The sequence below is a fragment of the Streptomyces sp. NPDC007896 genome (assembly GCF_042959425.1).
GTDB lineage: Bacteria > Actinomycetota > Actinomycetes > Streptomycetales > Streptomycetaceae > Streptomyces.
The window spans coordinates 507466-564784 of record NZ_JBIBKX010000002.1 but is presented as its reverse complement, the minus strand read 5'-3'; the positions used below and the strand labels follow the sequence as shown (position 1 = coordinate 564784).

At 70.6% G+C, this 57319-nt stretch carries 48 protein-coding genes and 2 pseudogenes (2 of these 50 running past the window's edge); 24 read left to right on the top strand and 26 right to left on the bottom strand.

Translation table 11 applies throughout. The annotated features are described in order from the left end of the window. The 4 genes from ACFZDJ_RS10195 to ACFZDJ_RS10180 all read right to left on the bottom strand — a co-directional run. On the bottom strand, nt 1–2616 hold the beginning of the coding sequence (locus tag ACFZDJ_RS10195; RefSeq protein WP_391057614.1) for an amino acid adenylation domain-containing protein. Its footprint begins 5484 nt before the window's first position; only the first 2616 of its 8100 coding nucleotides appear in the window; it begins with the start codon at nt 2614–2616; its stop codon lies beyond the left edge, outside the window. Next, complete coding sequence (locus tag ACFZDJ_RS10190; RefSeq protein ID WP_384917541.1) at nt 2613–2852, bottom strand: MbtH family protein; 240 nt, start codon at nt 2850–2852, stop codon at nt 2613–2615. The genes ACFZDJ_RS10195 and ACFZDJ_RS10190 overlap by 4 nt, the downstream gene beginning before the upstream one ends. 476 nt (nt 2853–3328) lie before the next feature. Then, nucleotides 3329–3628, bottom strand: coding sequence for a hypothetical protein (locus ACFZDJ_RS10185; RefSeq protein ID WP_384917538.1), 300 nt, complete (start codon nt 3626–3628; stop codon nt 3329–3331). A 7-nt stretch (nt 3629–3635) separates the two neighbouring features. Beyond that, nucleotides 3636–3806 (bottom strand): hypothetical protein, encoded by a 171-nt coding sequence (locus ACFZDJ_RS10180; RefSeq protein WP_384917535.1) that lies wholly within the window; start codon nt 3804–3806, stop codon nt 3636–3638. 638 nt (nt 3807–4444) lie between these two features. On the opposite strand from ACFZDJ_RS10180, the gene ACFZDJ_RS10175 reads away from it, so the two are divergent. Together ACFZDJ_RS10175 and ACFZDJ_RS10170 are read left to right on the top strand one after the other, a co-directional pair. After that, nucleotides 4445–5416: a LuxR C-terminal-related transcriptional regulator gene (locus tag ACFZDJ_RS10175; RefSeq protein ID WP_390934219.1), complete on the top strand. Its 972-nt coding sequence runs from the start codon at nt 4445–4447 to the stop codon at nt 5414–5416. A gap of 1133 nt (nt 5417–6549) precedes the next feature. After that, nucleotides 6550–7020, top strand: a complete 471-nt coding sequence (locus ACFZDJ_RS10170) for a GNAT family N-acetyltransferase (RefSeq protein ID WP_391057611.1) — start codon at nt 6550–6552, stop codon at nt 7018–7020. Between the two features lie 285 nt (nt 7021–7305). On the opposite strand, the gene ACFZDJ_RS10165 is transcribed toward ACFZDJ_RS10170, so the two are convergent. Both ACFZDJ_RS10165 and ACFZDJ_RS10160 read right to left on the bottom strand, forming a co-directional pair. Beyond that, on the bottom strand, nt 7306–7380 hold the full coding sequence (locus tag ACFZDJ_RS10165) for a 50S ribosomal protein bL37 (RefSeq protein ID WP_100661309.1): 75 nt from the start codon (nt 7378–7380) through the stop codon (nt 7306–7308). A gap of 472 nt (nt 7381–7852) precedes the next feature. Next, nucleotides 7853–8638, bottom strand: coding sequence for a calcium-binding protein (locus ACFZDJ_RS10160; RefSeq protein ID WP_391057609.1), 786 nt, complete (start codon nt 8636–8638; stop codon nt 7853–7855). 261 nt (nt 8639–8899) lie between these two features. Here ACFZDJ_RS10160 and ACFZDJ_RS10155 point away from each other — a divergent pair, with 261 nt between their 5' ends. The 3 genes from ACFZDJ_RS10155 (at nt 8900) to ACFZDJ_RS10145 (ending at nt 12758) form a co-directional block, all read left to right on the top strand. Beyond that, the gene (locus ACFZDJ_RS10155; protein ID WP_391057606.1) at nt 8900–10327 is read left to right on the top strand and encodes a hypothetical protein; all 1428 of its coding nucleotides are present in this window, start codon (nt 8900–8902) and stop codon (nt 10325–10327) included. A gap of 138 nt (nt 10328–10465) precedes the next feature. Continuing rightward, nucleotides 10466–11143 (top strand): TetR family transcriptional regulator, encoded by a 678-nt coding sequence (locus tag ACFZDJ_RS10150; RefSeq protein ID WP_391057603.1) that lies wholly within the window; start codon nt 10466–10468, stop codon nt 11141–11143. Nucleotides 11144–11237: 94 nt separating this feature from the next. Continuing rightward, nucleotides 11238–12758, top strand: a complete 1521-nt coding sequence (locus tag ACFZDJ_RS10145; RefSeq protein ID WP_390934215.1) for a DHA2 family efflux MFS transporter permease subunit — start codon at nt 11238–11240, stop codon at nt 12756–12758. Nucleotides 12759–12823: 65 nt separating this feature from the next. Here the strand turns inward: ACFZDJ_RS10145 and ACFZDJ_RS10140 are convergent, their stop codons facing one another. The 6 genes from ACFZDJ_RS10140 to ACFZDJ_RS10115 are packed head-to-tail and all read right to left on the bottom strand — an operon-like array spanning nt 12824 to nt 20650. After that, complete coding sequence (locus ACFZDJ_RS10140) at nt 12824–13939, bottom strand: zinc-binding dehydrogenase (RefSeq protein WP_391057600.1); 1116 nt, start codon at nt 13937–13939, stop codon at nt 12824–12826. Beyond that, complete coding sequence (locus tag ACFZDJ_RS10135; protein WP_391057597.1) at nt 13936–14742, bottom strand: phytanoyl-CoA dioxygenase family protein; 807 nt, start codon at nt 14740–14742, stop codon at nt 13936–13938. Before ACFZDJ_RS10135 ends, ACFZDJ_RS10140 begins: the two co-directional genes overlap by 4 nt. Before the next feature lie 51 nt (nt 14743–14793). Further along, entirely contained in the window at nt 14794–15552 is a 759-nt protein-coding gene (locus tag ACFZDJ_RS10130; RefSeq protein ID WP_391057594.1) for a glucose 1-dehydrogenase, read from the bottom strand. Next, nucleotides 15536–16507, bottom strand: a complete 972-nt coding sequence (locus ACFZDJ_RS10125) for a TauD/TfdA dioxygenase family protein (RefSeq protein WP_384917510.1) — start codon at nt 16505–16507, stop codon at nt 15536–15538. Before ACFZDJ_RS10125 ends, ACFZDJ_RS10130 begins: the two co-directional genes overlap by 17 nt. Next, nucleotides 16504–16698 carry an MbtH family protein gene (locus tag ACFZDJ_RS10120; protein WP_384917507.1) on the bottom strand — a complete coding sequence of 65 codons (195 nt, stop codon included), beginning with the start codon at nt 16696–16698 and terminating at the stop codon, nt 16504–16506. The genes ACFZDJ_RS10125 and ACFZDJ_RS10120 overlap by 4 nt, the downstream gene beginning before the upstream one ends. Before the next feature lie 4 nt (nt 16699–16702). Then, the gene (locus ACFZDJ_RS10115) at nt 16703–20650 is read right to left on the bottom strand and encodes an amino acid adenylation domain-containing protein (protein ID WP_391057592.1); all 3948 of its coding nucleotides are present in this window, start codon (nt 20648–20650) and stop codon (nt 16703–16705) included. Nucleotides 20651–20918: 268 nt separating this feature from the next. On the opposite strand from ACFZDJ_RS10115, the gene ACFZDJ_RS10110 reads away from it, so the two are divergent. Continuing rightward, nucleotides 20919–21710: a BTAD domain-containing putative transcriptional regulator gene (locus ACFZDJ_RS10110; protein ID WP_390934210.1), complete on the top strand. Its 792-nt coding sequence runs from the start codon at nt 20919–20921 to the stop codon at nt 21708–21710. Nucleotides 21711–21750: 40 nt separating this feature from the next. Here ACFZDJ_RS10110 and ACFZDJ_RS10105 read toward each other — a convergent pair whose 3' ends face one another. Next, nucleotides 21751–23535 carry a phosphatidylglycerol lysyltransferase domain-containing protein gene (locus ACFZDJ_RS10105; protein ID WP_391057589.1) on the bottom strand — a complete coding sequence of 595 codons (1785 nt, stop codon included), beginning with the start codon at nt 23533–23535 and terminating at the stop codon, nt 21751–21753. A 395-nt stretch (nt 23536–23930) separates the two neighbouring features. Here ACFZDJ_RS10105 and ACFZDJ_RS10100 point away from each other — a divergent pair, with 395 nt between their 5' ends. From ACFZDJ_RS10100 to ACFZDJ_RS10065, 8 genes are all read left to right on the top strand, one after another. Then, complete coding sequence (locus tag ACFZDJ_RS10100; protein WP_168509889.1) at nt 23931–24308, top strand: hypothetical protein; 378 nt, start codon at nt 23931–23933, stop codon at nt 24306–24308. A 329-nt stretch (nt 24309–24637) separates the two neighbouring features. Continuing rightward, nucleotides 24638–25390, top strand: a complete 753-nt coding sequence (locus tag ACFZDJ_RS10095; protein ID WP_390934208.1) for a DUF5819 family protein — start codon at nt 24638–24640, stop codon at nt 25388–25390. Then, nucleotides 25387–26436 (top strand): hypothetical protein, encoded by a 1050-nt coding sequence (locus tag ACFZDJ_RS10090; protein WP_384917493.1) that lies wholly within the window; start codon nt 25387–25389, stop codon nt 26434–26436. The genes ACFZDJ_RS10095 and ACFZDJ_RS10090 overlap by 4 nt, the downstream gene beginning before the upstream one ends. After that, a complete protein-coding gene (locus ACFZDJ_RS10085) occupies nt 26429–27634 on the top strand; it encodes a peptidoglycan DD-metalloendopeptidase family protein (RefSeq protein WP_390934205.1) in 1206 nt (401 codons plus the stop codon). Before ACFZDJ_RS10090 ends, ACFZDJ_RS10085 begins: the two co-directional genes overlap by 8 nt. A gap of 123 nt (nt 27635–27757) precedes the next feature. After that, nucleotides 27758–29740 carry a protease pro-enzyme activation domain-containing protein gene (locus ACFZDJ_RS10080; RefSeq protein WP_391057586.1) on the top strand — a complete coding sequence of 661 codons (1983 nt, stop codon included), beginning with the start codon at nt 27758–27760 and terminating at the stop codon, nt 29738–29740. Continuing rightward, the gene (locus tag ACFZDJ_RS10075) at nt 29737–31167 is read left to right on the top strand and encodes an NAD(P)-binding protein (protein WP_391057584.1); all 1431 of its coding nucleotides are present in this window, start codon (nt 29737–29739) and stop codon (nt 31165–31167) included. Before ACFZDJ_RS10080 ends, ACFZDJ_RS10075 begins: the two co-directional genes overlap by 4 nt. 116 nt (nt 31168–31283) lie before the next feature. Beyond that, a complete protein-coding gene (locus ACFZDJ_RS10070) occupies nt 31284–31715 on the top strand; it encodes a (2Fe-2S) ferredoxin domain-containing protein (RefSeq protein WP_390934202.1) in 432 nt (143 codons plus the stop codon). 111 nt (nt 31716–31826) lie between these two features. Then, entirely contained in the window at nt 31827–33794 is a 1968-nt protein-coding gene (locus ACFZDJ_RS10065; protein ID WP_390934351.1) for an NAD-binding protein, read from the top strand. 451 nt (nt 33795–34245) lie between these two features. Here the strand turns inward: ACFZDJ_RS10065 and ACFZDJ_RS10060 are convergent, their stop codons facing one another. After that, nucleotides 34246–36102 carry a prolyl oligopeptidase family serine peptidase gene (locus tag ACFZDJ_RS10060; protein WP_391057582.1) on the bottom strand — a complete coding sequence of 619 codons (1857 nt, stop codon included), beginning with the start codon at nt 36100–36102 and terminating at the stop codon, nt 34246–34248. 153 nt (nt 36103–36255) lie between these two features. Here ACFZDJ_RS10060 and ACFZDJ_RS10055 point away from each other — a divergent pair, with 153 nt between their 5' ends. After that, nucleotides 36256–37104 carry an SURF1 family cytochrome oxidase biogenesis protein gene (locus ACFZDJ_RS10055; RefSeq protein ID WP_391057579.1) on the top strand — a complete coding sequence of 283 codons (849 nt, stop codon included), beginning with the start codon at nt 36256–36258 and terminating at the stop codon, nt 37102–37104. Here the strand turns inward: ACFZDJ_RS10055 and ACFZDJ_RS10050 are convergent. The 4 genes from ACFZDJ_RS10050 to ACFZDJ_RS10035 form a co-directional block, all read right to left on the bottom strand. Continuing rightward, nucleotides 37074–38222 carry a hypothetical protein gene (locus tag ACFZDJ_RS10050; RefSeq protein WP_391057576.1) on the bottom strand — a complete coding sequence of 383 codons (1149 nt, stop codon included), beginning with the start codon at nt 38220–38222 and terminating at the stop codon, nt 37074–37076. The genes ACFZDJ_RS10055 and ACFZDJ_RS10050 overlap by 31 nt on opposite strands. A gap of 128 nt (nt 38223–38350) precedes the next feature. After that, nucleotides 38351–38926, bottom strand: coding sequence for a SigE family RNA polymerase sigma factor (locus tag ACFZDJ_RS10045; RefSeq protein ID WP_054231405.1), 576 nt, complete (start codon nt 38924–38926; stop codon nt 38351–38353). A 785-nt stretch (nt 38927–39711) separates the two neighbouring features. Continuing rightward, nucleotides 39712–40770, bottom strand: coding sequence for an aspartate-semialdehyde dehydrogenase (locus ACFZDJ_RS10040; RefSeq protein ID WP_101399548.1), 1059 nt, complete (start codon nt 40768–40770; stop codon nt 39712–39714). Between the two features lie 34 nt (nt 40771–40804). Then, entirely contained in the window at nt 40805–42082 is a 1278-nt protein-coding gene (locus tag ACFZDJ_RS10035) for an aspartate kinase (RefSeq protein WP_101399547.1), read from the bottom strand. A gap of 298 nt (nt 42083–42380) precedes the next feature. Between ACFZDJ_RS10035 and ACFZDJ_RS10030 the strand changes: the two genes are divergently transcribed. Then, complete coding sequence (locus ACFZDJ_RS10030; protein WP_390934198.1) at nt 42381–43160, top strand: response regulator; 780 nt, start codon at nt 42381–42383, stop codon at nt 43158–43160. After that, entirely contained in the window at nt 43157–44452 is a 1296-nt protein-coding gene (locus tag ACFZDJ_RS10025; RefSeq protein WP_391057573.1) for an ATP-binding protein, read from the top strand. Before ACFZDJ_RS10030 ends, ACFZDJ_RS10025 begins: the two co-directional genes overlap by 4 nt. Here ACFZDJ_RS10025 and ACFZDJ_RS10020 read toward each other — a convergent pair. Beyond that, the gene (locus ACFZDJ_RS10020; RefSeq protein WP_391057570.1) at nt 44418–44918 is read right to left on the bottom strand and encodes an SgcJ/EcaC family oxidoreductase; all 501 of its coding nucleotides are present in this window, start codon (nt 44916–44918) and stop codon (nt 44418–44420) included. The genes ACFZDJ_RS10025 and ACFZDJ_RS10020 overlap by 35 nt on opposite strands. A 188-nt stretch (nt 44919–45106) precedes the next feature. On the opposite strand from ACFZDJ_RS10020, the gene ACFZDJ_RS10015 reads away from it, so the two are divergent. The 3 genes and pseudogenes from ACFZDJ_RS10015 (at nt 45107) to ACFZDJ_RS10005 (ending at nt 46640) form a co-directional block, all read left to right on the top strand. Further along, the gene (locus ACFZDJ_RS10015) at nt 45107–45829 is read left to right on the top strand and encodes a TSUP family transporter (protein WP_391057567.1); all 723 of its coding nucleotides are present in this window, start codon (nt 45107–45109) and stop codon (nt 45827–45829) included. 36 nt (nt 45830–45865) lie between these two features. Next, nucleotides 45866–46423, top strand: a pseudogene (locus ACFZDJ_RS10010) (alpha/beta hydrolase fold domain-containing protein); the annotation flags it as partial. A gap of 73 nt (nt 46424–46496) precedes the next feature. Then, the gene (locus tag ACFZDJ_RS10005; RefSeq protein WP_391057885.1) at nt 46497–46640 is read left to right on the top strand and encodes a hypothetical protein; all 144 of its coding nucleotides are present in this window, start codon (nt 46497–46499) and stop codon (nt 46638–46640) included. A gap of 13 nt (nt 46641–46653) precedes the next feature. Here ACFZDJ_RS10005 and ACFZDJ_RS10000 read toward each other — a convergent pair whose 3' ends face one another. From ACFZDJ_RS10000 to ACFZDJ_RS09990, 3 genes are read right to left on the bottom strand one after another with little or no spacing between them, the layout of a single operon-like run. Then, nucleotides 46654–47313, bottom strand: coding sequence for a DUF5063 domain-containing protein (locus ACFZDJ_RS10000; RefSeq protein ID WP_095853427.1), 660 nt, complete (start codon nt 47311–47313; stop codon nt 46654–46656). Continuing rightward, a complete protein-coding gene (recR, locus tag ACFZDJ_RS09995; RefSeq protein ID WP_095853428.1) occupies nt 47306–47905 on the bottom strand; it encodes a recombination mediator RecR in 600 nt (199 codons plus the stop codon). The genes ACFZDJ_RS10000 and recR overlap by 8 nt, the downstream gene beginning before the upstream one ends. A gap of 57 nt (nt 47906–47962) precedes the next feature. Continuing rightward, nucleotides 47963–48304: a YbaB/EbfC family nucleoid-associated protein gene (locus ACFZDJ_RS09990; protein WP_075033091.1), complete on the bottom strand. Its 342-nt coding sequence runs from the start codon at nt 48302–48304 to the stop codon at nt 47963–47965. 302 nt (nt 48305–48606) lie between these two features. On the opposite strand from ACFZDJ_RS09990, the gene ACFZDJ_RS09985 reads away from it, so the two are divergent. After that, on the top strand, nt 48607–49347 hold the full coding sequence (locus ACFZDJ_RS09985; RefSeq protein ID WP_168509877.1) for an SLATT domain-containing protein: 741 nt from the start codon (nt 48607–48609) through the stop codon (nt 49345–49347). A 277-nt stretch (nt 49348–49624) separates the two neighbouring features. Here the strand turns inward: ACFZDJ_RS09985 and ACFZDJ_RS09980 are convergent. The 4 genes and pseudogenes from ACFZDJ_RS09980 to ACFZDJ_RS09965 all read right to left on the bottom strand — a co-directional run bounded on the left by ACFZDJ_RS09980 (nt 49625) and on the right by ACFZDJ_RS09965 (nt 54461). Further along, nucleotides 49625–51189: pseudogene (locus ACFZDJ_RS09980) on the bottom strand (substrate-binding domain-containing protein). A 110-nt stretch (nt 51190–51299) separates the two neighbouring features. After that, entirely contained in the window at nt 51300–53243 is a 1944-nt protein-coding gene (locus ACFZDJ_RS09975) for a protein kinase (RefSeq protein ID WP_390934195.1), read from the bottom strand. A gap of 85 nt (nt 53244–53328) precedes the next feature. Beyond that, entirely contained in the window at nt 53329–53817 is a 489-nt protein-coding gene (locus ACFZDJ_RS09970; protein ID WP_390934194.1) for a MarR family transcriptional regulator, read from the bottom strand. Next, nucleotides 53814–54461 (bottom strand): type 1 glutamine amidotransferase family protein, encoded by a 648-nt coding sequence (locus ACFZDJ_RS09965; protein ID WP_389602739.1) that lies wholly within the window; start codon nt 54459–54461, stop codon nt 53814–53816. Before ACFZDJ_RS09965 ends, ACFZDJ_RS09970 begins: the two co-directional genes overlap by 4 nt. Nucleotides 54462–54638: 177 nt before the next feature. Here ACFZDJ_RS09965 and ACFZDJ_RS09960 point away from each other — a divergent pair, with 177 nt between their 5' ends. The 3 genes from ACFZDJ_RS09960 to ACFZDJ_RS09950 all read left to right on the top strand — a co-directional run. Then, nucleotides 54639–55994, top strand: coding sequence for an aminotransferase class III-fold pyridoxal phosphate-dependent enzyme (locus ACFZDJ_RS09960; RefSeq protein WP_390934193.1), 1356 nt, complete (start codon nt 54639–54641; stop codon nt 55992–55994). A gap of 251 nt (nt 55995–56245) precedes the next feature. Beyond that, nucleotides 56246–56941, top strand: coding sequence for a GntR family transcriptional regulator (locus tag ACFZDJ_RS09955; protein ID WP_391057564.1), 696 nt, complete (start codon nt 56246–56248; stop codon nt 56939–56941). 171 nt (nt 56942–57112) lie between these two features. Beyond that, nucleotides 57113–57319, top strand: the 5' portion of a protein-coding gene (locus ACFZDJ_RS09950; RefSeq protein WP_054231368.1) for a hypothetical protein. Its footprint extends 444 nt past the window's final position; only the first 207 of its 651 coding nucleotides appear in the window; the start codon lies at nt 57113–57115; its stop codon lies off the right edge, out of view.

The window sequence follows — 57319 nt, the reverse complement described above, 5'->3', positions numbered from 1 at the left end:
GCCGATGAACAGCTCACCGACCGCGCCGCGGGCGACGGGCTTCAGGTTGGTGTCGAGCACGTAGAGCCGGGTGTTGGCGATGGGCCGGCCGATCGGAACGGTGCCGGACAGGTCAGTGTGCTCGTCCACCTCGTACACGCAGCAGCCGACAACGGTCTCGGTGGGTCCGTACTCGTTGACCACGCGCAGGCCGGGGGCGCGCTTGCGCCAGGCCGCGACGGTGCCACCGTGCAGGGACTCCCCGCCGACGATCAGGTAGCCGTCCGCCTCGATCTCGACGGGCGGCACCGACTTGTCGAGTGCGTCCAGGTGGGCGGGCGTCAGCTTGACCAGCCCGTAGTCGAGGTCTCGTCCGAGCATGCCGGAGAGCCGGTCCAGCTCCTGGCCCTCCGCCACCAGGACCAGCGGCCGGCCCGCGAGCAGCGGGCAGAAGAGAGTCGTGACGGACAGGTCGAAGCGCAACGGCGAGACGAGGGGGGCGCCGCCACCGTCGGCCACCCGGTAAGCGCGGACGCTCCACTCCAGGTAGTTGCCGAGCCCTCGGTGGGTGACGACGACGCCCTTGGGGCGTCCGGTCGAGCCCGAGGTGTAGATGACGTAGGCGGCGTTGTCGGGGTGCGGGCAGGGGTGGGCCGGGGCGTCGGCGGGCACCGGGGTTCCGAGTGCCTCTTGCGCGACCAGCACGTGTGCCCCGGTCTGCGGAAGCGCGGCCGCTCGGCGGGTGTCGGTGACGACCACCCGGGCGTCCGCGTCGGCGAGCATGTAGGCGATGCGCTCGGCCGGGTCGGCGGTGTCCAGCGGCACGTAGGCGCCACCGGTCTTCAGCGTCGCCAGTACCGCGACCACCAGGTCGACGCCACGCTGGAGGAAGAGCGCGACGCGCTCCTCCGGGCCGACGCCCTCACACCGCAGGCGGTGGGCGAGCCGGTCGGCGAGCGTGTTCAGCTCCGCGAAGGTCAGGCGCTGCTCGTCGGTGACGAGGGCGATCGCGTCCGGTGTACGGCCTGCCTGGTCCTCGAAGAGCTCGTGGACGGGCCGGTCGCCGAGGGCCGGGTCCTTGGTGCGGTTCCAGCCGACGACCAGCTCCCGCAGCTCCTCTTCGGCGAGGAGGGGGGCATCGCCGATCCGGGTCCCGGGGTCCTCGGTGAGCGCACCGAGGAGGATGCCGAGGTGGGTACTGATCCGGGCCACGGTCGCTTCGTCGAACAGGTCGGTCGCGTATTCGAAGACACCGTGCAGGACGTCGTCGGCGCCGGGCCAGACCTCCAGGCTCAGGTCGTACTTGGCGGTCGCGGTGTGATGCTCGACCACGCTGACCTTCATCGCGTCCAGGGCGACGTCCAGCGCGGGATCCTGGACGAGCGCGAACAGCACCTGGGCGATCGGCGTGTGGCTGAGGTCGCGGGCCGGGTCGACCGCCTCGACGACACGGTCGAAGGGCACCTCGCCGTTTGCCAGAGCCTCCTGGGTGAGGTCGCGGACCCGGCCGACCAGCTCGCGGAAGTCCGGTTCGCCCGAGGTGTCCACCCGCAGCGCCAGGGAGTTCGCGAAGAAGCCCACCAGGGACTCCAGTTCGGCGCGCGGCCGGTTGGCCACGGGAGTCACCGCCGTCACCTCGTCGTGCGAGGTGTAGCGCGACAGCAGCGCGGCGAAGCCGGCAAGCAGCACCATGAAAGGGGTCGCGTGCTCGTCGGCCGCGATCTCCTTGACCCGCGGCCAGACACTGGCAGGCAGCGAGAAGCGGCGGCGAGCGCCGCGGAAGCTCTGTACCGGCGGGCGGGGCCGGTCGAAGGGCAGCTCGATGACCGGCACGGCGCCGTCCAAGGACCGGCGCCAGAAGGCCAGCCCCTCGTCCAGCTGTGCGGTGCGCTCGGGCCCGGCTTCCCAGGCGGCGTAGTCCGCATACTGGACCGGAAGCGGCTTCAGACAGACTTCGACGCCCTTCGCCCAGCCCTCGTAGAGCGCGAGCAGTTCGTCGACGACAATGGTCATCGACCAGCCGTCACAAACACTGTGGTGGACAACCAGCAGCAGGACGTGGTCCTCGGTTCCGGTTCGGAAGAGGGTGACACGGGCGAGAGGCCCGTGTTCCAGGGAGAAGGGCTGCGACGCTTCTGCGACCAGCGCCTCCCGCAGAGCGTCCTCGCGGCTCCCGGCGGTGGGGGCTGGCAGGGTGACGGGCGTGAGGTCCACGTCGAGATTCGGGAGGATCCGCTGCACCGGGTCGTCGCCGACGGACGGGAACACGGTGCGCAGTGATTCGTGCCGGCGCAGCACCTCGCGGATTGCCCGCTCCAGCACGTCCGGCCGCAGCGTCCCTTCGAAGCGCAGGGCCACCGAGACGTTGAACATCATCCCGCCGGGGTTCAGCTGTTCCATGAACCACAGGCGACGCTGGGCGTTCGACAGCGGTAGCCGCCCCTCGCGCGACACTGGCTGGACGGTGTCCTCGTCCGCCCGGCGTCGCCCGGCGATCCGCTTGGCGAGAAGGGCGCGCTTCGCCGCGGACATCGTGTCCAGGCGGGATCGTGTGCTTCCCGGCTCGCCCGGCACACAGGCCGCCTGTTGCCCGTCGTCCGCCGTCCGCCGGATGGCATCGGTGCTGTCGGAGGTCATCGCTGCTCCCCCGGACAGTCGGCGGAGGTCTGCGCCATGTGAGCCACCAGGCTCAGCGGACGCATGTCGGTCCAGTGCATGTTGATGTACTCGAGACACGCGGACCGGTCGGTCGCGCCGTGGCACACCGTCCATCCGGCCGGGACATCCACGGCCTCGGGCCAGATCGAATACTGGCCTTCATCGTTGACGACGACGTAGAAACTGCCGTTGGGGTTGTCGAGCTGGTTCGACATCACACCTCGCTTCGCCTGATGTTCAATGGGATTGCGCCGACCGCCGGGCCGGTCGTGGGCAGGCCGCCCGCACGCTGCGCTGCGACCGGCCGGGGTTCGACGAGGCAAGCCGGCCGGCTCGGTCCCAGACCCCAGTTCTCCGTGTCCGTCGGCACCGTCTCAGTGCCGATGTGGTCTGTCGCCGACGCACACGGGCCGACCGCTGCCCTGGCGGAAACAGCGGAACCGGCGAAGATGCGGCGGCGGATGGCAGGCATGGCTGATCGCCCCTTTCCAAGGGGAGGGATATGGGAAGGCATGGCTTACGCGTCATTGCGGCTGTCGTGTGGGAACAGCCATCGCGAGGACCTGGCGAAGGGAAATGCCTTCAGGCACGAAGCGCTCTGAGGCTTGGTGCGGACTGCTGTCCTGCAGGAACAGCGGTCGAAAGGCAAAAACCGGCCGCGGCGGCGTTCGGAAAGCGGTTGGTGACGCGACTACACCAGCACGTTGGGTGGCAGATAGCGGCGCTGCATCAGCGGTGAAGCCGCATGACAGCGGTGAAGCAGGGAGGCAGTGCGGTATGTCGCGCTGCGGAAGCCGGGCGCGGTGGGATCGCGAGTGAGCAGGTACACCAGCAGGTCGACACGGTCTCTCTGAGCATGGCCGGAAGCGTGCTGCAGACCGTCCTCGAGTGTCGTGTGGGCCCAAAGGGCGCCCAGCACCTCGGACACCTCGCTCGTCGGATCGGCAAGGACCCTGCTACGACGGTTCAGGCTGGTGTAAACGATGTCCATGTGGCGGTCAGCCGCCCCAGGTACCGGTGTCGGGGAGCGCCATCTGGGTGGCAGGGGCCGAGGCGGCTATGGCCGTGGTGGAAGGTGCGGACGCGACCGTGGCGGGGGTAAGGAGCACTGTGATGCCGAGCACGAGGGCGGCGACCGCGGTGGCCTTGGCGATACAGGTGCGGATCATGGTGACCATTCCTTCCGAATTACATGGCGAGGTGTCCTGTTCCGGTCTCGCGTCCCGCGGTTGACGCTTCGCCGGCTGCCGTACGGGCTGTCCCGTGTCGGCGATGAGTAGCTTCGCCGCTGACCCAGACCGTTGGAAAGCTTTCCGGGAGTCCTGAACAGGGCCTATCCGGATCAGGACACGCAGCCACGCCCATTTTGGGTAGATGCCAGTTTCGTCCGGTTATCGCGCCTAGGGCCTGTCCGGCAGATCAGGTCGCACTTGAAGTGGCGGCCCCCTCTTTGCGTTGGCGAGAGGGGTCATGGGGTCCCCCTGCTCGAGCGGATTCGAGAGATTGGGGGAGCGTCGAGATGCAAGGCGGAGGAGGGCGGCGACGCGATAGGGGTCCGCCCTGCTCCTGAAGAGCTTGGGGGAGTCGGCAACCGACGACAACGCCGCAGGTCGGCGTGCCAGACCCCGCGCCCGCGACAAGATCCGCCGGACAGGCCCCAGACCAGGCGCCAATATGCCATCGGTGGAATTTCCGTCGGCTGACTCCGAGACCTGTGATCCAAATGACCTTGAATGGTGGCGCTCAAGATTGAGAGTATGAGGCTCGACGCGCGGCCGGGGGGCGGCGTTCAGGGGGGAACCAGCGGATGCTGCAAGCACTCGGAGTGAGCAAGGACGCCGCAGACGTCTACCAGGCGATGCTCGACCACCCTGACCACGGTGTCGACCAAATCGCTGACGTATGCGGCCTGACTCCCACACAGGTCCACGATTGTTTCGACGAACTCGGCCAGCTAATGCTGGTCCGCGCGTCCAGCGAGCACCCCGGACAGATGCGGGCCGTCGACCCCGACATCGGCTTGGCCGACATCGTTGCCCGCCAGGAGGCCGAACTCGCAGCCCGGCAGGCCCAACTGGCCGCATCCCGCGCGGCGGTCACCCGCATGGTCGCCGATCGCGCCCAACAACGCTCCGCCCACGGCGAACGCCTACTCGGCATGGACGCCATCCACAACCGGCTCGAACGCCTGTGCCGCACCGCCCAGACCGAGATCATCGGCGCTCAACCCGGCGTCCAGCGCCCCGACGACCTCAGCGCTGGACGCGACCACGACCTCGCAGCCCTTGGCCGTGGCGTCACCTTGCGCGCCCTGTATCAGGAACACGCCCGCCACCGCACCCACATCGCCGCCTACGCTCACGAGCTGCTCAGCCACGGCGGAGAAGTCCGCACAGCCCCCACCATCCCCCAGCGCGTGGTCATCGTCGACCGAACCCACGCCTTGGTGCCGACCGACCCCGCCGACAACCGCAAAGGTGCACTGCACGTCACCGAACCCGGCATCGTCACCGCCCTGCTCGAACTCTTCGAGCAGGCTTGGAACACTGCTGTACCCCTCGGAACCACCCGCCCCGACGACCCTCGAGCCGGCCTCACCGACCACGAACGCGAACTCCTGCGCCTGCTCGGCACCGGCCTCACAGACGAGGCGGCCGGACAGCGCCTCGGCCTCACCGATCGCACCATCCGGCGACAAGTCGCCTCAATCATGGAACGCCTCAGCGCCTCCAGCCGGTTCGAAGCAGGTATCAAAGCCGCACAACGTGGGTGGCTCTGAAGAAACCGATTTGTCACTCCCCTGGTTGCTGAGTGCTGGGCAGCCACCGCACCGACGCTTACTGCCGAGCGACGGACTGGCTCCACAGGGCGGTCGATGACCTGGAGAATCGGGCCAGGCCACTCCAGTTGAAAAGATCCGGGAACCGCGACTAAATACCTTGAGTTATGGACAATGTGAGGGAACTGGCATCCACAGCGTTGCGTAACTATGGCTGATACGCACGGATGTCGGGCACATAGGCGCGTTCGATCTACTTGACGAGAGCGAACGGCAGCGCGCAGCGGCCTTCCGTTTCGAGGAGCATCGCCGCCGCTATGTCACTGCTCATCTGGCGCTGCGCAGAATCCTGGCCGAGGCGGTCGGGAGCAGACCGGGCGACCTCCGCTTCACGCCGTTGCCGTGCCCGGGATGCGGCGCGCAGCACGGGCGCCCTGCCCTCGCAGACTTTCCTGATAATGCGGAGCCCTGACCTCATGTCGATGATGCATCTGTGACGGTGCCCCTCCCCAGACGGACAACTCGGCCCCCCATGCGGGGAGTTCCGGGGAGTGAGGCGGGAGTAGATCTTGAAAGGCGGACTCTTCGACGCCACTCAAGACCAAGGCACACCAACGCTCTGACGGGACGAAGAGGTCGTGGGTTCAAATCCCGCCACCCCGACAGCTGAATAGCAGTTCAGAGGGCCCTTTGGCGTGGCCGCGTGTCTGTCTGTGTACCCCCCGATCACGTCACAGCCGGGCCGCGTACGCGGGCGTCATTGCAGACGGTGCCCCTTGCGTGCCCGGCCCGCGGTGTCCCACCCCCGGCAGGGGGCTCTGGGCTCTGGGCTCTGGGCTCTGGGCTCTGGGCTCTGGGCTCTGGGCTCTGGGCTCTGGGCTCTGGGCTCTGGGCTCTGGGCTCTGGGCACGAGCATCGCCGTGTCAGGTCGAATTGCTCTCCGCCAGGAGCTGTCTCGGACGTGGTCACAGCTCGGCGTGCCAGTCCCGCTTCGGATCGCCCGTGTCGAATACGCTGCGAAGACGTCGAACCTGGCGTCCTCGACAACGCGTACGCACAAGGGAATGCCGCCCGGTGGCGGCTCTTCACGTCGGTCCGGATGGCGCGGCTGCCGGATGCGGAAGGGGTGTGGCATGAGGTCCCCAGGTGTGCACCTACGGGAGATCACCGACGCAAACCGGGATGCCGTTCGTGCCCTCCGGGTCCGACGGGACCAGAAGCAGTTCGTCGCTTCCGTGTCCAGGTCGCTCAAGGAGGCGGCAAAGAAACCGGAGGCCAATCCCTGGTACCGCGCCGTATACCGGGGCGACGAGCCAGTCGGTTTCGTGATGCTGTCGTGGAAGCCGCCGGCCGGTCCTTTCAAAGGGCGGCACTTCCTCTGGCGCCTCCTCGTCGACAAGCGGTACCAGCGGCGAGGGGTCGGCCGAGAGGCGCTCACGCAGGTCGCCGCCCTGGTTCGCGCGGACGGCGCCACCGAGCTGCTGACCAGCTACGAGCCCGGTGACGGCGAACCGTGGCCCTTCTACCAGAGGTTCGGGTTCGAGCCCACCGGGGAGATGGACGACGGTGAGATCGTTCTGCGGCTGGCCTTCCCCGCCGAGTGAGCTCATAGCCGGGTGAGCTCATATGGGAAACCGCGGACGGTTTTCACCGCTGGTGGTCACATGACGGAGAAGCTGGTGCGCAGGCGCCTGGAAGTCGATGCCCCGTGCGCGCAGGTTTGATCGTTCCCTGCCCGAGTCTGGAAAAGCGCCCTGCCTCCAAGAGCCGGCCCTGGTCCCGTCGGGTCCGGCTCTTTGCCGTGCTCCCGCAGCGCTGCGGGATCCCGGTCCTTGACCTCGATCCGGGCGGCGAAGACATGGGACCCCGCGGCCCTCTGCTCGGTTGGCTCAGGCGTTGGGACGCTTGCCGTGATTGGCCTTCTTCTTCTTACGGGCGCGTCGCTTGTTCCCTCGCTTGGCCATGGTGCATATCTCCCTAATCCAGTACTTTCTACGCCTTCGCCAGTCTAGATTTGGACCGGCTTGTCCGCATCAGCGGCCGCGGGCACAGCGCCCACATACCGGCGCTCCGCCACCCCGGAGCAATCACTGGCTTCTGTACTGGCTTCTGTACTGGCTTCTGTCCAATGCGCGTCGAAGCCGCCCGGCCTTGCCAGGCCGCCCGAGGGCCCTCAACGGCGACCGACAGTGACCGACGAGCCACAGCCGCCGGCAGCGAACCCCCAGGTCGCCCCCCCGCCCCCGGATCAAGCGGGTTTCCGTCCGGGTACGTCGGACATGCAGAGGCACAGAGCGGAGCAGTGCGGGCGGCTCGCCGCTGTGCTGGAGAAGGGGCCACGAGGTGCACGGCGCAGCCGCGATCCTCGTCGACGTCGACGACTCTCCACGATCGACCTGATCAGGGCGAGGAGACTCGACCGCTCTCAGTACGTGGCTATCGGACGTCCACGAAGTCGCCGGCCGCGTTGGCCGCCGGGGTCGTCGTCGTGCCCGCGAAGCTGTAGCGGAAGTAGCCGTCGGTGGAGGCGGTGACGGTCGTCTTGAGGTTGCCCGTCGAGTTGGACTTGATCGTCTTCACGGTGGTGTAGGTGGTGCTGCCCTTCTTGCGGAACTGCAGCTTCACCGACTGGTTCGTGTAGCCGTGGTACTTGTTGTCCTCCCAGTTGGCCCGGGAGAGCTTGCCGGTGACCGTGATGGTCTTGCCCTTCTTCACCGGCTCCGGCGAGGCGTTGACCGTCAGCGTCGAGTAGCGCTGCACCTTGAACGTGGTGGCCGCGTCCCGGTGGATGTAGTCGTCGTCATGGGCGGAGACCAGCGTGGCGAGGTCCCAGGTGGCCGCCGCGCTGTTGTTGACGAAGCCGGTCGCCGCCTGAGGGTCGAAGGTCAGCGTGCCCGTGCAGGTCGACGTGGTGGCGCTCGCCTTGACGCACGTGATCTCGCCGTCGTCGTACCAGATCTGCGCGAAGTTCGGCTTCGGACCGAAGGCGCTGATGTACGTGGTCTCGGCGATGCCCGAATCGTCCGACGCGGTCACGGAGACCTTGGCGGTCACCACCTTGGTGGTACCGACCACGACCGGCTTGCCGCCGTTGACGACGACCTTGTCGATCGTGATGTTGCCTGAGCCGCCGTCCTCCGCCTGGGCGGCGGTGGCGCCGAATGCGGGGGCGACCAGCGCGATGCTGGTGCCGAACAGGGCAAGGCGCGTGGTTGCGTGCATGGATGTCCCCCCATGGAGTCCTGGTTGATCACAGGGAGCGTACGGCGTTGGCCAACGGTTCACCACGGTGTTGTTTCGACGCAGGAGGGGCCTGTGAGGGTGACGCATCCCCTGTGCGCTACGGTGACTCGCTTTTGTCGCGCACCTATGGGGGGTTTGATGCGACGAACCACAGCAGCCGCGAGTGTCGTCACCGTACTCGTGCCGCTTCTCCTGGCCGGCGCTTCCACGGTGTCGGCCGCAGCCAAAGGGTCAATCACCGTGAGGACGTTGGACCGGAGCGGCAAGCCGGTTCACGCCCAAGTGGCGGTCTACAACACGAAAACGAACGACTTCCGCTACATCGACAGCAACAAGGCGACGTCGCTGCCCAACGGCAGCTACGAACTCGTCACATCCTTCACCGACGCCGGGGATGACGGCGCCACCGTCGGCGGCCACAGTGTGACGGTCTCCGGGGCCACGAAGACCACGTTCGACGCCCGGAAGGGCCGCCCGGTCAACGTCTCGCTCAGCCCGAAACCGGGCAGCGGATACGACCACACGGTCAGCGCGTACGTCTGCGCCTCCGACAACAGCCCCGCCACCATGGGCATTTCGGCGCAGGCGGGTGACCTGTACGTCATCCCGACGAGCAGCAAGGCGTACGAGGTGTCCTACGGCACCGCGTACCAGCCGCAGTCGGCGACCGGCGGGGACTTCTGGCTGGCCTCCGCCACGCACAGGGGCGGCGTGCCGTCCGGGGTGTCCGCGACACTCAAGAAGTCCGGGCTGACCACCCTCAAGGTGTCTGCCCGTTCCGGCCCCGACAGCGGACAGGCGCAGTTCTCGTTCAGCTACCAGTCGACGGGCGGCGGCGGTTGCTCGATGTCCACGAACTCGCTCTGGTTCCAACGTGACCTGCCCAACTCCTTCAGCGTCCACCTCCCGCCGGGCGAGTGGAACGTGGGCCAGCAGAGCCGTGACTTCATCTACGACGGGTTCCACGAGTACGCCGCCGGCAAGACGACCTCGCTGGCCCTCGGCCACGCGGTCTGGGGGCCTGGCGGGCGACTGCCCAACACCTGGTACCACCAGCTGTACGTCGGGTCCATCAACATGTTCGCCGACCCCACCCTTCCTGCCGGCGGGACGCTGGCAGGCGGCACCGTGAAGCTGACCCACGCGGGCAAGACGCTCTACTCGCACAACTACGCGCCAGGGGAGGACGTCGACGGGCACCCCCGGATCCCCGGTGCGGGCTGGTACACGCTCAATGAAACCGGTCATCGCAGCCTGCCGTCCGGTTCGCTGTCGACCAGCTCCAGCCTCAGCCTGCACTTCTACGCCGATCCCAGCAAGAACCAGCAGATCCGGGACTACATCACCCGGTTCTGGCCCGAAGCGCTCAACAGCAGGAACCAGGCGGCTCCTGGGTCGACCACGACCATCGCCCTGGGTATGCAGCGCAACGGCTCGGACGACAGCACGGTGCGTCAGTTGTCGGACAGCGTGAAGTCCGTGCATGCCTGGTACACCACCGACAACGGCACCCACTGGCACGCCGCCACCGCGAAGCTGTCCGGCGGCAAGTGGTCCATCGCCGTCCACAACCCGGCCTCCGGCCACGTCGGCCTGCGTTCGACGGTCACCGACACCCACGGCGACAGCTCGACGACCACGGTGTACAACGCGTACGCCGTCAGCTGAAGCCCGCCGGACCTGCCCCTGTAGCACAGGGGCAGGTCCGGACTCCACAGACCCGGCTCCCGAGTTCGGTACACGATGAACTAAATATATGACGCATTCAATACACAGCGCATTCAATACACTGTGTATCGTGAATCCGTGAGTACACCAGACGCCCTGCCCGGACGAGAGACCCGCCCGCCCCGCCGCCGCGTGCACACCCGTGCGCGGCTGCTGGAGTCGGCTGAACGCGTCATCGTGGAGCACGGCTACGCCCAGACGACGATCGAGGACCTCTGTGCCGCCGCGGGATACACGCGAGGCGCGTTCTACTCCAACTTCCGCGGCAAGGACGACCTGGTCCTCGCGCTCTTCGATCGCCACTCGGCGGACCGTCTCGACCAGTTGGAACGGCTGCTCGACGGGCCCGGTGCCGTCTCGGCCGAGGGCGTGGCCCGGGCGTTGCTGGAGGTCGACGCGCTGGAGCGGAACTGGATCCTGCTGTTCCTGGAGTTCCGCATCCACGCCGCCAGGGATCCGCGGCTCGGCGCCAAGCTGGACGAACACGACCGAACCGTCCGGGACGCCCTGGCAGAGCTGCTCCAGCGGTGCTGTCCCGGGGTGGCCCGCGGGGTCGCGCCGGTCGGCGGGGTCGCGGCCACCCTGCTCGCCATCCGTGAGGGCATCCTCGCGCGGACGGCGGGCGAGGGACCGGGTGCGCGGGAAGCGCTGGAGGCCGCGGTCGCGACGCTCTCGGCGATCCTGCCCGAACTCGGCATCGCGCCGACCCCCGCGGCCCCGGAGCCGGAGTCAGCGGCCCCGGAGCCGGAGTCATAGGGCGCGCGGGCATCACCCCGCACATGGCTTGACGTCAGGGGCACCGGTCACGGGCCGGCGCCCGGTTCCCCCTACTTCCGCGAGGGATCACACGATGCAAGGGACGCCGCCCCGTCCGGACGCCCGACGGGCAGACTCCCGGCGCTGGAAAGCGCTGATATTCATCGCACTTGCCCAGCTGATGGTCGTTCTCGACACCACGGTCGTCAACATCTCCCTGCCGTCGGCGCAGCACGACCTCGGCATCTCCGACGGCAACCGCCAGTGGGTCATCACCGCCTACTCGCTGGCCTTCGGCGGGCTGCTGCTCTTCGGCGGCCGCATCGCCGACCTGGCCGGGCGCCGCCGTATGTTCATCGTCGGCCTCGTCGGCTTCGCGGGAGCCTCCGCGCTGGGCGGTGCGGCGGTCGGCACGGCGACCCTGCTGGCCGCCCGCGCGCTGCAGGGAGTGTTCGGGGCTCTGCTGGCGCCGGCCGCCCTGTCCCTGCTGGCCGTGACGTTCAGTGAACCGAAAGAGCGTGCCAAGGCGTTCGGCATCTACGGTGCCGTCTCCGGTGGCGGCGGCGCGCTCGGACTGATCCTCGGCGGTGTGCTCACGCAGTATCTGAGCTGGCGCTGGGCGCTGTACGTCAACATCCCCTTCGCGGTCGCCGGGATCGTCGGCGCCGTGACCGTGATCCGCGAACCCGCTGATCGGCCCCCGAGGTCCCGGCTGGACATTCCCGGAGTCCTGCTGGCGACCGCTGGTCTGGTCTCGCTCGTCCTCGGCTTCTCACAGGCCGAGACGCACGGGTGGCACGCGCACGTCACCGTGACCCTGCTGGTCGCCGCGGTGCTCCTGCTCGCCGTGTTCGTCGTGGTCGAAAGTAGGGTCGCGACGCCGTTGCTTCCCCTGCGGGTCGTCACCGACCGCAACCGCGGCGGGGTGTACCTCTCCCTCGGGCTGTCCGTCATCGGGATGTTCGGCCTCTTCCTCTTCCTCACCTACTACCTGCAGGTCGTGAAGGGCTACACCCCCTTCGCCACCGGACTCGCCTTCCTCCCGATGATCGTCGGCATGGTGACCGGGTCCACCCAGATCGGCTCCCGGCTGATGAACGTGCTGCCGCCCCGGCTGCTGATGGGCACGGGCTTCCTGGTCTCCGCCCTCGGCATCCTGATGCTGACCCAGCTCCGGGTCGAGAGCTCGTACGTCTCTGTGGTGCTGCCCGCCCAGGTGCTGCTCGGGCTCGGCATGGGGACGGCCTTCATGCCCGCGACGAGTCTGGCCACACACCACGTGCAGCCGCAGGACGCCGGCGTGGCCTCCGCCATGGTCTCCACCTCGCAGCAGGTCGGCGGTTCGATCGGGACCGCGCTGCTGAACACCGTCGCGAGCAGTTCGGGCCACCGCTGGGCCGCCCGGCACCTTCGGCAGGCCCGGTCCCTCGGCAGGACCGGCTACGCCAATCACGCCGCCGTCCACGGGTACACGGTCGCGACCTGGTGGGCCGTGTCGATCCTCGGCATCGCCGCGCTGGCCGCCTTCACCCTCATCGACGCTCCCCGCCAGGACACCGGCCCGTCCGCCGCGACCGACGCGGAGAAGACGGCAGCGCCCGTCCTGCACGGCTGAGGCAGGACGAAGGGGTTCCTCCCGGTGGCCCGGGTGGAACCCCTTCAGCGCGACACCTGCACCGCTCAGCCGGTGAAGACCGCCTTCATCACCGATCCGTCGGACACCCGTGCCAGCGCCTCGGCATGGTCGCTCAGCGGGAACACCGTCACCAGCCGGGCGAGATCGAAGCGCGCCGTCAGTGCCGGGAGAAGCTTCACGTACTCGACCAGGTGCGCTCCGGAGAACGCCCAGGAACCGATCACGTCCAGCTGCCGGAAGACGATCTGGTGCGGGTTGAGCACCGTGTCACCGGCGTCCGTGTACTGGCCGATCACCAGGTAGGAGCCCCCGCGCCGGGCCAGGGAGAGACCCTGGGCCACCGCTGCGGGCACTCCCGCACACTCGATCACCAGATCGGCGCCGAGCCCCCCGGTCGCCTCCAGCACCTCGGCCGGCACCTCCTGGGGTGTTGCCGCGCCGGCGATGTCGATGTGCACATCGCCGATGCCGGCCTCGGCCGCCAGTCGCAGCCGCTCGGCGGGGCCGCCCACGATGATCACCTTGCCCGCGCCGGAGAGCTGGGCCAGTGCCGCGGCCGCGAGGCCCACCGGCCCGCTGCCCTGGACCAGGACCGTCTCGCCCAGCCGGACCGGCCGACGCTCGTGGAGGGCGTGCACCACCGTCGGACCGGCACAGGCCAAAGACATCGCGGCCACCTGATCGACCCCCGGGTCGAGCCTGACGACCGTGGTCCCCGGACGCAGCACGATGTGCTCGGCCCAGGCCCCCGAAAGAGCCGGTTCCTCCGCCGTGGAGCGGTTCACGCCGTAGGTGCGGCGCTGCTCGCACAGCGTCGGCTCCCGGTACTGGCGGCAGGGCACGCAGACGCCGCAGGCGATGGAGGAGGCCCACATCACCGCATCCCCCACCCGCAGCGGCCGGCCGGCCGCGTCCACGCCGGTGCCGGGGCCCAGCTCCTGCACCACGCCGAGACCTTCGTGGCCGAGCACCAGCGGGGTGGGCACCGCGAGGTGGCCCTTCTGAAGGTGCAGATCGGTTCCGCACACCCCGCCGTAACCGCAGGCCACCACCAGCCCGCCCGCAGGGGCCGGCGGCAGGTCGAACTCCCGCAGCCTCAGGGGCTGGTCGAACTCCTCCAGGACCAGGGCACGCGACCGCGGTACGGGTCGTGCGGTCATCGTGCGGCTCCGTCGAGGGATGCGAGGAACGTCTCCTCGAGGGGCACCAGCGGCCGGGTGTCGCGCAGGACCACGTGGTCCGGGCGTGGTTCACCGGGCCAGCTCGGCAGGTTCGTGGTGTCGTTGTAGGTCGCGATGAGAAGCCGACGGGGGAACGGGGACATGTTCGGAGCCGAACCGTGCACGATCTCGGGGGAGAAGAAGACCAGCGAGCCGGCCGGTCCCTTGGGGCTGGTCATGCCGTGCGTGGCCACCAGGTCGGCGAGCTGCTCGGCGGTGAGCGCGATGTCGTCCGGGTCGAGGTGCAGCTCGGACTTGGCCCCCTGGCGGCGGTCGTCGCGCACCAGGCCGGCGTGGTGGGAGCCGGGGACGAAGATGACCGGGCCGTTGAACTCGTCCACGTCGTCGAGGAAGACACCGACGTTGATCTGGCGGGGGGCGGGCAGGTTGTCGGCAATCCGCCAGGCGACGTAGTCCTGGTGCCACGACCAGCGTTCGCCTCCGAAGGCCGGCTTGGCGTTGATCTTGAACTGGTAGGGGTAGACGTCCTCGGTCAGCAACTGCCGGACCGGTCCCAGGACCCGGGGGTCACGCAGCAGTGCGGCGTACTCCGGTTGGCGCTGGTGGGAGGCGTAGACGGCCCGCACCGCGGCACCGTCGTCCTCGACGATCCGCTGGGGTCCGGGGACCTCGCAGTCGCGCTCGAACGCCGTACGCAGGGACGCCACTTCGGCGGCGGTGAGTGCGGACTCCACCAGGAGGAAACCGTCCTCGTGGTAGCGGTCGATCTGTTCCTCGCTCATCAATTCTTCGCTTCTCTCGCTGTGTTGAGGACGGGCCCGGCGCGGTGGCGCTCAGCCCATGAAGTGGCCGCCGTCGACGACCAGTTGCTGGCCGGTGAGATAGCGGCTCCGATCGGTCACCAGGAATTCGAGGGCGTCGGCGACGTCCGTCACCGTGCCGATCCGCCCGAGCGGGATCTGGCCGAGAACGCGCCGGCGTGGCTCCGCCTCGTCCAGCCGGTACCGCTCGACGACCTCGGGTGTGTCGGTGAAACCGGGGATCAGCGCGTTGACCCGGACCGCCGGCGCGAGTTCCAGCGCCAGACACCGGGTGAGCTGGAGCAGCCCGGCCTTGCTGGCGCAGTAGTTGGCCCCGTTCGGCCGCGGCCGGATGGCGGTGGTCGCGCCGATGTTCACGATCGATCCGCGGCCCGCCGCCACCATCGCCGGGGCCAGCGCCCTGGTGAGGTGGAACGGCCCGGACAGGTTGGTGGCGATCACCTGGTCCCAGTCCTCGTCGGTCAGTTCCAGGAAGGGCCGGTCCCGGTTGACACCGGCGTTGTTCACCAGGACGTGCGGTGCGCCGTGGGCGGCGAGGATGCGCTCGCAGCCCGCCCGGACCTCGGCCGGGCGGGTCAGGTCGATCCGCACGGCTTCGATGCCGTCTCCGCGCTGCCCGGCGGCCGCACGGGCCGCCCGCTCGTCTCCCCGGTAAAGGGCGAGGACGTGGTAACCCAGGGCGCTGAGCCGCCTGGACAGCTCCAGTCCGATGCCGCGGGTGCCGCCGCTCACGACGGCCGTGCGGGCGGCCACCTCAGAACGGCCGGTCACCGGCGATGGCCGCACGGTCCACGACACGACGGTGGGGGTAGTAGTCGGACGTGGCGTAGTGCTGCACCGCGCGGTTGTCCCAGAACACCACGTCTCCCGGCTGCCAGCGGAAACGCACCTGGTACTCGGGGTACTGGACCTGCCGGAACAGGTACCGCAGCAGTTCCTCGCTCTCCGCGGGCTCCAGCCCTTCGATGTGGGTGGTGAAGATGGAGGTGACGAAGAGGCTCTTGCGTCCTGTCCTCGGGTGGGTCCGCACCACCGGATGGGCGACGGGCGGGAACAACTCCTGGAAGTGCCGGCGCTGCTCGTCCGTCAGCAGGTCGCGGTAGTTCGCCGACGGTGTGAAGTCGTGCACCGCCCGCAGGCCCTCCAGGCGCCTCTTCACCTCGTCGGGCAGGTTGTCGTAGGCCGCCCCGGTGTCGGCGAAGAGCGTGTCGCCCCCGGCCTCGGGCATCTCCACCATCCGCAGGACCGCGCCGAGCGGCGGGTTGGGGATCCAGGGGAAGTCGTGGTGCCAGACGTTCTCGAAGCCGGGGTTGGCAGCGCCCTTCTCCAGGCGGACGACGTCCTGGGAGGCGCCCTTGGGCAGGAACGGGTGCTGGTCGATCTCGCCCCAGTTGGCGGCGAAGGCCCGCTGCTGCTCGTGGGTGAGTTCCTGCCCGCGGAAAAAGAGGACCTTCCACTCCAGCAGGGCACGGTCCAGTTCCTCGAAGACCTCCGGGGCCAGCGGTTCGGACAGGTTCAGGCCCTCGATCTGCGCACCCAGCAGTGGGCCGTAGGGGCGCACCGAGAAGTGCCCGTACGGTCCGCCCTGCCGGTCCTCGGCGAGGCGCCGGAGCAGCCTCGGCCCGTGGTGGTCCTCGCGGCCGTCGATGCCGTGCCGCACCAGCGCACGGATGCGTGCCAGTTCCTCGATGTCGTTCGCTGCTTCGTCACTCAGTGTCGTGGTCATGTGGTTTCGTGCTCCTGTCGGTCGGCCGGGTGATGGTCGATGTGGTCCAGGCACTCCTGGCGGGTGCCGGCGGGACGGGCGACGGCCCAGCCGGCGGGGATGTCGACGAAGGACGGCCACAACGAGTGGTGGCCTTTCCCGTCGGCCAGGACCAGATAGGTCCCGTTCGGGTCGTCGAAGGGGTTCGGCACGGGTTCAGCTCCCCACGGAGTCGCGGCCGAGGGCCGCTCTGTGCAGGTGATCGGCGAGTACGGGCCCCAGTTGCGCGAGGGCTTCGGGCGTGGTCATGCGGTGATGGGTCACCGTCACGTCATGCGTGCGGATCTCGCCGTCCACGTACGCCCGCCAGGCCTGCGGGGAGGTGCGGCCGGCCTCATAGGGGTCGGCCGGGTCGGACAGCGCGGCGGCGAAGAAGAGCAGATCACCCCGGAAGCGGCCGGGTGTGAACGAGGTCATCAGACGCAGGTCGTGCAGGAAGACCTCGTGCAGACACCTGGCCGGCACCTCGTCCGGCAGCTGCTCGGTGCCGCCGAACACAAGCCTGACGAAGGCGCGTTCATCGATCTCGGGCACCGGTCCCACGGTGCTCGGGCAGGGGTAGGAGTCCAGCACGGCCAGCAGCTCCACCCGTTCGCCCGCCATCTCCAGGGCGGTCGCCGCGGCATGCGCCACCAGCCCGCCGAAGGACCAGCCGAGCAGGTGGTAGGGCCCGTTGGGCTGCACGGCCCGGATCTGCTCCAGGTAGTCGGAGGCCATCTCCTGGACGCTGCCGGGCATCCGGCCGGAGTCCGTGAGCCCGCGCGCCTGCAGGCCGTACACCGGCTGGTCGGGCCCTAGATGGCGGAGCAGGCCCTGGTAGGACCAGCTGATGCCGGCAGCGGGAGGGAAGCAGAACAGCGGCGGACGGCCGCCCCGACGGCGCAGCGGCAGCAGCGGTGCCAGGGGCCCCTCGTCGGCAGCCGCGGCGGTCATCCGGCGGTCCAGTGCCGCCACCGTCGGGGCCTCGAACAGGTCCCGGACGCTCAGATCCACCCGGAAGTCGGCCCGGATCCGGGCGAGCAGCCGGGCCGCCAGCATCGAGTGGCCGCCGAGCTGGAAGAAGTCGTCCTCCACGCCGACCCGGGCCACTCCCAGCACCTCGGCGAAGTGCCCCGCCAGGGCCTTCTCCCGCGTGGTGCGCGGGGCACGGGTGGGGGTGGCCGCGGTGAAGTCGGGTCGGGGCAGGGCCCGGCGGTCGAGCTTGCCGTTGGGGGTCAGCGGGAACGCGTCGAGCACGACCACGGCGGCCGGCACCATGTGCCTGGGCAGCCGCTCCGCCACATGCTCGCGGACGGCCGCCGGAGCCGGTGCTCCCCCGCCCTGCGTCACCACATAGGCGATCAGACAAGCGGCTCCCGAGGGGTCGTCACGGACGACGACCTCGGCCTGGGTGACGCCCGGACAGCCGGCGACGGCGTCCCTGACCTCCGCCGGTTCGATCCGGACACCCCTGATCTTGACCTGGTGGTCGGTACGGCCCAGGTACTCCAGATCGCCGTCGGGCAGGCGGCGGACCAGGTCGCCCGTGCGGTACATCCGGCTCCCGGGCTCGCCGAAGGGGTCGGCCACGAAGCGTTCGGCCGTCAGGGCCGGACGATTGAGGTAGCCGTGGGCGAGTGCCTCACCGGCCAGGTAGAGCTCGCCCGGAACACCCGGCGGCGCCAGACGCAGTCCACCGTCCAGGACGTGCCCCGACACGTTGGGGATCGGCCGGCCGATCGGCACGGGGGAGGGCCAGTCGGCGGTGTCGGCCGGCAGGGTGTAGGCGGTGACCAGATGGGTCTCGGAAGGACCGTAGTGGTTGTGCAGTCGCCGGTTCGGCACCCGGCGGCAGAACTCCCGGACGGCGCGGCTGGGTACGAGGGCCTCGCCGCCCTGGGCGAGCACCCGCAGCGCGGGAAGGTCCCGGTCCTGTGCGACCGCGGCCTCGCAGACCGCCTCGATCACCAGGTGGGGTGCGAAGAGTTCGTTGATCCGCTGCTCGTCCAGCCACGTGGCCAGGCGGTCCGGGTCGCGTCGGACGTCGTCGTCCGGAATGACCAGGGTCTTGCCGAAGAGCAGCGCCGAGGTGATCTCCTGCACCGACACGTCGAAGCTGAGTGCGGTGAACTGGGCCGTCCTGGAGTCGGGAACCCGCGGAAGGTCGTCGTTGTGCCACCTGAGCAGGTTGACCAGGGAGCCGGTGGGCATCACCACGCCCTTGGGAGTCCCGGTGGTGCCCGAGGTGTAGATGACGTACGCGGTGTGCCACGGCTCCAGCCGGCCGAGCCGGTCCCGGTCGTCCACCGCGGCACCGGACCGGTGTCGTAGTGCCTCGGCGGTCTCGGACCCGTCGACCACGAGGGTACGGACGCCGGTCTCGGGCAGGCCGGCGAGAACCCGTGTGGTGGTGAGCAGCAGCGCGGGCGCGGAGTCCCGCAGCATGAAGGCGATCCGCTCCACCGGGTACTCCGGGTCGACGGGGAGGTACCCGGCTCCGGCCTTCAGGATGGCCAGCAGGGCGACGACCATGTCGGCCGACCGGGACGCCGCCAGGGCCACGATCCGGTCCGGGCCGGCGCCTTCGGCGATCAGCAGCCGGGCGAGGCGGTTCGACGCGAGGTCGAGGTCGCGGTAGGTCACGGCCCGTCCGTCGCAGTCCAGCACGGCTGTCGCCGTGGGGGTGCGTGCCGTCTGGGCGGCGAACAGTTCGGGCAGCGTGGTCTCGTGGTGCTTGAGGCGGTTGGCGCGGGACTCGGCGAGCAGTTCGGCGCGCTCCTCCTCGGTGGCCAGGTCGATCAGACCGACCGCTCGCTCCTGGGCCTTTGGCGCGGTGAACGCCCTGAGCAGTGCCAGGAAACGGCGGTGGTGGGCGGCCAGTCCCTCGGGCCGGTACAACTCGGGATTGCCGACCAGGTCGATCCGCAGTCCGGAGCCGTCGGAGCGGTCGTAGGCCGTGACGGAGAGGTCGTCGACCGGTCCCTGGGTGAGGTTGTGCGCCTCGGCCCGGTGCCCGGCGAATTCCAGGTCGTAGTCGAAGGACATGATGTTGACCTGAGGACCCGTCAGGAAGCTCTCCTGCGGGCGCAGTCCGAATGACCGGGAGAGCGACTCCCCCCGGTGGCGCTGGTGCCGGAGCAGTCGGCGGAACTCCCCGGAGACCTTGCGTATCAGGTCGAGCACGGACTCTTCGGGGCGCACCTCCACATGCAGCGGAAGGGTGTTGGAGAGCATGACCGGCACCGTGCGGAGTTCGGCGTCCGGCCGGGCCGCCACCGGCAGGGTGAGGACCACGTGCCGCTCCCCTGTCGTCTTGTGCAGGTAGGCGACGGTGGCGGCGATCAGCAGCACCGACCAGTGCGTGCGCGCCTGCCGCGCCGCGGTACGGAGCCGGGTGGTCTCGGCGGCGGAGAGCCGGCCCGTCTCGGTCAGGTTGTGGTCCGGGGTGCCGGACGGGGTGCCGGCCAGCCGGGTCGGCCTCAGCGCCTCGGCGAACCGGTCGCCCCAGTGGGCCTGGTCGGCCGCGCACGCGTCCGATTCCCGGTACCGGCGCTCGTTCTCCAGAAGCGTGCGCAGGCTGCCGTACGGTGCCGGCGCCGGGTCGCGGCCTGCGACGGCGGCACTGTAGAGCTCGGCGACCCTGAGGGAGACCAGTGCGCCGCTGTGCCCGTCGGCCAGGATGTGATGAGCACTCAGGTACCAGACGAAGTGTTCGGGTCCGAGTCGGAACAGGGCGTACGAGAAGAGGGGACCGGTCGACAGCGGCAGCCGACGGGCCAGGTCGGCGCGCATCCAGGCCTCGGCCGCCGCCATGGGATCGTCCTCGGTGCTGACGTCGAGAACGGGGAAGACCCAGTCATCGGCCAGGTCGGCGATCTGCCAGGGCACGCCTTCGCATTCGCCGAAACGTGTCTGAAAGGGTTCGGCCTCGGCGATGGTCCGCCGGAGTGCGGCTTCGAACTTCTCCGCGTCGATCGGTCCGCGGATCTCCAGGTATTCACCGATGCGAGACTGCTGCCCTCTCGGGTTCAACTGCTCGGCCAACCAGATCTCATGCTGGGCAGCCGAAATTGGCAGACGTGTGCCGTCCAACTCTTTCCCCCGTAAATCACGTTGTGCAGACATTTCAGAGACTAGACCGCACCGCTAAACTCCCCCATACGCCGGACCAGCCGCATTTCATGCGTCCCGCAGTACATATTCCACAACGATGGCGTACGTCACATCCGATCGGCCCGGTCGCCCCGGGGCTCAAGTCGCGGTGAGAGTCCAGCCAATTCTCGGTAAAAGGGAGACCTCGAACTTGCCTGGCGTCCGGCGCGCCACCGAAGATCATCCTTCGGCGGGATTGACCAACCTGCCGTCATGGAAAACACGCCCACGGGGGATAGAAATGGACTTCCACATACTCGGGCCGCTGGAGATCACGGCGGCCGACGGCTCCGTCACACAGGGTCCCGGCGCCCTCAAACAGCGGGCGCTGCTGGCGCTGCTGTGCCTGAACGCCGAGCGAGTCGTCTCCACCCGGCAATTGACCGACCTCCTCTGGGCGGACAACCCGCCACGCACCGCGGCCACCGCTCTGCAGGTCTACGTATCCCGGCTGCGCAAGCACCTGTTGGCACTGGGCGCGGACCCGGCCGTCCTTGCCACGCGGGCTCCCGGTTACGTCCTCGACCTGGGCCGGCGGCACGAACTGGACCTGCGCCGTTTCGAGTCCGATGTGACAAGGGCCCACCAGCTGAACGCCATCGGCCGGACGGCGGAGGCCTCGGAGCTGCTGGCCTCCGCCATCGCGCTGTGGCGCGGGCCTGCCCTCGCCGACGTCCGCGGCCTGCCCATGCTGGACGATCTGGGCCACCAGCTGGACGAGAAGCGGAATTCCGCGCACGAGCTGTGGGTGGAAACCGAACTGCGGCTCGGCCGGAACGCCTGGGTGATCAGTGAGGCCTACGGTCTGGTCGCGGACCAGCCGTTGTGGGAGAACCTCTATCTCTATCTGATGGTGGCTCTCTACCGCAGTGGCCGCACCGCCGATGCACTCGGCGTCTACAACACCCTCCGGAACAAGCTCGTCGAAGGGCTCGGCATGGAACCGAGCCTGCGGCTCCGGCAGGTGCAGCGGGCCGTTCTCTCCCGGGCCTCCTGGCTCGAGGACAAGGCAGCCCTTCCGCTGGTCTCGTAGAGGTTCACACGCCCGACCCGGGGACGTCCGTTCCGCCGCCTCAGACCGCGGGCCGGACGTCCTCGGCGGGCGTGAGGGTGGTGGTTCGCCTGGCGCGTGCGGCCCGGGGCAGTTCGAGGGTGATGAACGCCTCCGCCCGCATGACGGCGAGCCCGATCCTGGGCAGATCGCGTGCCCGCGGATACACCAGGAACCGCGGCTCCCAGCGCGGCTGGAATTTGGCGTTGAACTTGTAGAGCGACTCGATCTGGAACCAGCGCGAGGAGAAGACCAGCAGTCCGCGCCACACGCGCAGCACCGGTCCTGCGCCGAGTCGCTCGCCCCTGGCCAGGGCCGAGCGGAACATCGCGAAGTTCAGTGACACGCGACGCACGCCCATCTGCTGCGCCGCCTGCAAGGCCGCGACGATCAGCAGCTCGTTGAGGCCGGGGTCGGCGGAGCGGTCGCGTCTCATCAGGTCCAGGGAGATGTCCTCAGGCCCCCAGGGCACGAAGTGCAGTATCGCCTTCAGGTCGTCGCCGGCCGGGTCCTCCTCCGCCGCCTCATCGGGGGCCTTGTGGGCGGTGACGACGACGCACTCCTCGTCCGCGGGATCGCCGAACCGGCCCAGCGCGGTGGAGAATCCGCGCTCCACGGTGGTTCCCCGCCAGCGTGCGGCGGCGTCACCGATCCGTTGCCGCTCCGTCTCGTTCAGTTCGGCGACCCGGCGGACCCGGCAGACGTAGCCGCCCCGCTCGATCCGCTTCACCATCTGCCGGACGTTGCGCATGGCCCGTCCGGACAGCGAGAAGTCGGCCGTGTCGACCACCGCCTCGTCGCCCAGCTCCAGCGCGTCCAGCCCGGTCTCCCGGGCCCAGATCTCCCCGCCGGTCTCACTGCAGCCCACCACGGCGGGCACCCACGCGTGCTCGCGGGCCTCGGTCATGAAGGCGTTGATCGCACCGGGCCAGGCCTCGACGTCTCCGAGCGGGTCGCCCGAGGCCAGCATGACGCCCGAGACCACCCGGTAGGCGATCGCCGCCTTGCCCGAGGGGGAGAACACCACGCTCTTGTCGCGCCGCAATGCGAAATAGCCCAGGGAGTCGCGGGCGCCGTAGCGGTCGAGCAGCGCCCGCACACGCGACTCGTCCTCGGCGGTCAGTTCCGGTTCCGGCGTCTCCGGGCGCAGTGCCAGCCAAGCGCTGGTCAGCGCGGTCAACAGGCCCAGTGCGCCCAGCGAGTAGCCCACCAGATCGGCGACCCGGACGGAGGTGTACCTGACCGGCCCCTCGACGCCGAACAGCCCGTACAGCACGTGCTCCAGCCGTTGCGGGAAGGTGTACGACCGGTGCTCGCTCGACGGGTGGACGCTGACGACGAGCAGGCCGAGCAGGACGCTGAGCCCGCCCAGGCCGAGGAAGCTGGCAAGTGCTCTCAGGCGGGTGCGCGGGTCGGCCTTGGCGTAGAACTCGCGCCGGTGGACCAGGATCAGCCCCAGCAGGACCAGCGCGATGAGCGCCTGGGGCAGCTCATGGCGGTGCAGCAGATGGAGTGCCGCGCTCGTCGGAAGCAGCACCACCACCGCGCGCCAGGCGCGACGCTTGCGGCGGCGCAGCGCGTGGGCCAGCAGGACCAGCAGCAGTCCGCTCGTCAGTTGGCCCACCGCCGCCAGCGTGCTCACCCCGCCGGGAAGGTCACCGAGCCAGCTGTGCACCCGGGAGTGCCGGAAGCCCGGGAAGAGGGCACTCACCAGGTCCAGGACACCGATCAGCCGGCAGATGTGCCCCGCCGCTGTCGGAACCCATGGCCGTCCGTTCCTATAACGCTCTTTCACGCTCCAAACCATAGAGGCCGAGCAGGCCTTATTTCCTTGTCCTGCCAGTCCATTGAGGGCTGCGTTAGCGCGGGTTTAGTTTCCTCCCGAAGAACCCATCACAGAGTAAAGATTCCGCAGCACGGCCATTACCTTGAAGCCTCGCGGAGAGTACGGGTGGCAATAAACCCTCTCGATTTGAGCTTCACCTGAGGCCAATTGAGCTTTATCTGAGGTTGGAGGACTTAACTCCGCTTCACGGTCATATATTTCGTTGAGTGTCGCGCCGAGTCGTGGCTAGCATGAACTCACTCCCCGGTTACTCAAGGCCTTTGCATGCCGCGATGAGCCATGGAGAAAAGTGCGCACTTGTCTGCGAATCGATTCGCGCACCCAGCTGAAATTTCCACCACTCGAAGGGAATCACCATGAACGGCAAGCGTGCCGTCGCCGGTGCGGTGATCGCGGCTCTCGCCGCGGTCGGCACCGCGGGTCTCACCACTTCCAGCGCGTCGGCTGCCTCCCTGCCGCAGCACAAGGCCGCCGCCCAGCACTCGGTCACCACCGCCCAGGTCCTCAGCAAGGGTGCGCAGCCGCAGTTCTGGCACGCGATCGCCCAGAGCGTCGCCGCGGCGACGGTCGTCAAGGCGACGGAGCAGGTCGCGAAGTTCACGACCAAGCTCCCGAAGTCCAGCGACTCCTCGTCGTCCAGCGAGTCCTCGTCGTCCTCCAGCGGCGGTCCCGCTCTCAGCGGCAAGTCGCTGCACGGAGTGATACCGGGCGACACCGCCTACGACGCCAACTGACCTGGTTGCGTCAGGTGTTACACACCGCCGCACGACGTGCGGCAGCTAAGGACCCACTGGCGTCGGCCGACCACCGGCGCCGCGTGACCTGTGGCGCCGACTGACCCTCGGCGCAGGGGGAAGCCACGGCACCGCCCGGCCGGCGGAGCCGCGTGGCATGCGGCATCGACCGACGATCGGTGCCGGATGACGTGAGCCACCGCATGACCAGCGGTGCGAAGTGACATGCGGTGTCGGGTGTCCACCGACACCGCATCGCCCCCCGGTGCCGGGGCGGGGCGCCCCGCCCCGGCACACAGCGTCGCGTGAATCCATCCCTTTTTTCCGACATGACCGACCTGGACGTCGGCCCCACCTGGATGTGGACAGCGATGAGAGTTCTCGCGCGCTCGCGCGCATCGGAGGGCGCACCCCGGACAGCGGGCGGGGCGCTCCCGGCGAAGGTACGGGTCAGCGCGCTGGCCGCCCTCGTGGCCGTGGCGGTGTACTGCTTGTGCTGCCTGGTGTACAACGCCCCCGACTCCCCGGCGAAGGACCGTGTCAAGGGCCCCGTCATGGCCTTCATGGAGCCGTACTTCTGGCAGGACTGGCAGCTCTTCGGACCCACCCCCGGCAGCAACAACGACTTCGTGTACCTGCGCGCCCGGATGACGCTCCCCGGCTCGGGCAAGACCGTGGAGTCGAGCCCCGTCGAGATCGAGCAGGCCATCGACCGATCTCCGCGCGAATTCCGGGTGAACCCGACGAAACTCCCCGGCGTGCTTCTCGCGTTCGACGCCGTGGCCAACCGGTACGCGGGTATCGCGAACAAGATCCAGAAACTTCCGGCAACGGAACGGGAGGACGCCCGCAAGCGTCTCGACGACCAGTTCAAGCCGGACTTCGAGGAGATGCAGCGGTTCTTCTCCGTACAGGCGAAGGCGCTCTACCCGGACGCGGAGATCATCTCCGTACAGGCGATCTTCAAGAACCGTCCCATCGTGCCGTTCTCGGCGCGGTACGCGGAACCCAAGCCGAAGGAGCACGAGAAGGGACTGCTGGCGACGTCATGGATGGGCTACGTAACGGGGGTGGAGCAGTGACCGGCGTGTTCGCCCTGATGGGCAGGGGATGGCAGGCCGGCACGGCGCGGCTGGACGCCGCGCTGCTGCGCCTCGCGAGCAGGAAGCACCGGCTCATCGGAGTCGCGGCGCTCCGCGTCGTCATCGGCTTCGCCACCCTGCTGTACTGCCTGTCCGACTACTCACGGCGGCGCTTCCTGTGGGGGCCGGACTCCTACAACTCGATCTCCACGGCGAAGGCCGAGCTGCCGCGCTGGGGCTTCTCGATCTTCCTGTGGAGCCATTCCACGCTCTGGTTCGAGATCGCCTATCACGCGGTGATCGTGGTCGCCCTGGCGTTCATGATCTTCGGCGGGCGGGCACTCACCCTCGCGCAGGCCCTGATGATGTGGTCGCTGCACAACCGGAACCAGGATGTGCTCGAAGGCGGCGACAACCTCGCCCAGATCCTCATCCTGTTCATGGTCTTCACCGTCTCCAACGCCTACTTCGCGCCCGGCGCCAAGCGGCGGCGCGCGCGGATGCGCGCGGACGAACGGCCGACGACCTCCACCGTGCTGCACAACCTCGCCGCCTTTCTCATCGTCTTCCAGACCGCGGTGCTGTACTTCACCGCCGGCTACTGGAAGATCACCGGGAAGGTGTGGCAGGACGGCGTGGCGATGTACTACATCAGCCGGATCACCGGCTTCGAGATGTCGGCCACGTACGCGCACCTGATGAACAACGCCTTCGTGGGTACCGCCCTCTGCTACTTCACGATCTTCATCGAGCTGGCGCTGCCCTTCGCGATCCTGTCCGCTCGCCCGTGGATCCGGAAGGCCAACACGGTGGCCCTGGAGGGCATGCACCTGGGCATCATCGCCTGCATGGGCCTGGTGTGCTTCGGGCTACTGATGATCGGCGCGGACTGCACCTGCCTGCGCGACGAGGACTACCGGTCACTCGCGCGGCGCTTCCGGTCCGTCAAGGAACGTGTACTGGGCGGGAGTTGGTCACCGCTGCCCGCGCGCGGCATGACCCCGGTGGCCATGACGGCGGGACAGGACGGTGCGGCCGATGCGTGACACGACCGACGAAGCGGCGAACGCCGCGCCGGACGCCCTGTACCGGTTCCTCACCGCCGGGCCCGCCGACCGGGAACGCCTGGCACCGCGCGTGGTCGCCGCCGTGGGACGGGAGCGGCTCGACGAGATCGTGGACACCACGCTCGGACGGGTCGGCGAGGTCACCGGCGTACGCGACAGCCGCGACGGACTGGTGATCGAAGGCACCCGGGGGCGGGCCCTCGCCTACGCCGCCACCAGGGACGGCCATGAGCTGGACGGGCTCCTGATCGCCCCCGGCGCACACCGCCCGGCACGCCTGCGCACCGACTGGGTGCGCCCGGCTCTGGCCTGGACCGTGCTGGTGCTGCTGTTCGTCGTGCGCATCGACGCCTGCTGGGAGGCCCCCTCCCGGATCGCCTGGTGCGGTCGCCTGCTGATCGTCGCGGCCGGATACCTGGTCGTGGAGGGCTGGCGTGCCCCCGCCCTGTTTCCGTGGTGGATACGCCGACCGCTGGAGGCCGGGGCGCTCGTCGCCCTCGCCTCCGCCTGGCGACTGCCCGGGCTGCCCACGTCGGGCGGTGCCCCCGAACTGGTCGTGGGGGCCGCACTGGTCGCCGTCCTCGGCGTACTCCTGATGCGGGCACGGCGTCACCGCTGGGGGACGGCCGTCTCCCAGCCCCTCGTCTTCCCCTTGCAGGGCGGCAGTTGGTACGTGGGGCAAGGAGGCGGACGCAGCCTCAACCATCACTTCGTCGTCCCCGAGCAACGCGGCGCCCTGGACGTGGTCCAGGCCGGCCCGGGCGGGACGCGCGGGCGTCGCCGCGCCCGCACCCAGGGCACGCACGGCAAGAACGAGCGCTACCTCATCTACGGGCAGCCCGTGCACGCGCCCTGCGACGGTACGGTCGTCTCCGCCGCCGATCACATCGACGACCAAGAACCCGGCGCCGTCCGCTACCAACCCCTGTACGGCAACCACGTGTGGATCGACACGGGCGCCGAGATCGTCAAGCTCGCCCATCTGCGCCCCGGCACCGTGACCGTGAGCACCGGCGACCCCGTGCGCGTCGGGCAGGTGCTCGGCGAGGTCGGGAACTCCGGCAACAGCAGCGAGCCGCACCTGCACCTCCACGCCGAGCGCGACGGCCTCGGCCTCGACCTGGAGTTCCAGGGAGTCTCGGGCCCGCTGTACCGGGGCCGGACGGTCCGCACCTAGGCCCTGTCGGCATCCCGTTCAGTTCAGCAGCCACCGGGCCGGTACGGCCAGACGTCCGTGCCGCGCCCCCTCGTTCTGCTCTGCGCGCCGTCCGGCGCCCCCACACCAAAAGGTCTGCATCCCGTGCCTCTCCATGCCCCCATACGCCCGCTGCGTCGCCTGCGCGGCTCCGTCGTCGCGGCTGCCTGCGCCGCGCTGCTCGGCACCGCCGGCTCCCTTCCCGCCGCCCACGCGGCCGACCGGCACCCTCTCGTGGGATCCCGGCCCGCATACGCGACGCGGACCGCCGACACCGGCCCCGTCCCCGCCGGTCGTCACGTCAGCGCGCGTCTCTACCTCAACTCCCGTGACCCGCAAGGGCTCGCGGCGTTCCTGCGCGACATCAGCGACCCCCGCAGCCCGCACTACCGGCACTACCTCACCCCGGCGGAATACCAACGGCACTTCGGCCCGACGGACCGTCAGATCCGGACCCTCACGGCATGGCTGGGCGGGTCCGGATTCACCGTCACCGGCCGAACCTCCCACTACCTGGGGATCGAAGGGCCCGCCCGCGCCGTCCGGCAGGCCTTCGGCACGAGCCTGCACGGCTATCGCACCGGCCGCGGCACGAGCGACGCCCCCGCCGGCGACCTGAGTGTGCCCGCCTCCCTCGGCGCCACCGTGCTCGGCGTGTCCGGCCTGTCCACCCCCGCAGCGGCCCACCCCCTGTCGACCCCCGCGCCGGCTCTCGACGTACCCGCCGACGACGCGGTCTGCTCCGGTCACTTCGGGGAGAAGCCCGCCACAGGTCTGCCCAAGGCGTACGGCAGGACCGCCACGTACGCGCCGTGCCCCTACACCCCCGCCCAGCTCCGCCACGCCTACGGCGCGGGCGCCAAGGGTGCCACCGGGCGCGGCTCCACCATCGCCGTCGTGGACGCCTACGGATCACCCGACATGCTCACCGACGCCGACCGCTACGCCCGGGCCACCGGCGATCACGCCTTCCGGCCGGGCCAGTACCGCCGGCACGTCACTCCCGGCGACTGGCACATCGACGACGCGTGCGCGTCCCCGCGTACCTGGGCCGGCGAACAGGCTCTCGACATCGACCTCGCCCACGGCCTCGCCCCGGACGCGAACGTCCTCTACGTCGGTGCGAACTCCTGCCTCGACAACGACCTGATGGACGCCGAGTCGTACATCATCGACGGCCGCCGGGCGGACGTCATCTCCAACTCCTGGGCCGAGATCATCCACTCCAGTCCCGGGCACCTCACCCCCACCCTCATAGCCGCCTGGAACCTGCTGTTCGAGCAGGCCGCCGCCGAGGGCATCGGCGTCTACTTCGCCGCGGGGGACTGCGGCGACTCCTCGCCCGAGGCCGCCCAGACCGGCGTCAACTGCGATCCGAAGACCACCCGGGCCCAGGCCGACTTCCCCAGCGGCTCCCCGTGGGTCACCTCGGTCGGCGGCACCACCCTCGCCCTCGACCCGCACGGCGACTACGCCTGGGAGACCAGCATGGGTGACGGGCTGTCCGTTCTCACCGACAAGGGCAAGGCATGGGGGCCCGTCCCCGGCGTCTTCGCCTTCGGCGGCGGAGGGGGTGCGAGCGACTTCCCGCAGCCCTGGTACCAGCGCGGCAGCGTCCCCGGCGGCACCGCACACCGCACGACGCCCGACGTGGCGCTCGAAGGCGACGGGGCACTGCCCGTCCTCGTCGGACTCACGGACGCCGGGGCCTACCACCTCGTCGGATTCGGCGGCACGTCCGCGGCCGCGCCCGCCTTCGCCGCCGTGCAGGCCGACGCGCAACAGGCCTCCGGACACCGGCTCGGCTTCGCCAACCCGCTCCTGTACGCCCTTGCCCGGTCCCGCGCCCACGTCTTCCACGACGTCACCGACCGGCCCGCGAACGCCGGCGCGCAACCTCTCACCGTGGTACGCGACGAGGGCCCCGCCGTCGACACCTCCACGGGCGCACAGCGCTATCTCCTCTACACCCTCGGCCACGACTTCGGACTCCAGGCCCGCCGCGGCTACGACGACGCCACCGGTCTCGGCTCCCCCGACACCGGCTACCTGCGCTGGTTCCAGCACACCAAGGGCACGCTGAAGTGACCGTCGACGCCTTCGTCGTGGGAGCGGGGCCCAACGGCCTCGCCGGTGCCGTCACGCTCGCCCAGGCGGGCCTCTCCGTGACCGTCCTGGAGGCCGCGGCCACCATCGGCGGCGGCACCCGCAGCGGCGAGGTCACCGTGCCCGGCCTGCTCCACGACCACTGCGCCGCGGTGCATCCCATGGCCGTCGCATCGCCTTACCTGCGCACCCTCGGCCTGGACCGCCACGGACTGCGCTGGGAGTACGCCGAGACCGACCTCGCCCACCCCCTCGACGGCGGTCGGGCCGCCGTACTCCAGCGCGACCTGGACGCGACCGCACGCGGCCTCGGCGCCGACGGCCCGGCTTGGCGTCGGCTGTTCGCGCCCCTGACCGCGCACTACGACGCCCTGAGCGAAGACCTCATGCGCCCCTTGGCGGCGCTGCCCCGCCACCCCGTCCGCACGGGCGCGTTCGGGCTGCTGGCGGCCCAACCGGCGCAGTGGACCCTGCGCCGATGGCACGGGCAAGCGGCCCGGGCCCTGTTCGCGGGGGTCGCCGCCCATGCGCTGAGCCCGCTCACCGGCCCGGGCAGCTCCGCCATCGGACTCATGCTCACCGCCGCCGCGCACCGTCATGGCTGGCCCGTCGCCCGCGGGGGTTCGGGGGCCATCGCCCATGCGCTCGCCGCCCGTCTCCTCGAACTCGGCGGCACCATCGAAACGGGCACCCCCGTGCGTTCCCTGCGGGACCTTCCCCCCGCCCGCACGGTCCTGCTCGACCTGGCTCCCCGCGAGGCGGCGAGGGTGTGCGGTCCGCGTCTTCCCGCCCGCGTCCGGCGCGCGTACACCCGCTACCGGCACGGGCCCGCCGCGTACAAGGTCGACCTGGCAGTGGAGGGAGGCGTTCCCTGGCGTGCCGAGGTGTGCCGCACGGCGGGCACCGTTCACCTCGGCGGAACCGCGGAGGAGATCGCGGAGGCCGAACAGGCGGTCTCCCGCGGGCGGATGCCCCGGCGTCCCTTCGTACTGGTCGCCCAGCAGTACCTCGCCGACCCCGGGCGCTCGGCCGGCGACGTCCACCCCGTCTGGGCGTACGCACACGTCCCGCACGGCTACGACGGGGACGCGACGGCCACCGTCCTGGAGCGCATCGAGCAGTACGCCCCCGGACTGCGCGACCGCGTCATCGGCCTGACCGCCCGCTCCCCGGCCGCGCTCGAGGCGTACAACCCCAACTACGTCGGCGGGGACATCCTCAACGGCGCCAACTCCCCCGCCTCTCTCGCGTTTCGCCCGCGCCTGACCCCCGATCCGTACGCCACGGGAATCCCCGGCGTCTATCTCTGCTCGGCGGCGACGCCGCCGGGGGCGGGCGTGCACGGCATGTGCGGGCACAACGCCGCGAGATCGGCGCTACGGAAACTCGGACTGACCATGGCCCTCTGAGCTGCCTGGCGGCGGACCGATCCGTGTGGACGAAGAGGTCGTGGCGTTATGGCCTGCGGGTTCGTCAACTATCGTCTGCGGCAGTAGACGTACGTTCGACAAGGAGAGCCGATCCGTTGAACCGAGCCTCGGCCGACAGGTCTCGTACGGTGGCGATCGGTGCCGCCGGGTCGCGGCCCTGCACGCTGGTCGTCTGCCGTGGGTGTTGTTGTGGCAATCCGCGGAAGTATCCCGAAGACGATCACGCCTGGCAGCTGGAGCGGTTGCGGACCGGGGCCGAGGCGTCCGGGGGCCGGTTCGTGGTGCGGACCGTGGACTGTCTCGGGCCCTGCGACCAGGCCAATGTCGTGGTCGTACAGCCTTCGGGGGACGCCCGGCGCCGGGGTGCGCGGGCGACCTGGATCGGGTTCGCGATGGGGGACGACTGCACCGAGGAGCTGGTGAGTTGGGCGTCCGCCGGAGGGCCGGGGGTCGCCGAACCTCCGGTCGCGCTGGAGTTGCAGTTCGTCCGGCCGCCGCGCGAGGCACGGGCCCGTACGCGCCGCTGAGGCGGTGCCGGCCCGTCGGCCCCCTCTGGAACCACACCTCCCAGTGCGGCACTCTTCTTCCTCGTGGGGACCCTTCCGTATCAAAGCCCGTCGACCGACACGACCGCGCACATGGTGGTGGCCGGGGACGACGCCCTGGCGCACCGGCTGGCCGCCGAACTGCGGGGTGTGTACGGCGAACGGGTGACCCTCGTCGTGCCGCCCACCCAGCGCAGTGTGCGGCCTCCTGTGGTCGGGCGGGCTCGGGGCTCGACGCTGTTCGACCGGATGTCCGCGGCGGTGAACCGGGCCGCGGGCAACGGGGAGGGGCCGCAGGGACCGCCCAACCGGACGGCCGAACCCGCCGGTTCCGAGCGGGTGTTGGAGGCCACCGAACTCACCGAGGCCGTACTCGCCGAGGCGGGCGTGGAACGGGCCGCCGCCCTCGCACTCGTCCATGACGACGACGAGACCAACATCCGGGCCGCGCTCACCGCGCGCCGCCTCAATCCGCGGCTGCGGCTCGTCATACGGCTCTACAACCGGCGCCTCGGGCAGCACATCGAGGAACTCCTCGATCAGGCCTCGGCGTTGGCCATGGCCGTGACCGATGGTGAGGGGGACGGTGGCGGGGGGAGCGGGGGGCTCGGGTTCGACGCGTCCACCACCGTGTTGTCCGATGCCGACACCGCCGCGCCGGCGCTCGCCGCGACCGCCGTCGCCGGGACCAGCAAGGTCGTCCAGACCGATGGGTTGATGCTGCGGGCGGTGGAGCGGCCGCCGCCGGGGCCCGGCGAGGTCGCCGATCCCGGGCTGTGCACGCTCGCGCTGCTGTCCGCCACCACCCACGACCCCGCCGGGGCCGACGGTTCGGAAGGCAGCGGGTCGCACGGCCCTCGGCTGCTGCCCGACGAGCGGGCCGTGGCGGCGGCCACCGGCCGCGGGACCGTCGTCCTGGAGACGGTGTCGTACGCCGCGTCCGCGCCGTCCGCGGGGCGGCGCAGTGTCGTGCCCTTCGGCTCGCTGCTGTCGCGGCGGCTGCGCTGGTCGTTCGCCGGGCTGGTGGGGTGTGTGGTCGGGCTGGCGGTCGCGTCGATGCTCGTCACCGGGGAGCCCCCGCTGCAGGCGACCTATCTCACGCTGCTCGATCTCTTCGCCATCAACAACCCCGCCATCGGGGAACCCATCGGGCGGCAGATTCTTCAGCTCTTCTCCGGGCTCGTCGGGTTGTTGCTGCTGCCTGTGCTGCTCGCCGCCGTGCTGGAGGCGCTCGGTACGTTCCGCAGCGGGTCCGCGTTGCGCAAGCCGCCGCGGGGGCTGTCCGGGCATGTGGTGCTGCTCGGGGTCGGGAAGATCGGGACGCGGGTGTTGACGCGCCTGCGTGAGCTGCACATTCCGGTGGTGTGTGTCGAGGCCGATCCGGAGGCGCGGGGGCTGGCGCTGGCGCGGCGGTTGCGGGTGCCGGTGGTGTTGGGTGACGTCACGCAGGAAGGTGTGCTGGAGGCCGCGAAGATTCATCGGGCGCATGCGCTGCTCGCGCTGACCAGCGCGGACACGACGAACCTGGAAGCCGCGTTGTACGCCCGTACCGTGCGGCCCGATCTGCGGGTCGTGCTGCGGTTGTACGACGACGACTTCGCCACCGCCGTGTACCGGACCCTGCGGGCCGCGCATCCGCAGGCGCTGACCCGCAGTCGTAGCGTGTCGCATCTGGCCGCGCCCGCGTTTGCCGGGGCCATGATGGGGCGGCAGATCCTCGGGGCGATTCCGGTGGAGCGGCGGGTGTTGCTGTTCGCGGCCATCGTGGTGGGTGGACATCCGCAGTTGGAGGGGCGGACTGTGGGGGAGGCGTTTCGGGCGGGGTCGTGGCGGGTGCTTGCGTTGGATACGGCTGCGTCGGGGGGACGGCGGGGTGGTGAACCCGTGTCCGCCGTGGGGGGCGGTGGGGGCAGTGGGGGCGGGCGGGGTGGTTCCGGGCTGGTCTGGGATCTTCCCGCCACGTATGTGCTTCGGGCGGAGGATCGGGTGGTGTTGGCTGCGACTCGGAGGGGGCTGGCGGAGTTGTTGGGTCGGCGGCGGCGGGAATCGGCGGGTACGTAGGTTTTTGGTCTCCGGGGGCGGGGGGTGTCTGGCTCTGGCGCGGGGAGCGGGGTGGGGGGGGATTTTCTTCGCCCCCGCCGCCCCTACCCGTCCCATCCCTCCGGGGCTCCGCCCCAGACCCCACCAGGGGGCTCCGCCCCCTGACCCCTGCGGGGCTCCGCCCCTGCACCCCGCCAAAGGACGGCCGCCCCCGGACTCCTCGGGGCTCCGCCCCTGCGCCCCGCCAAAGGACGCCGCCCCCAGACCCCTGCGGGACTCCGCCCCCTGCGCCCTGCCAAAGGACGCCGCCCCCGGACCCCTCGGGGCTCCGCCCCTGCACCCCGCCCCCGGACCCCTCGGGGCTCCGCCCCTGTGTCTCTGGGGCTTCGTTCCTGTTGTTGGCCGGGGCCTTTTGGCTGCGGGCCCTTGGGGGCTGGGCGCGCAGTTCCCCGCGCCTCTGGCGGGGGCGGGCCTACTGGGGCAGGTGTCTGTTTGCGAAGTCGAGTTCGAGTTTCACCTGTTTGATGCGTTCGTCGACGACCAGGGAGCCGTGGCCCGCGTCGTAGCGGTAGACCTCGTGGATGGCGCTGCGGGCGGTGAGGCGGGCTACGTAGTTGTCGATCTGGCGGATGGGGCAGCGGGGGTCGTTGACGCCGGCCGAGATGTAGACGGGGGCCTTGACCGCGTCGACGTAGGTGAGGGGGGAGGAGGCCTCGAAGCGTTCGGGGACCTCCTCGGGGGTGCCGCCGAGGAGGGTGCGGTCCATCGCCTTCAGGGCTTCCATCTCGTCGTGGTACGCCGTCACATAGTCGGCGACCGGGACGGCGGCGATGCCGAGGGTCCACGCGTCCGGCTGCGTGCCGAGGCCCAGGAGGGTGAGGTAGCCGCCCCAGGAGCCGCCGGTGAGGATCAGGCGGGCGGGGTCGGCGAGGCCCGACGTCACCGCCCATTCCCGGACCGCCTCGATGTCTTCGAGTTCGATCAGGCCGACTCGGTGCTTGAGGGCGTCCGTCCACTCGCGGCCGTAGCCCGTGGAGCCTCGGTAGTTGATCCGGACCACCGCGTACCCGTGGTCCACCCAGGCTGCCGGGCCCGCCGCGAAGGAGTCGCTGTCGTGCCAGGTCGGGCCACCGTGGATGTCGAAGACCGTGGGCAGGGGGCCCGTCGTGCCCGCCGGCTTCTGGATGAGCGCGTGGACGCGGCCGCCGGGACCCTCCACCCACACGTCCTCCACGGGGACCGAGCCCGGGGACTTCAGGCCGGGGGGATCGAGGACGATCTCGCCCGTCGTCGAGCGGACCACGGACGGCTCGGCCGCCGAGGACCACAGATACTCCACGGTTCCGTCGGGGCGGGCCGTCGCCCCGGAGACCGTGCCCTGCGGGGTGGGCACCTGGACCAGCTCGCGGGACGCCAGGTCGTAGCGCCACAGGTCGCTGCGGGCCTCGAAGCTGTGGGCGATGAGAAGGGCCGAACCGTCGGGGTACCACTCGGCCGCCACGTCGCCCGGGAGGTCCAGGGCCAGGTCCGTCTCCTCCCCCGTCGCCACGTCCCACACCAGCGGCTCCCAACGGCCGCGCCGCTGATGGCCGATGAGGAGGCGGGTGTCCCCGTCCACCGGAGCGAAGCCGAGCACTTCCAGACCCAGCTCGACCGTGCCGCCCTTGGTGTCGTCGAGCTCGGCGACCGTCGAGCCGTCCGGGCGCAGCACCCGCAGCGCCGAGTGCATCGCGTCGCCGTGCTCGGTGTGCTCGACGGCGATCAGGGAGCCGTCGTGCGAGAGGTCGCCGACGCCCGCCGACTCCCGGTGACGGTAGATCTCCACCGGCTCCTCGCCGAAGCGGACCACGTGGATCGTCGAGCCGTCCTCGTCCGTCGAGCGGCCCACGACCGCGGTGCGGCCGTCCCTGCCGATGGCCAGGCCCCCGGGGTAGGAAGGCTCCAGGCCCGGAGCAGCGGGGGCGTCGACACTTCCGGCACCATCGACGGCATCGACCGTGTCCGTGCTCTTGGGAGCGACGAAGCGCTGGCGGCGCCAGATGCCGAACTCGTCGCCGTCCTTGTCGTCGAACCACCAGATCCACTCGCCGTCCGGGGAGAGCACCCCGTCCGTCGTACCGTTCGCCCGGTTCGTGACCTGGCGCTGCTCCCCCGTCCCGCGGTCCCACGCGTACAGCTCGTACGTCCCCGTCGCGTTGGAGACGAACAGCGCGCGGTGCGGCGCGTCCTCCGCCCAGTCGGGCAGCGACACTCGCGGCGCCCGGAAGCGCTTCTCCCAGTCGGGCATGGCTGCCTGGCGCTGCTCGATGGACCCGTTGCTCTCAGTCATGGCCCCATAGTGCCTGGCCCGACCGACCCCGCGCTGGCGAGGTCCCCAGCCTGTGGATAACTTCGCCGATCGCGCCGGGTGAACTCCGGGAAACCACCGGCACGAGGGGCCCCGAAGCCCCGGCGTCGAGCGCGGCACCGTACCTTTGAACTCGTGTACCGGTTCCTGCTGACGCCCCGCTGGTGGGGGATCAACGTCTTCGTGCTGTTGGCCATCCCCTTCTGCATCTTCATGGGGTCCTGGCAGTTGAGCCGGTTCGAGGCGCGGGTGCAGGACCACCGCGCGGCCGGTGAGCAGGCCACCGCGGCCAAGACGGAGGCCGCCCGTCCGCTCGCCCGGCTGCTGCCCGTGAGCACGGAGACCTCCGGAAAGCAGGCCACCGCGACCGGCCGGTACGGCAAGCAGCTCCTCGTGCCGGGCCGCGAGCTCGACGGTGAGCCCGGGTTCTACGTGCTGACGCTGCTGCGCGTCGACGGCGGCAAGGCGCTGCCCGTCGTACGGGGCTGGCTGCCCGGAAGCGCCGACCCGGCGAAGGCGCCCGCCGCCCCGACCGGTGAGGTCACCGTCACGGGTGCGCTCCAGGCGTCCGAGAGCCCGGGGGCGAACGGCGTCACCGCCGCCGGGGGCCTGCCCGCAGGACAGACCGGCGCGATCAGCTCGGCGTCACTGGTGAACCTGGTGCCGTACGAGGTGTACGACGCCTGGATCACCCTCGCGAAGGCCGACAGCGGGATGCGTGCGGTGCCCGCGACCGCGCCTCAGGGCACCGGCCTGGACCTGAAGGCGTTCCAGAACCTCGGTTACACCGGTGAGTGGTTCGTGTTCGCGGGCTTCGTGGTCTTCATGTGGTTCCGGCTGCTGCGCCGCGAGGCGGAGTTCGCGCGGGACGCGGAGCTGGGAATCGTCCCGGACCACGACGAAGAAGAAGCCACGGTCGCCGAACCTGCCGCCGAACCCGCCGCCGACGCCCCTCAGGACGCCGGAAACATCCCCGTCCGGTAGATCGTCCCGGCGCACGCGTTGGACACGGTCGTCGTGGCCGTCGCCGCGCCCGTCGCCGCCGTGTACGACACGGTGACGCTGCCGTCGGCCAGGCCGCCGTCCTCCGTCACCATCTGGGTCGAGGTGCCGGTGCCACCGGTGTCCGTGGCGGTGCCGCCCGTGCCGGTGGCGCCGTCCGTGGTGGTGGTCGGGGTCGGCGAGGGCTGTCCGCCGCCGGTGGTCGGACAGGTCTCCGAGGGCACCCAGGCGAACTTCACGACGTACGAGGCGCTCGGCTTCAGCACCACCGAGGCGACCTCCGTGGAGGGGTCGGGCAGCCCGGTGGCCGCGTCGCCCGCCACATGCGTCACCACGCTGATCTTGGCCGAGTCCGCGGCGCCCTGTGCGAGGGTGCCGACCACGCCCGCGCCGCTGACGGTGCAGCTGGTGGCGGAGACGTTCGAGAGGGTGAAGGAGCCGTAGACCGCGCCGGTGGCGTCCGGGGTGCCGACGGCACTGGTGGCCCCGCCGAGCTGCGCCGGTGTGCACGCGGGAGAGATCGCGGCCGAGGCCGAGGGATCGGGGCCGCCCGTGGCCGACCCGGTGTTCGCCCCCTTGCCCTTGTCGGGCGTGCCGGTCTGGCTGCCCTTGCCCTTGTCCTTGGTGGTACCGGAGCTGCCACCCGCGGAGCTCTCGCCGCCGTCGGGGCCCTTGCCCTGGCTGGTGCCGCCCTGCGCCTGTGAGCTGTTGCCCGCTATGGACGGGTCGGCGTTCGACCCGGAGGCGTTCGAGACATGCACGAGGGCGGGGACGGCGGTGCCGATGAAGAGCGCGGCGGCGGCCACGCCGACGATGGCCTGACGCTTGCGGGCCCGTCGTGCGGGGACCGCACGGCGCAGGTGCTCCAGCGTGCCGTCGGTGGGTTCGATCTCCTGGACGGCCTGGTGCAGCAGCCGGCGCAGCGCCAGCTCGTCCGCACCGAACCCGTCGGAGCCCAGTGCGTCCGGGCCCAGTGCGTGCGGGCCCTGTGCGTCCGGGCCCAGTGCGTCCGGGCCCAGTGCGTCCGGGCCCAGTGCGTCCGGGCCCTGTGCGTCCGGGCCCTGCGGGTGGGGGCCGTTTGCGTCGGGGCCGTGGTTCACAGTTCCGTTCCCAGCTTGCTGCTCGTGCTCTTGCTCTTGCTCTTGCTCGTCTTCGGCGGGCGTGGACCGGTCTGTCGGCTCATGCCACTCATAGGGCTCGTGTCGGTCGTGGTTGTCGCGTCGCTGGCTCATGCCGGGGCCTCCATGGCGACACGGAGCGCGGCGATGCCGCGCGAACCGTACGCCTTGACCGACCCGAGCGATATGCCGAGGGTCTCGGCGACCTGGGCCTCGGTCATGTCCGCGAAGTAGCGCAGGACGAGGACCTCGCGCTGACGGCGCTGGAGGCCCTTCATCGCCTTGATCAGGGCGTCGCGCTCCAGCTGGTCGTACGCGCCCTCCTCCGCGCTCGCCATGTCGGGCATCGGCTTCGAGAGGAGCTTGAGGCCGAGGATGCGCCGGCGCAGCGCGGAGCGCGAGAGGTTGACGACGGTCTGCCGCAGATACGCGAGCGTCTTCTCGGGGTCCCGGACGCGTTTGCGCGCCGAGTGCACCCGGATGAAGGCCTCCTGGACGACGTCCTCGCAGGAGGCGGTGTCGTCGAGCAGGAGTGCCGCGAGGCCCAGCAGCGACCGGTAGTGGGCGCGGTAGGTCTCGGTGAGATGGTCGACCGTGGTGCCGGCGGCCATGCTGTCTTCAGCGCCGTCGCGCTGACTCGGTATGCGGGCGGGCCGCGCTGCAGGCATGGGCGCGATCACCGGCATGCCGCCGGGCACGCCGGGGCTGCGGAGTCGGCGGGGTGGACGCAGGGACGTGCCCCTGGTCTGTACCGCGGTGAATTCGAGAACCTCTGCCACGCCAGTTGGACACGCTTCCCCCCGTCAGGGTTGTACGCGACAGGCATCACATTCGCTCCAGGGTTCACACCGGCCGAAGCACCCGCTCCCACGCACCCCACGACGTCCGTCCCCACGCACCGCACAACGCCTGTCCCCACGCGCCCCACAAGACCCGCCCCCACGCACCTCGCAACGCCCGCCGGACCATGTGCCGGAACGCCTGCCGACGCGACCGGTAGCGCGCCTGGCAGTGCATTGAATGCCCTCATGCGTACTAGCTCATCCCCTATGCCCCGTTATGTCGTGCCGCCCCCGGGCACCCGTTTAGGGCGACCGCAAAGACGCTCCCCGCCCTCCGCGCGGTTGCGGAGAACGGGGAGGGAAATCTTCGAACGCCAAGCGGGTCCTGTACAAGTGGTCCGGACCATTATTCCGGCCACACAACTGACACAGATCCTACAAACGAATCCGGTGATGGCCAGGGAGATTTTGGCCCTCGGACACGCTGAGCAGCGAAACTTACCGGCCATGCAAGACGAGTCTCAGACACACGCCGCCGAAATCGGTTCGCGACGACGGCGGTTGCCTCCGTAGCCTTCGACCATGGACATCCGCCGTACGCCACCGCGTGGAGCCCCCGTGCCGGGGCGGCGGCGTGCCCGAGTGATTCCGTTGAATCCGCGCGCACGCCGCTCCCCTGACGCGGCTGTCTAGAACAGCTCCGCCGCCACCAGTTCCGCGATCTGGGCCGTGTTGAGGGCGGCGCCCTTGCGGAGGTTGTCGCCGCAGACGAAGAGTTCGAGGGCGGTCGGGTCGTCGAGGGCCCGGCGGACGCGGCCCACCCAGGTCGGGTCGGTGCCGACGACGTCCGCGGGAGTGGGGAACTCGCCGGCGGCCGGGTTGTCGAACAGGACGACTCCGGGCGCGGTGGCCAGGATCTCGCGGGCCTTGGTCACGGTGACCTTGCCCTCGAAGCGGGCGTGCACGGTGAGGGAGTGCGTGGTCACGACCGGGACGCGGACGCAGGTCACGGCCACGGGCAGGTCCGGCAGCCCGAGGATCTTGCGGGACTCGTCCCGCACCTTCATCTCCTCCGAGGACCAGCCGTCCTCGCGCAGCGACCCGGCCCACGGGACGACGTTCAGCGCCACCGGCTCCGGGAAGGGGCCCGTGTTGTCGCCCACGACCCGGCGTACGTCACCGGGGGTGGTCCCCAGTTCCGTACCGGCGACGAGGGACAGCTGCTGGCGCAGGGTGTCGACGCCCGCGCGCCCCGCACCGCTCACCGCCTGGTACGAGGAGACCACCAGCTCGCGCAGGCCGAACTCGGCGTGCAGCGCGCCGAGCGCCACGATCATGGAGAGGGTGGTGCAGTTCGGGTTGGAGATGATCCCGCGCGGGCGCACACGCGCGGCGTGCGGATTCACCTCGGGGACGACCAGCGGCACGTCCGGGTCCATCCGGAACGCGCCCGAGTTGTCGACCACGATCACGCCCTTGGCCGCGGCGATCGGCGCCCACTGCGCGGCCACCTCGTCGGGGACGTCGAACATCGCGACGTCGACACCGTCGAAGGCGGCCTCACTGAGCGCCACCACCTCGACCTCCTCGCCGCGCACGGACAGCTTGCGGCCGGCCGAGCGCGGGGAGGCGAGCAGACGGATCTCGCCCCAGATGTCCGCGTGCTGGGACAGGATCTGGAGCATGACCGTGCCGACGGCCCCGGTCGCACCCACGACCGCCAGCGTCGGTCCTGCGGGCCTGCTCATCAGCGGCGGCCAGCGCCGCCGTACGAAAGGACGGTCATCGTCCGGTGCCTCCGTAGACGACGGCCTCGTCGCTGTCGGAGTCGAGTCCGAAGGCGGTGTGCACCGCGCGGACGGCCTCGGGGACGTCGTCGGCACGCGTGACCACCGAGATGCGGATCTCGGAGGTGGAGATCAGCTCGATGTTCACCCCCGCGTCGGACAGCGCCTCGAAGAAGCCGGCCGTGACACCCGGGTTCGTCTTCATGCCCGCGCCGACGAGCGAGATCTTGCCGATCTGGTCGTCGTAGCGCAGCGAGTCGAAGCCGATCACGTTCTTCGCCTTCTCCAGGGCGTCGATGGCCTTGCGGCCCTCAGTCTTGGGGAGGGTGAAGGAGATGTCCGTCAGACCGGTGGAGGCGGCGGACACGTTCTGCACGACCATGTCGATGTTGATCTCGGCATCGGCGATGGCGCGGAAGATCGAGGCGGCCTCGCCCGGCTTGTCCGGGACACCGACGACCGTGACCTTGGCCTCGGAGGTGTCGTGAGCGACACCGGAAATGATGGCCTGCTCCACCTTCTGGTCCCCTTGCTTGATCGGTGCGCTGCTGACCCAGGTGCCCTGAAGCCCGCTGAAGGACGAGCGCACGTGGATCGGGATGTTGTAGCGGCGGGCGTACTCCACACAGCGGTGGAGCAGCACCTTGGAGCCGGAGGCGGCGAGCTCCAGCATGTCCTCGAAGGCGATCCAGTCGATCTTCTTCGCCTTCTTCACCACCCGCGGGTCGGCGGTGAACACGCCGTCCACGTCGGTGTAGATCTCGCAGACCTCGGCGTCCAGCGCCGCGGCGAGCGCGACGGCCGTGGTGTCGGACCCGCCTCGTCCGAGCGTGGTGATGTCCTTCTTGTCCTGCGAGACGCCCTGGAAGCCGGCGACGATGGCGATGTTGCCCTCGTCGAGCGCCGTCCGGATACGGCCCGGCGTGACGTCGATGATCCGCGCTTTGTTGTGGACCGAGTCGGTGATGACGCCTGCCTGGCTGCCGGTGAAGCTCTGGGCGCTGTGGCCCAGGTTTTTGATCGCCATCGCCAGCAGGGCCATGGAGATCCGCTCTCCGGCGGTCAGCAGCATGTCGAACTCTCGTCCGCTTGGCATCGGAGATACCTGCTCGGCGAGATCGATCAGCTCGTCCGTCGTGTCGCCCATCGCGGAAACGACCACGACCACCTGGTGGCCGTTCTTCTTCGCTTCCACGATTCGCTTGGCGACGCGCTTGATGCCCTCGGCATCGGCTACGGAGGAGCCTCCGTACTTCTGCACGACAAGGCCCACGTGCGCTCCTCGCTCAATCCGTCTCTGCACCGCACAACTGCGGTCGGCTCAGTCTAACGAGCGGCCGGATTTCCCTTCCGGAGTATCGAATCGTGAGATGTCCCGCTCACGACGTGATCACTCCGGACCGTCAAGGTCCACCGGGAGTCCACCGGAGTCGTCAGATCCACCGGTTTCGGCAGGGTTGCTCCGGCCGCTCCGAGCGGCACCTGCCCGCCCACACGCCCCGCCACTCCGGAAAGTGCCCCGTGTCACACGACACCGCCGTGTCTTAACTCTCAAGCACTAAGGTTCGGCTGTGCGCGTACTCCTGGTGGAAGACGATCAGCCGGTCGCCGAGTCACTGCGGCGCGGGCTGCTGCGCTACGGCTTCCAGGTCGAGTGGGTCACGACCGGCCACGCGGCACTGGCCCACCAGGGCCCGTACGACGTCGTCCTCCTCGACCTCGGCCTGCCCGACACCGACGGCCTCGACGTCTGCAAGGCGCTGCGGACCCGCGGTGACGTGCCGATCATCGTGATCAGCGCGCGCAGCGACGAGACCGACCGGGTGGTGGGTCTGGAGATAGGCGCCGACGACTACGTCTCCAAGCCCTTCGGCGTACGGGAGGTCATCGCGCGGATAAGGGCGGTGATGCGGCGCGTCCGGCCCCGTACGGAGACGTCGGCGGGCCCCGACCGGTACGGGCCCCGGCTCACCGTCGACCGCAAGGCCGCCCGGGTCCGCCTCGACGGCGTCGAGGTGGCGCTCGCGCCCAAGGAGTACGACCTGCTCGCCTTCCTCACCGAGGAGCCCGGCGCGCTGATGTCACGCGAACAGATCATGGAAGCGGTCTGGGACGCGAACTGGTTCGGCCCGACGAAGACGCTCGACGTCCATGTCGCCGCACTGCGGCGCAAGCTCGCGGGGGCGATCACCATCGAGGCGGTACGGGGGGTCGGGTTCCGTCTGGAGGTCGTACGGGATCCGGTGCCGGACTCGAAGACGACCCCGGACCCGGACCCGGTCTCGGCTCCGGCCTCGATCCCGGGCCCGCAGTCGGCCCACGCCCCGGATCAGGGCGCGCCCGGCTCATGATCCGGCAGCTCATCGTCAGTTACGTCCTGCTGGTGGCCGTCGCGCTGACCGCGTTCACGGTGCCGGTGGCCTTCACGCTGACCTCGCAGCTGCGCGGCGACACCGAGGCCTCGGTGCGCCGGGAAGCGACCACGATGGCACTCGTGCTGGCGCAGGGCGATCCCGCCTCACGGGCCGCGCTGAACCGGCTGGCGACCGCGTACGCCGACCAGACGCCCGGCCATGTGGAGGTGCTCCCGGCCTCCGGCACGGACGGGACGGACACGGCGCGCTGGGGCGACGGCGCGCTGCGGGTGACGGTTCCGGCGATCAGGGACAACCACATCGTGGGCGCGGTGCGCGTCACGTACCCGACCTCCGATCTGACCGCCCGGCTGTGGCGGATCTGGGGCTTCCGGGCGATCCTCGCCGTCGGTGTGCTGGCGGTGGCCGCCGGGCTCGGCGCGCTGGTGGCACGCCGGCTGACCCGGCCGCTGCGCCAGCTCAACGAGATGGCGAGCAAGTTCGGCGACGGGGATCTGACCGCGCGCTCACCGGTGACCGGACCGCCGGAGACCCAGCGCCTGGCCCGCACCCTCAACTCGGGCGCGGAACGCCTGGACACCCTCATCGACTCCCAGCGGATCTTCGTCGCCGACGCCTCCCACCAGCTCCGTACCCCGCTCACGGCGTTGCGCCTGTCCCTCGACAACATCGCGGACGGGGTCGAGGACGAGTTCGTGCGCGAGGACGTGGACCAGGCCACCGCCGAGGTCGTCCGGATGAGCCGGCTGGTGAACGGGCTGCTCGTGCTCGCCCGTGCCGAGGCGAAGGTCTCGGCGGCGGAGGCGCTGCCGCTGCGGGAGCTGGTGGAGAACCGGCTCACGGTGTGGCGGCCGGCCGCCGAGGAGCGCGGGGTCACCATCGCGCAGGAGGGGGATCTCGGCGGCCGGTCGCTCGTGCTGGCCAGTCCCGGCCACCTCGACCAGGTGCTGGACAACATCCTGTCGAACGCCCTGGAGGTTTCCCCGGACGGTTCGGTGATCACCGTGAAGGTGGCGGGCCGCCCCGACGAGGTGGTGCTCTCGGTGCTCGACCAGGGCCCCGGCATGTCCGACGCGGAGAAGGCCCGCGCCTTCGACCGCTTCTGGCGCGGTCAGGGCCTGACCGGGCGCTCCGGCTCCGGGCTCGGCCTCTCCATCGTCAAACAGCTGGTGACGGACGACGGCGGGACCGTGGCCCTGCGCGACGCGCCCGGCGGCGGGCTGTGGGTGGCCGTCAGCCTTCGGGCATCACCGAGGAGTGGTGGTTGACGATCAGCCACTTGCCGCCGCGCTTCTCGTACTCGTACGTGTAGCGGGCCTCGACGGTGCGCTTGGCCCCGGTACCCGGGTCGGTGAGCGTGAACGCGTACAGGCCGGTGTCGATGGCGGAGTTCTCGTCGAGGACGTTGACGATCGTCTCGATCTTCTTGCCGACCGGCTTGTTCTCGAGGAAGTGCTCGAAGTAGTCGACGATCTCGGCATGCGTGTCGCGGATCTTGTGGGAGACGGTGGGCAGCAGGACGGCGTCGGAGGCGTAGCGGTCGGCCACCTTGTCCGGGTCGCCGGTCTTCAGCGCGGCGTTCCAGCCGTCGAAGAGCGCGGCGATCCGCGCCTTGGTGGGCGGCTTCTGCGGGGCCGCGCCGGCCGACGTGCCGATCCCGACGCCCACGGCGCCCGCCGCGACGAGGGTGGAGACGGTGATGACGGCGGCGCGCTTGCGTATCTGGCGCTTCATGAAAACTCCAGTGCGGTGGGGGTACTTGCGGGTGCTCCGCTTGCTGTGGAAGCGACTCCAGCCTCTCTTCGCGCCGGTTAGGGGCCGTCCAGCGGACGTGCAGGGCTGATCCAACTCACGGCCAACTCACGCTGCGCGAGGGGGTGGTGACGGGCGTGTGGGGGTGCCGGGTGGGGTAAGGGGCGTGGATGACGGGCGAGTTGATGCTGGGCGAGATCGTGCTGTTGGGGTCCTGTGTGCAATGGCTGACCGGGATGGGCTTCGCGCTCGTCGCCGTGCCGGCGCTGGTGCTGCTGCTCGGGCCGGCCGAGGGTGTCGTCCTCGCGAACTGCGTCGCCGGGGCGATCTGTGTCGTGGGGCTGGCCGGTGGGTGGCGGCGGGTGCGGCCGCGCGCCATGGTGCCGTTGTGCCTGGCGGCGGCGCTCACCGTGCCGGTGGGCAGCTGGGTCGCGCGACGGCTGCCGCCGGCCGCGCTGTTGGTTTTCATGGGCGCGCTGGTGACGGTCGCCGTGGTCGTGGTCATGCGGGGCGTCCGGCTGCCCGCGCTGCGTGGCACGCGGGGTGCGGTGGCCGCGGGGGCGGCGGGCGGGTTCATGAACTCGGCGGCGGGGGTGGGGGGTCCGCCGGTCTCCCTGTACGCCCTCAACGCGGGGTGGACGGTGCGGGAGTTCGTGCCGAACGCGCTGTTCTACGGGGTGGTGGTGAACGCCTTCTCGGTGGCCTCGAACGGCGTTCCGCACCTGGGGCCGGTGCGGTGGGGGGTCGTGGGGACGGGGATGGTGGTGGGGGCGTCGATCGGGAGGGTGCTTGCCGATCGGGTGCCGGAGCAGCGGGCGCGGGTGCTGGTTCTGTTGCTGGCGTTGGCCGGCGGGCTCACCACGTTGGGGAAGGGGTTGTGGGGGTTGGGGTGAGCTGTGGTGGGGCGCCAATGTCGGTGGTGGGGGCCAATGTCGGTGGTGGGGGCCAATGTCGGTGGTGGGGCGGGGCCGTGCCGGTACGTCGAGCCCGTCGCCGCTGGATCAGACGTGGGCCGGGCATGCGAGCCGCTGCTCGATCCGAACGTAAGCGACGGGCTTGCGACGTACCGGCACGGCCCCTCGCGTCGTATGGCGGCCGCGCGTCGCATGGCGGCCTCGGGTGGTCGGCGGCCGCGGGTAGGCAGTCGTTGCGGAGTGTCGTCGGCTTGCGGCCGGGGGTCGCCGAGCGGGGTGGGGTCGTGCGCCCTCGGCTCGGCCGCCGACTCCGTGGGACTGGCCGCCGACGTGGCCCGGCGTGTCGGGGTCCGTGCCGTCTCGGTGGACTACCGGCTGGCCCCGGAGCATCCGTTCCCCGCGGCCGTCGACGACGCCGTGGCCGCCTATCGCGCCCTGCTCGCGGACGGGACACCCAGCTCCGAGGTCGCGTTCGTCGGCGAGTCCGCGGGCGGCGGGCTGGTGGTGGCCACGCTCGTCGCGCTCAAGGAGGCGGGGCTGCCGCAGCCGTCGTCGGCCGTGGTCTTCTCCCCATGGGCCGATCTGACCCTGTCCGGGGACAGTCTGACCGGCAAGGCCGACGTCGATCCCGCGCTGACCGCCGCCATTGGCCAGCCCGGTCCACGCCGACCTGACGGGGCTCGCGCCCCTGCTCATCCAGGTCGGTTCGCACGAGATCCTGCGGGACGACGCCGACGCCGCGCTGACCTCCGCCGCCGCCTTCACCCGGGCGCACTGGCCCGCCGACTGACCCCGGACCGGGGCTACTTGGACGACCTGATGCCGAGCGGCCCGCCGATCTCCTCGGCCATGACCCGGCCCGCCTCCTCCGCGAGGACCTCCTCGCCGAGGTCCTGGTCGGTGTCGAGGCCGTTGAGGTCGTCCAGGGGCTGGTTCAGACGGACGTGGGCCACCAGGGACTGGAGGGCGCGCAGGGCCGCCGAGGTGGTAGACCCCCAGTTGGAGAAGTAGGAGAACTGCCACCACCACAGGGCTTCGGTGGTGCGGCCCGCGCGGTAGTGGGCCATGCCGTGGCGCAGATCGGTGATGACGTCCGCGAGGTCGTCCGAGATGCGGCAGGCCACCGGGGCCTTGCGCGGTTCGTACGGGTCGAACACCTCGGAGTAGACGTCGATCGGTTCCAGCATGACCGCGAGACGCTCGCGCAGGTCGTCGACGTCCGGCTCCGGACCGAGGTCCGGCTCGTAGCGCTCGTCGGGGACGATGTCCTCGTGCGCGCCGAGACGGCCGCCCGCCAGCAGCAGCTGGGACACCTCCAGGAGGAGGAAGGGCACGGCGGAGTCGGGCTCGTCGCCCTTCGCCACTTCGGTGACGGCGACGATGAAGCTCTCGACCTGGTCCGCGATCTGGACCACGAAGTCGTCGGGATCCTGACTGGTCGCGTGCAGCGTGGCGTCAGACATCTAGGAGTCGTCTCCCCTCGAAGGCGCGACCGAGTGTGACCTCGTCCGCGTATTCCAGGTCGCCACCCACCGGGAGGCCGCTGGCCAGGCGGGTGACCCTGAGGCCCATGGGCTTGATCATGCGGGCGAGGTACGTGGCCGTCGCCTCGCCCTCCAGGTTCGGGTCCGTGGCGAGGATGAGCTCCGTGACCGTACCGTCGGCGAGACGGGCGAGGAGTTCCCTTATCCGGAGGTCGTCCGGGCCGACGCCTTCGATCGGGCTGATCGCGCCGCCCAGCACGTGGTACTTGCCCCGGAACTCGCGCGTCCGCTCGACCGCGACGACGTCCTTGGGCTCCTCGACCACACAGATGACGGTCAGATCCCGACGCGGGTCGCGGCAGATGTTGCACAGTTCCTCCTGCGCCACATTGCCGCAGGTCGCGCAGAAGCGGACCTTCGCCTTGACCTCCATGAGGCACTGCGCGAGCCGGCGGACGTCCGTCGGCTCCGCCTGCAGGATGTGGAAGGCGATCCGCTGCGCGCTCTTGGGACCGACGCCGGGCAGCCGCCCCAACTCGTCGATGAGGTCCTGGACCACGCCTTCGTACACGGACTGCCGCCCTTCCTGGAATCTTTCAGTACGTACGGTAGTTGGCCGCCGCCGGTCTTAGAAAGGCAGGCCGGGGATGCCACTGCCGCCGAGGCCCTGGGCGAGCGGGCCGAGCTTCTGCTGCTGGAGCGCCTGGGCGTTCTCGTTGGCCGCCTGGACCGCCGCGACGACCAGGTCGGCGAGGGTCTCGGTGTCCTCGGGGTCCACGGCCTTCGGGTCGATGACCAGGGCGCGCAACTCACCCGAGCCCGTCACCGTCGCCGTCACCAGACCGCCACCCGCCTGGCCTTCGACTTCGGTGCGCGCGAGTTCCTCCTGCGCGTTGGCGAGGTCCTGTTGCATCTTCTGGGCCTGCTGGAGCAGCTGCTGCATATTGGGCTGGCCACCACCGGGAATCACGATCAGCTCCTGGTCCGTACGGCTGTCTGGACGGGGTTTTCCCGTTCAGCACGAGCCTACGTGGTTGGCGGGGCCGTCGCCCAAGCACTCTTTCGAGTGAGACGATCTCGAAGCCTATACCTGACCAAGACCCTCTTTCAGGCGGAAAAGCTGCGAAACCCGGGCCATCGCCACCCATTGGGCGGTAGGAAGGGGGCGGCGCTTCGGCACCACGCGTCACTTGACATCACACACCGTCACCAGACACAACGTCACCAGCAACATCACCAGCTTCGTCGTCCTTCGCCAGTAGGGAGTGCCGGGTGAGCCAGCCGGAGATGCAGCCCGAGGGGCCGCCCCAGGACGGGCGGGACGACGGGGCCGCGGGGACCCGGCCGGGTGATCTGACCGGCCGGGCGTTTCCGCTCGGGGACTGGGGGGAGCCGGCCGAGCGGCTCCATGAGCTGTACCGGTGGGTGGAGCGGGGGGCGCTCGACACGGCGTCCTGGTATCTCGCGGACCGGGTGTGGAAGCGGCGGGGGGCGCGGGTGCTGCGGGGCGGGGCGGCGGCGGGGGCGGTGGCCGGGGCCGCGCTTCCCCTGCTGGACCTCACGGGAGTGGTCGGCGGGGTCGCCCCCTGGGGGTATCTCGCGCTGTTGCTCGGGGTCGCGTGCGTGGCTGGGGACCGGTTCTTCGGGGTGACCTCCGGGTGGATAAGGGACGTGGCGACCGCGCAGGCCGTGCAGCGGCGGTTGCAGGTGCTGCAGTTCGACTGGGCGTCGGAGAGTGTGCGGGAGGTTCTGGGGCCGACGGAGGGGACCGCCAGCGAGGCGGCGGATCGGTGTCTGGGGGTGCTGCGGAGGTTTTCGGAGGATGTGACGGAGTTGGTGCGGGTGGAGACGGCGGACTGGATGGTGGAGTTCCGGACCGGGCCCGCGCCGCTGGGCATCCAGTCGTCCCTGGCCGGGGTTCCTCGGGGGGAGGGTGCGTCGCCCGGGCGGCTGCCGTTGCCGCCGGGCACCCGCCCGAACATGCCCCGCCAGCGCCCCCCGGAGCCGCGCTAGCGTTCCCTCGCCCCCGCCGCCCCTACCCGTCCCATCCCCAGGGGCTCCGCCCCTTCGACCCCACCGGGGGCTACGCCCCCTGGACCCCCACATCGCCCAAAGGGCTCGTCCTCAAACGCCGGACGGGCTGAAGATGCGCGCAGCGCCCCTCAGGGGCGCGGGGAACTGCGCGCCCAGCCCCCACCGGACCCGCAGCCAAACGAACCCGGGCGGGCGGGGGATGCGGGGCGAAGCCCCCTCCTGCCCGCAGTCAAGCAACGCACCCGGCGTCGAAAGATCAGTTGGTGCCGCAGATTTTCAGGCCCACCGGGGTGCCGCACGGCAGGTGGCCGTGGGTGCGGATGACGTCCTGGCCGTTGCCGCGGCTGATGTAGGTGAGGAAGCTGGAGGCGAGGGAGTCGGCGGGCGGCTGGCCGTAGGTGTAGGCGTACTCGATCTCCCGGTACGGGTAGGAGGACGTGCCGTGTTCCAGGTCTTCCACGGACGCGGTGTGCCCGTCGAGGGTGAGCTGGTGCAGGCCCTTGTAACCGGTGGCGAGGTTCAGTTCGCTGTAGCCGATCGCCCCGGGCAACCCGGCCACGGTGCTCAGCACCTGCTCGGTGGAGTCGAGTTCGCACCGCACCACGGGCGCCGTCGCGTCGTCCTTGTGGACGCAGTCCAGTGAGGAGTTGGCGATTTCGCCCCGCCCCAGGACCCGGCGCTGAAAGACCTGGCGGGTACCGGAGTTGGCGTCCCGGCTGACGAGGAGCACGGGGCGGTCGGGACCCCCGAGCTGCTTCCAGTTCTTGATCTCGCCGCGGTAGAGACGGCGTACGTCGGCCACGGACAGGTTCCGGACGGGCAGGTCGTCGTGCACGACCAGGACGAAGACCGAGACCGCGACCCGGTTCTCGCGCAGCTGCGGGAACCCGCTCGGCTTCGGCCCGTCGGAGAGGGCGATGACGGGCGGCGCGCCCTTCGTGGACTTGGCGCCGGCTTCGCCGAGTTCACGCACCCCCGCCGTGCTCCCGTGCGCGTCGACCACGATGTCGGCGCCCTCGCAGTCCTGCTCGTACTTCTTCGCCAGCTCGCTCATCACGGGCGCGAAGGCGGTCGAGCCGGTGACGGTGAGCGTGCCCTTCTCGCAGCCGATCGGCGGCGGGGAGTCGTCCCGCAGCACGACGATCAGCGCGAGCGTGACGACACACACGGTCAGCAGCACGGTGATCAGCCGGGCCGCCCGGCTGAAGAGGGGCGGCTGGTCGTCCGGTGTCGTACTGCGGTTGGGGCTGACCTCGCCGTCCCGCAACCCGCCGATCAGCCGTATCTCGCGCCCCACGTCCCCGCCCGACAGCAGCACGAGGAGCTTGAAGTGCTCGCCCCGGTTGAGCGGGACGCGCGGGATGCGCAGGACGCCGTCCTCGTAACTGAGCCCCGCGGCGGGCGTGAAGTGGTCCATGAGGTGGTCGGTGCCGGGCGGCTGGGTGACCGACACACCGCGGATCGTGCGGTCGGTGAACACCGCCGTCAGACCGTGGCGTTCACGGCTCGTGTAGTCGTCACCGGCGATGCTCTGCGAACCGTCGTTCTCGATCCGCAGCAGCACGAGGGTCGCGTCCATCATGCCCGGCGTCTCGTCGAACAGCCCGAGCCGTACGTTGGCGCGCCCCGAACGCACGTCGTCGCCTATCGGGTTGTCCATCTGCACCCGGTAACCGATCCTCCCCCACTGCCTTAAGGGCGTGGGCGGTGCCCCCAGCGCCGCGGCACCCGGCGTTCGTACCAGACCATCACCGCGGAGGCGACGACACCGATCACGGCGGTCCCCACGGCCACAATGTTCTCCGCGCTCAGCCACTCCATCGCGAGCCACTCCCCCGAGCCCAAGGTGCGGTCACCGTACGGCTCGAGGCGGGAACATCCGGCGTACGCCGGGTGAAGTTCAGCGACCGTTCAACCGAACTGACGGCTCGTCAGCCGCTCTTCGTGTACGTCAACGACTCGCCCGAGCCCGTGTTCACCCGGCGTAGTCGGCCATCGGACAGAAGGGTGATCTCGGAGGCGGCGCCCGGGGAGCAGGAGGAGATCGGTGCGCCGCCGGTGACTTCGGAGGGCCCGATCACCAGGGGGCCGCCGGCGCCGGGGGCGGCGGTCAGTTCGGCCCGGAAGACGCAGTGGTAGGTGCTGCTGCCGGACGGACCGTCCGCGACGAGCGAGAGGACCGTGTCACCCACCGCACCCTGCTGGATGGTGAGTCGGCGGGTGTTGTGGCCCGTCGCGTTGTCGATGGAGGCGTCCCAGGTGCCGAGGAACCCCTCCGGGATCGTGCCGCCCTGGGAGGCCTGGGAAGAGGGCGAATCGGAAGGGGAGGAGGAGGGATCAGAGGGGGAGGGCGGGGGCGAGTCGGGGGAGGTCGGGCTCGTGGACGCGGCCGAGGACGCCTTCGCGTCGTCGCCGCCCTTGGCCGGGCCGCCCTGCATCAGCGCGTAGACGGAACCGCCCGCGCCGAGCGCGACGACCAGCGCCACGACGATCAGGGCGGCGGTGGAGCGGCCGCTTCTGCGCGGCGGCTCGGGCTCGGGGACGCCCGCGGGGCCGTACGGCGTGGTGGGCATGCCCGGGCCGTACGGCGGCGTCGGGCCGTACGAGCCGGGAGCGCCCCAGCCGCTCTGCGGATAGCCGTACGCGGGCGGGCCGGTGGGGCTGGGGTGTTGCTGGGGATGGCCGTACCCGGGGTGCGCGGCGGGCGGCGCGGCCGGTGGGGGCGTCTGGCCGGCGCCCGCGACCAGCGTCGGGAGGTGGTCCGGCGAGGCCGGTCCGCCCGGCGGGGGCGGGGTGGCGGCGTGCTCCGGGGCGACCTCAGGAGCGGGAGCGGGGGTGGGTGCGGCAGAAGGCTTGGACAGGTCCAGGGCCGCCGGGGCGGATCCCGGGGCCGGTTCCGGAGCGGGGACGGTGGCCTGGTGCGCGGGCGGCGCCGGAGCCGGTGCGGGGCGCTCGTCCGGGTTCTCCGTGTCCAGCAACCGCACGGCGTGCCGTCCGAGTTGGGCCACCAGCGCGCTGGGCAGCCACGGGTCGCGGGACCGTCCGTCCACGACGGTGTCCTGCGCGCCGATGCGCTCCAGGATCTCGTCGAGGTCGGGGCGGGCGGCGGGGTCCTTGCGCAGACAGTGCCGTACGAGGTCGGCGAGGCCCTCCGGTACGCCGTCCAGGTCGGGATCCTCCTGCGCGATGCGGAACATCATCGCGTGCACCCCGCTGTTCGCCACCCCGAAGGGCAGGGCACCGGTGGCGGCGTACGCGAGGACCGAACCCAGGCAGAAGACGTCGCACGCGGGCGTGACGCGGTCGCCGCGGACCTGCTCGGGCGCCATGAATCCGGGCGAGCCGACGAGGGCGCCGGTGCGGGTGAGGCCGCCGTCGGTGACGGTCTCCAGGGCGCGCGCGATCCCGAAGTCGATGACGCGTGGGCCGTCGATGGTCACGAGAACGTTGGAGGGCTTGAGGTCGCGGTGGATGAGTCCGGCCGCGTGGATGTCCTTGAGGGCATGGGCGAGTCCGGCCGCGAGGATGCGGACGGAACGTTCCGGTAGCGCTCCGTGGTCGTGGCCGACGACCGTCTGGAGGGAGGGTCCGGCGACGTATCCGGTCGCGACCCACGGGACGGCGGCCTCGGTGTCCGCGTCGAGGACGGGGGCGGTCCACAGGCCGCCGACCCGGCGCGCGGCCTGCACCTCCTGGCGGAAGCGGGCCCGGAACTCCTCCTGCGCCGCGAGTTCCTCGCGCACCAGCTTCACGGCGACGGTACGGCCCCGGTCGGAGCGGGCCAGATAGACGCGCCCCATGCCACCGGCACCGAGCCGCGCGAGCAGTCGGTACGCCCCGATCTGCTGCGGTTCCCCCGCCCCCAGCTTCTCCATCGTCGTGCCGCCCTCCCCCGTGCCTGCGCAAACCGCCCGAGGCCGAGGATAGTGCGGCCCCACCGGGAGGTGGGTGGGGCGGTGTCTACGGTTCAGTAACAGCACCTGGCGTTTTCGTGACGTCCGTCGCGGCCCCGTCGATCTCGTCGAGAACCGCCGACAGTCGCTCCAGGATCCGTACGGTCTCGGCGAAGCCGTCCTCCCCGAGCGCCCGCGCCAGCCGGTCGGCGAGGGCCGCGTGGCCGGGGCCGATCGCGGCGACGGCGCTGCGGCCGGCGGCCGTCGGGGAGAGCAGTTTGGCGCGGCGGTGGGCCGGGTTGGGCAGGTACTCGGCGAGGCCCTTGCCGACGAGCAGATCGGCGACGCGCTGCACGCTCTGCCGGGTGATGCCCATGACGCGGGCGATCCCGGCGACGGGGAGCGGCTCGGGGAGCACCGCGCCCAGCACCTGCCACCAGGCGGCGGTCAGCCCCGCGGGGCCGGCCAGCTCGTCCGCCACGGAGAGGAACTGGCCGTTGAGCCGGAAGACACCGAGGGCGGCGCGGCTGAGGAGGTTCTGTCGTTCCCGGCTCATCGGGCGGCCTCCTCGGCGGGCCTTGAGGCCTTCTCCAGTACGGCGTACGCGGACGCGTCGGAGTCGTGGAACAGGCGGTACCAGGCGTCAAGCACCTCCCCCTCGTACACCCCGAGGAGCCGCAGGACCTCCCGGGCGAAGGCGACGGGCTCGGTCGGTCCGGCGGTGACGAGGTCGCCGTCGGTGACGGCGTCGGTGTCCACGTACCGCCCGGCGCCCCGGTAGCCGGTGGCGGCGAGGTAGAAGGACACGGCGCTGGTGTGGTCCCGGTCGTCGAGGAGCCCCTCGCGGGCGAGCCCGGCCGTCGCCCCGCAGATCGCGGCGACCGGCACGCCCGCGTCGAGGAAGGCGCGGGCCTTGCGGGCGAAGGGGGCGAGGTCGTCGGAGGTGTCCCAGAGGTCGGCGCCGGTGAGGATCAGCAGGGAACTGTCCTCGGGGCGGAGTTCGTCGAGCGCGAGGTCGGGCTGGATCCGGAGACCGCCGATCGTCGTCACCGGCTCCCGGGTGGGGCCGACGGTCCGGATCTCGTGGCCGGCGCGGGCGAGATACGCGGTGGCGTGACCGGTCTCCCAGTCGGCGTAGGTGTCGTAGACGGCGAGGTGGACGGGACTGCCGTGGTCGCTCGTCGCGCTCATTGCGTTCATCACTCTCTCCTCGCGTGGACCAGGGCTGTGCGATATGTCAGCATGCTGTCATGTCGACAGCGTGCTGTCAATGTACGGTTGCCGGCGGCCAAGCCCGACAGACTGTCGTGGAAAGCCCCCGGTCACAGACAGGACGCCGATGTCGCGCCCCCTCCGGGGACATTTACGCTTCGGCGCATGACCCCTCAGCCCAACCCCCAGGTCGGCGCCGCTGTGAAGGCCGCGGACCGCGCGCACGTGTTCCACTCCTGGTCCGCGCAGGAGCTCATCGACCCGCTCGCCGTCGCCGGCGCGGAGGGGTCGTACTTCTGGGACTACGACGGCAAGCGGTATCTGGACTTCACCAGCGGGCTCGTCTTCACCAACATCGGCTATCAGCACCCGAAGGTCGTCGCCGCGATCCAGGAACAGGCCGCAACCCTGTCCACGTTCGCGCCCGCCTTCGCCGTGGAGGCCCGTTCGGAGGCGGCCCGGCTGATCGCCGAACGGACCCCGGGCGACCTGGACAAGATCTTCTTCACCAACGGTGGCGCGGAGGCCGTCGAGAACGCCACGCGCATGGCCCGGCTGCACACCGGCCGTCCGAAGGTCCTCTCCGCGTACCGCTCGTACCACGGAGCCACCTCCACCGCGATCAACCTCACCGGTGACCCGCGGCGCTGGCCCAACGACAGCGGCGCGGCGGGCGTCGTCCACTTCTGGGCGCCGTTCCTCTACCGCTCCCCCTTCCACTCCGACAGTGAGCAGCAGGAGTGCGAGCGGGCGCTTCAGCACCTGGAGGACACGATCGCCTTCGAGGGGCCGGGGACCGTCGCGGCCATCATCCTCGAGACGATTCCGGGGACCGCGGGCATCATGACGCCGCCGCCGGGCTATCTCGCGGGGGTGCGCGCGCTCTGCGACCAGTACGGGATCGTCTTCATCCTGGACGAGGTCATGGCGGGCTTCGGGCGTACGGGGAAGTGGTTCGCGGCGGACCACTACGACGTGACGCCGGACCTCATGACCTTCGCGAAGGGCGTGAACTCGGGCTACGTTCCGCTCGGCGGTGTCGCGATCTCCTCGGCGATCGCGGAGACCTTCGCCCGGCGGCCCTACCCCGGGGGACTCACGTACTCCGGGCATCCGCTGGCCTGTGCCGCCGCCGTCGCCACCCTCAACGTGATGGAGGAGGAGGGCATCGTCGAGCAGGCCGCGCGGATCGGGGAGACGGTGCTCGGGCCCGGGCTGCGGGAGCTCGCCGCGCGGCATCCCAGTGTGGGTGAGGTGCGCGGTACGGGGGTGTTCTGGGCGCTGGAGCTGGTCAAGGACCGGGAGACCCGGGAGCCGCTGGTGCCGTACAACGCCGCCGGTGAGGCCAATGGGCCGATGGTCGCGTTCGGAGCCGCGGCGAAGGCGCGGGGGCTGTGGCCGTTCATCAACATGAACCGGACGCATGTGGTGCCGCCGTGCAATGTCTCCGAGGGGGAGGCGAAGGAGGGGCTCGCGGCGCTGGACGAGGCGTTGTCGGTGGCGGACGAACACACCGTGTGACGCGCGGGGGGGGTTTCTCGCCCCCGCCGCCCCTACCCGTCCCATCCCCCAGGGGCTCCGCCCCTTCGACCCCGGGGCATGCGGGTCGGCTGCGGGTGGGTGGGGGCTGAGCGCGCAGTTCCCCGCGCCCCTGGGGGCGGGGCTGCGCCCCGTATCCCGGGCCCCTGAAAGGCTCGGGTCCGCGTAAGGTGACGTGCTCATAGTGGAAGCACACGCACGTGCACCCGTACGCGATGAGGGAGCGAGAGACCATGCCCGGCACCGGCGGCAACGGCGCCGTAACCCGTAGCACCCTGCGGCAGCAGATCGCGGACGCGCTCCGCGACGAGGTGCTGGCAGGCCGGCTCCGGCCCGGGCAGGCGTTCACGGTGAAGGAGATCGCCGAGCAGTACGGCGTCTCCGCGACCCCCGTCCGCGAGGCCCTCGTCGATCTGTCGGCCCAGGGCCTCCTGGAGGCGGACCAGCACCGCGGCTTCCGCGTGCACGAGTACTCGCCGGCCGACTACCGCGGCATGATCGAGGCCCGGAGCCTCGTCACCGACGGGATGTTCCAGAGTCTCCTCGCCTCAGGCATGGCGCAGGCCGACGATCCGCGCACCCTCGCCGCCCTCGCCGGGGTCCGACGCCGCGGCGAGGAGGCCCAGCGTGCCGCGACGGCCGGCGACCTGAACATCCTCATCGGCTACGACCTGCGCTTCTGGCGCGAACTGAGCGCCCTCTTCGGCAACGCCTACCTCGCCGACTTCCTGCACCGCCTGCGCGTCCAGTCCTGGGTGTGCACGGTGCAGCACCTGCGTCGGGTGGAGGATCTGAAGGGCCACCTGTGGGCGGGCCACACGGAGCTCGTGGACGCGCTGGCCCGCCGCGACCCGGGCGCGGCGCACGCGATCGTCACCGCGTACAACAAGCACTCCCTCGCCCTCCTCGAGCGCCTGACCGCCGGATGAGCGCGACGTAAGGTCGTGCCGGGAGGCGCGCGCGCCGGTGCGACGGATGGGCGCACGGGATGCGGGCACGGGGTGTGGGTATGGGATCCGCACGAGGGGGACTGAGGACGGGTCCCACCCATTACGCTTCCCTGACCACCGTGCTTCCCAAGGAGCTAGAGGAGCCGTCTGTTGGCCTGTGACCTGTGGCTGGTCCCGCTCGTCGACGTGTTGTGCCACACCCCCGACAATCCCTTCGCCGAGGAGCTGGCGCTCTACGACAAAGCGCTGGGCGAGGCCGGACTTCCGCCGGTCCCGGTGTACGCGTACATGCCGGGGCTGTCCGGCGACGTGGCCCCCGTCGCCGGTTTCGACTACGACGCGCTGCACTTCCTGCGC

Excerpts from the sequence above, each read along its gene's own strand:
- ACFZDJ_RS10190 (WP_384917541.1), bottom strand. The coding sequence starts at position 2,852 with ATGTCGAACCAGCTCGACAACCCCAACGGCAGTTTCTACGTCGTCGTC.
- ACFZDJ_RS10185 (WP_384917538.1), bottom strand. The coding sequence starts at position 3,628 with ATGGACATCGTTTACACCAGCCTGAACCGTCGTAGCAGGGTCCTTGCC.
- ACFZDJ_RS10180 (WP_384917535.1), bottom strand. The coding sequence starts at position 3,806 with ATGATCCGCACCTGTATCGCCAAGGCCACCGCGGTCGCCGCCCTCGTG.
- ACFZDJ_RS10175 (WP_390934219.1), top strand. The coding sequence starts at position 4,445 with ATGCTGCAAGCACTCGGAGTGAGCAAGGACGCCGCAGACGTCTACCAG.
- ACFZDJ_RS10170 (WP_391057611.1), top strand. The coding sequence starts at position 6,550 with ATGAGGTCCCCAGGTGTGCACCTACGGGAGATCACCGACGCAAACCGG.
- ACFZDJ_RS10160 (WP_391057609.1), bottom strand. The coding sequence starts at position 8,638 with ATGCACGCAACCACGCGCCTTGCCCTGTTCGGCACCAGCATCGCGCTG.
- ACFZDJ_RS10145 (WP_390934215.1), top strand. The coding sequence starts at position 11,238 with ATGCAAGGGACGCCGCCCCGTCCGGACGCCCGACGGGCAGACTCCCGG.
- ACFZDJ_RS10140 (WP_391057600.1), bottom strand. The coding sequence starts at position 13,939 with ATGACCGCACGACCCGTACCGCGGTCGCGTGCCCTGGTCCTGGAGGAG.
- ACFZDJ_RS10135 (WP_391057597.1), bottom strand. The coding sequence starts at position 14,742 with ATGAGCGAGGAACAGATCGACCGCTACCACGAGGACGGTTTCCTCCTG.
- ACFZDJ_RS10125 (WP_384917510.1), bottom strand. The coding sequence starts at position 16,507 with ATGACCACGACACTGAGTGACGAAGCAGCGAACGACATCGAGGAACTG.
- ACFZDJ_RS10115 (WP_391057592.1), bottom strand. The coding sequence starts at position 20,650 with ATGTCTGCACAACGTGATTTACGGGGGAAAGAGTTGGACGGCACACGT.
- ACFZDJ_RS10110 (WP_390934210.1), top strand. The coding sequence starts at position 20,919 with ATGGACTTCCACATACTCGGGCCGCTGGAGATCACGGCGGCCGACGGC.
- ACFZDJ_RS10105 (WP_391057589.1), bottom strand. The coding sequence starts at position 23,535 with ATGGTTTGGAGCGTGAAAGAGCGTTATAGGAACGGACGGCCATGGGTT.
- ACFZDJ_RS10100 (WP_168509889.1), top strand. The coding sequence starts at position 23,931 with ATGAACGGCAAGCGTGCCGTCGCCGGTGCGGTGATCGCGGCTCTCGCC.
- ACFZDJ_RS10095 (WP_390934208.1), top strand. The coding sequence starts at position 24,638 with ATGACCGACCTGGACGTCGGCCCCACCTGGATGTGGACAGCGATGAGA.
- ACFZDJ_RS10085 (WP_390934205.1), top strand. The coding sequence starts at position 26,429 with ATGCGTGACACGACCGACGAAGCGGCGAACGCCGCGCCGGACGCCCTG.
- ACFZDJ_RS10065 (WP_390934351.1), top strand. The coding sequence starts at position 31,827 with ATGGTGGTGGCCGGGGACGACGCCCTGGCGCACCGGCTGGCCGCCGAA.
- ACFZDJ_RS10060 (WP_391057582.1), bottom strand. The coding sequence starts at position 36,102 with ATGACTGAGAGCAACGGGTCCATCGAGCAGCGCCAGGCAGCCATGCCC.
- ACFZDJ_RS10045 (WP_054231405.1), bottom strand. The coding sequence starts at position 38,926 with ATGCCGGTGATCGCGCCCATGCCTGCAGCGCGGCCCGCCCGCATACCG.
- ACFZDJ_RS10040 (WP_101399548.1), bottom strand. The coding sequence starts at position 40,770 with ATGAGCAGGCCCGCAGGACCGACGCTGGCGGTCGTGGGTGCGACCGGG.
- ACFZDJ_RS10025 (WP_391057573.1), top strand. The coding sequence starts at position 43,157 with ATGATCCGGCAGCTCATCGTCAGTTACGTCCTGCTGGTGGCCGTCGCG.
- ACFZDJ_RS10020 (WP_391057570.1), bottom strand. The coding sequence starts at position 44,918 with ATGAAGCGCCAGATACGCAAGCGCGCCGCCGTCATCACCGTCTCCACC.
- ACFZDJ_RS10015 (WP_391057567.1), top strand. The coding sequence starts at position 45,107 with ATGACGGGCGAGTTGATGCTGGGCGAGATCGTGCTGTTGGGGTCCTGT.
- ACFZDJ_RS10000 (WP_095853427.1), bottom strand. The coding sequence starts at position 47,313 with ATGTCTGACGCCACGCTGCACGCGACCAGTCAGGATCCCGACGACTTC.
- ACFZDJ_RS09975 (WP_390934195.1), bottom strand. The coding sequence starts at position 53,243 with ATGGAGAAGCTGGGGGCGGGGGAACCGCAGCAGATCGGGGCGTACCGA.
- ACFZDJ_RS09970 (WP_390934194.1), bottom strand. The coding sequence starts at position 53,817 with ATGAGCCGGGAACGACAGAACCTCCTCAGCCGCGCCGCCCTCGGTGTC.
- ACFZDJ_RS09965 (WP_389602739.1), bottom strand. The coding sequence starts at position 54,461 with ATGAACGCAATGAGCGCGACGAGCGACCACGGCAGTCCCGTCCACCTC.
- ACFZDJ_RS09960 (WP_390934193.1), top strand. The coding sequence starts at position 54,639 with ATGACCCCTCAGCCCAACCCCCAGGTCGGCGCCGCTGTGAAGGCCGCG.
- ACFZDJ_RS09955 (WP_391057564.1), top strand. The coding sequence starts at position 56,246 with ATGCCCGGCACCGGCGGCAACGGCGCCGTAACCCGTAGCACCCTGCGG.